Genomic DNA, 50,844 nt, shown 5'->3' with positions numbered 1-50,844 from the left:
CTACTTTTCTTTGTCTTGCCAAAGAAATGGTAGGCAAAGAAAGGCGCGCCCGAGATGGCCGAAATGATTCCTTGAATTTATGTAACCGGGCGGAGACGGGGAAAACTCGCTGCGCTCGGACAGTTCCCCGTCTTTTTTCCGCCCGCTTATAGAAATTCAAGGCGCCATCAAGGGCAGGAACGTCAACGGCCAAACCGTCTCAGCGCGAGCGTTGGCGCTGTGATGTGCTGAGCTGCTGCTTAACGCAGCATCGCCGACATGGCGGAGAGGCTGTTGAGCATACGCACAGCATGTTCTACGGAGTCGGCGGCGAAGCGCAGCATCGTGCCGTCGACGCGCTCCAGGGCGGGCCATTGGCAGAACAGGTCGGCCAATGCGGGTGTTTGCGTTTGCAGGCGGCAGACGATCGGTGCCTGGAGGCGCAGCGGCATGCTGAAATGGCCGCGCCGTACCGTGGCTTTCACCGCTGCGTAGATGGCTTCGCACGACTGCTCGGGCGAGAGCGATGTGCCGGCGTTCTGGCCTTCGGCCTGCTTGGTCTCGACAAACGTGGTGTGCGGCAGCAGCGGCTTGGTTTCCTTGATGAACACGTCGTCGCCGCTGGCCACGGCCACCGGCACACCGCGCTCGCCGGCCAGGGCGCCGTAGAGGCCGGCTTCGCCCAGTTCCTGTTCGTTGAACCACACGCGCGCAAACGCGAAGCTGTTGATGGTGTGTGCCAGCACGCCGCGGCTGCCGGCGCGCGCGTGGTAGCCGATCATGCACACGGCATCGCAGCCGTCCACGCCGGCCATCATGCTCAGGTAGCGCGGCTTGCCGAGGACGAAGCGTGCGCGGCGGTCGATGGAATCGGGGATGAGGTTGCGGAAACCTCCGTGCGAATCGTTGACGAGCACGTCCGTGGCGCCGCCATCGAAGGCGCCGCGGACGGCGGCGTCGGCTTCGGCGGTCATCCAGCGGCGGGCGCGTTCGTATTCGCCGTTGCCGGCGCGCGTCTGCTCGGGGTGGAACACGTTGGCCACGCCTTCGATGTCGGCGGAAATCAGGATTCGCATGGAGTCAGGTCAGATCAATTCGGTCAGTGCGCGGCGCGTGTTGCCGTCGCGGCCGGTGACAGCCGTTGCGTGGAACAGCGCGTGCACGATGGCTTGTTCGACGCTGTCGGCGGCGGCCTGGAACAGCGGGTCGAGGTGCGATTCGTGGGTCATGGCGACGGCCGGCATGGCGCGTGTGCCTTCGTGCGGCACGGTGTAGGCAGTAGAGAACGCGAGCGCGATGTCGCCGCTGCCATGGCCGAAGACGGAGCCGGTGCGCGCCAGCCCGGCGCCAGCGCGCAAGGCAAGGCGGCGCAACTGGCGTGCATCGAGCGGCGCATCAGTGGCGAGCAGCATGATGATCGAGCCCTTTTCCGGCGCCGGCGTGCCAGCGGCCAGCGCTTTTGCCAGCTCCGCACCGACGTTGCGCCCTGCAAGCGTCAGGTTTTCCGTCACGCCAAAGTTGGACAGCACCAGCGCACCCACCGTGCGCTGCGTGCCGTCGGCAAGCGTCACCACGCGCGACGCAGAACCGATGCCGCCCTTCACGCCAAACGACGACATCCCGCGCCCTGCCCCGACCGCGCCTTGCTCAAACGCTTGGGCTGCCGCAGCGTAGGCCGCGTCGTAGTGCACGTCCTGCACGGCAAACGCCTGCAGGTCGTTCAGGTAGCCGTCATTGCATTCAAAGGCGAGCGGATTGACGGTCGACCATGCGCGGCCGATCTGCGGGTTGGCGGCAACCGCCTGGCGGATCTGCGCTTGCGCCACGGCGCCCACGGCAAACGTGTTGGTCAGCGCAATCGGCGTTTCCAGCACGCCCAGTTCGTCTACCTGCACGAGGCCGATGCTCTTGCCGAAGCCGTTGAGCACGACGCTGGCGGCCGGCACCTTGTCGAGGAACGGGTCCCCGGCGTGCGGGCATACCACGGTCACGCCGGTCTGGATGTCGCCGCCGGCAATCGTGGCGTGGCCGACGGTGACGCCGGCCACGTCGGTGATGCTGTTGCGTGTGCCGGCCGACAGTGCGCCGATGTGCGGAAGGCTCAGAGACATACCGGCAAACTCAGCGGCGGTCGATCTTCGGGTCCAGCGCGTCGCGCAGGCCGTCGCCCAGCAGGTTGAACGCCAGCACGGTCAGGAAGATGGCCAGGCTCGGGAAGATCGCTACGTGCGGCGCCGTCACCATGTCGGCGCGCGCCTCGTTGAGCATCGCGCCCCATTCCGGCGTGGGCGGCTGTGCGCCCAGGCCCAGGAACGAGAGGCTGGCAGCGGTGATGATCGAGGTGCCGATCCGCATCGAGAAGTACACGACGATGGACGAAATCGTGCCCGGCAGGATGTGCCGCATGATGATCGTCCAGTCCGATGCGCCGATGCTGCGTGCGGCTTCTACATACGTCAGGTGCTTGAGCATGAGCGTATTGCCGCGCACCAGCCGCGCAAACGCCGGAATGCTGAACACCGCCACGGCAAAGATCACGTTGATCATGCCGTTGCCCAGGATGGCCACGATGCCGATGGCCAGCAGGATGCCGGGGAAGGCAAACAGCACGTCGGAGATGCGCATGACGATGCGGTCCCACCAGCCTTCGTAGTAGCCGGCCAGCAGGCCGAGCATGGTGCCCACGATGGCGCCGATGATGACCGAAACGAAGCCCGCTTCCAGCGAGATGCGCGTACCCATCAGGATGCGGCTGAAGATGTCGCGGCCCAGCGAGTCGACGCCAAACCAATGCTGCGCCGACGGCCCCGCGTTGAGCGCGTCGTAGTCGAAATAGTTTTCCGGGTCGAACGGCACGATGTGCGGCGCGAGGATGGCGATCAACACCAGCGCGATCACGAACACACCTGCGCCCATCGCCAGATGCTGCTTATGGAACTTGCGCCAGAACTCCGTCCACGGGGTGCGGACGGGTTCGGTGGCGGCTTGCGGTGCGACCGCCTGGCTTGCGGCTTGGGTCATGGCGGCCTCCTTACTTCTTGTAGCGGATGGTGGGGTTGATGACGGTGTACAGCATGTCCACCACGAGGTTGATCAGGATGAACTCCAGCGAGAACAGCAGCACCTCGGCCTGGATGACCGGGTAGTCGCGCATCTCGACTGCATCTACCAGCAGGCGCCCGAGACCCGGCCAGTTGAACACCTTCTCCACGACGATCGAGCCGCCCAGCAGGAAGCCGAATTGCAGGCCCATCATCGTCACCACCGGGATCATCGCGTTGCGCAGGCAATGCTTGATGACCACCACCGTCTCGCGCACGCCCTTGGCACGGGCGGTGCGCACGAAATCTTCCTGCAGCACTTCCACGAACGATGCACGCGTGAAACGCGCCATCACCGCGGCCACGGCCGCGCCCAGCGTAAGCGATGGCAGGACGTAGTGCTTCCAGGTATCCGCGCCGATGGACGGCAGCCAGCCGAGCTGCACCGAGAACACCTCCATCAGCAGCATGCCCAGCGCAAACGCCGGAAACGAAATGCCCGACACGGCGAGCGTCATGCCCAGACGGTCGGGCCACTTGTTGCGCCACACGGCGGATGTGATGCCGATCACCATGCCGAAGATCACCGCCCACACCATGCTGGCAATCGTCAGGTTGAGCGTGGGCCAGAAGCGCTCGCCAATCTCTTCGCTCACCGGCCGCTTGGTGCGGATCGAGTTGCCGAACTCGCCGCGCAGCGCGTTACCGAAAAAGCGCACGAACTGCTCGTGCATCGGCTTGTCGAGCCCCAGATCGGCGCGGACCAGCTCGACGGTGGCCGGGTCGGCTTCGGGGCCGGCAGCCAGTCGCGCCGGGTCGCCCGGCAACAGGTGCACGAACAGGAACACCAGCACTGCCACGATCAGCAGTGTCGGGATCACGCCCAGCACACGTTTAATGAAGTAGTTCAGCATGGCAAATCCACCGCAGGCGGCAATTCAAATGCAAGGGCCCGCGCAACGGCTGCGCGGGCCGGTACGGCAATGAGACTTATTGCTTGATGTCGATGTCGTCGAAGCTGAACGAACCGTCCGGTGCCACGTACGCACCCGACAGGCGCTTCGAGCGCGCGTAGACGATCTTCTCCGTCACCAGGAAGGCCCACGGTGCGTCTTCCCAGATGCGCTTCTGCGCGTCGGTGTAGAGCTTCGACTTCTCTGCGCGATCGGTCGTGCGCAGCGCGCCGGCGATGTCGGCATCGACCTGCTCGTTCTTGTAGTACGCCGTGTTGAACGACTTGGGCGGCATGGCTTCCGATGCCAGCAGCGGACGCAGCGCCCAATCCGATTCACCCGTCGACGACGACCAGCCTGCGTAGTACATGCGCACGCCGGCGTCTTCGGGCTTCGGCACGCTTTCGACGCGCTCGACGCGCTGGCCGGCTTCCAGCGCCAGCACCGAGGCCTTGATGCCGACCTGCGCCAGTTGCTGCTGCACGAACTGGATGATCTTCTGCGCCGTCGTGTGGTTGTAGGCGGACCACAGTTGCGTCTCGAAGCCGTTCGGGTAGCCCGCTTCCTTCAGCAGCTCTTTCGCCTTGGCCGGGTTGTACGGCCACGGGCCCAGCTTGACGGCGTAGTCCACGCCCGGCGGCACCACACCTTCAGACGGCACGGCGTAGCCCGCAAACGCCACCTTGGTCAGCGCATCCTTGTTGATGGCGTAGTTGATTGCCTGACGCACCTTCGGGTTGTCGAACGGCTTCACGTTGGTGTTGAAGCTGACATAGCGCTGGATGATCGACGGCGCGGCAATCAGGTCAACCTTCGGGCTGCTCTTGAGCACCGCTGCCTGTTCAAACGGAATCGTGAATGCAAAGTCGGCTTCGCCCGTCTGCATGACGGTGGCGCGCGTGTTGTTGTCGACCACCGGCTTCCAGGTGATGGTGTCGATCTTCGGCAGGCCATGCTTCCAGTAGCCGTCGAATTTCTTGCCCTTCAGGTAGTCGGTCTGCTTCCATTCGACAAACTCGAACGGGCCGGTGCCGACCGGGTGGAAGGCGATGTCCTTGCCGTACTTCTTGAGTGCCGTGGGCGAAATCATGGCCGCCGACGGGTGCGCCAGCACGTTGATGAACGGCGAGAACGGCTCCTTGAGCGTCACGCGCGCGGTGTACGGATCCACCACTTCGGTCTTCGCCACGCGGTTGAACAGCACGAAACGTTTGAGCTTGTTGGCCGGGTCCGTCACGCGGTCCAGGTTGGCCTTGACGGCGGTGGCGTCAAAGGTGGTGCCGTCGTGGAACTTCACGCCCTTGCGCAGCTTGAACGTGTAGACCAGGCCGTCCTTGCTGACGTCGTAGCTGTCGCACAGCACGTTGACCAGCTTCATGTCCTTGTCGAAGCCGAACAGGCCTTGATAGAACGATTTGGCGGCGCTGAACGACAGCGTGTCGTTGGCGTCGTACGGGTCCATCGTGGTGAAGGTCGAGTAGACCGCCATCACGGCATCCTTGGCGGCAAAGGCCGGCATGGTGAATGCCGCCAAGGCCAGGCCGCTGGCAACCATGGCTGCGCGCGGGCTGAATGCGACTCGGTGGGCAAAGCGATTGAACATTTCCTTCCTCCTCATCAAAGATGACGTCTCACTGCGTTCTGTATTGCGATTAATACGCGCCGCCAATCGAATGGCGGGCAACAAAGTGGTCTGGCGCCACTTGCACCAACGGCTGCACCACCGGCAGGTCGCCAACGGCACGGATCGGGCTGGGAATTTCGTGCGTGGAAAGTTCACGCTTCAGGTGACGGCGCGCCGGGTCCGCAATCGGCACGGCCGACATCAGCTTCTTCGTGTACGGGTGCTGGGGGTTTTCGAAGATGGCGCGGCGCGGGCCGATCTCGACGATCTGGCCGAGGTACATCACCGCCACGCGATGGCTGATGCGCTCCACCACCGCCATGTCATGCGAGATGAACAGGAACGCAACGCCAAACTCCTTCTGCAGATCGAGCATCAGGTTGACGATCTGCGCCTGGATCGACACGTCCAGCGCGGACACCGACTCATCGGCAATCACCACCTTCGGGTTCAATGCCAGCGCACGCGCAATGCAGATGCGCTGGCGCTGCCCGCCCGAGAACTCGTGCGGATAGCGCGACGCATGCGCGGCCTGCAGGCTACCTTGTCGAGCAGCCATTCCACGCGTTGCTGCGCCTCTTTGCCGGAGGCCACCTTGTGCACCAGCAGCGGCTCCATGATGGAGTAGCCGACCGGCACGCGCGGGTCCAGCGAGGCGAATGGGTCCTGGAAGATGAACTGGATGTTTCGGCGAAGCGTCTGGAGCGCGGGCCCCTTCAACTCGCCGATGTTCTGGCCGGCAAATTCGATGCTGCCGCTCTGGCACTCCACCAGACGCAAGAGCGACCGTCCCGTCGTCGACTTGCCGCAGCCCGATTCGCCGACCAGCGCCAGCGTCTCACCAGGGTAGAGATCAAAACTGACCTGCTCCACCGCATGCACCCGGCGCGTGACCCGGCCGAAGATGCCCGTGGGCACGTCAAAGCGCGTGACGAGATCACGCACACGCAAAATGGGTTGCACATCGTGCGACGCCGCCGGTTGCGGTGTCGTGTCGACCGCTGCGGCCGTGCCATCCACACGCAACAGCGGAAAGCGCGCCGGGCCATCGGTGCCCTGCATCGAGCCGAGGCGCGGCACCGCCGACAGCAGCGCACGCGTATACGGATGCGCAGGCTGTGCGAAGACCGTGGCCGACGGGCCCTCTTCCACGCGGTCGCCCTTGTACATCACGAGCACGCGGTCGGCCACTTCCGCCACCACGCCCATGTCGTGCGTGATGAACACCACCGCCATGTGCAGCTCCTGCTGCAGCGCGCGGATCAGTTGCAGGATTTCGGCCTGGATGGTGACGTCCAGCGCGGTGGTCGGCTCATCCGCAATCAGCAGCGACGGTTTGCATGACAGCGCCATCGCGATCATCACGCGCTGGCGCATGCCGCCCGACAGCTGGTGCGGATAGCGCCCCAGCACATTGCGCGCTTCCGGAATGCGCACCAGCTCCAGCATGCGCAGCGCCTCGGCCTTGGCTTCACTGGCGGGCTTGCCCTGGTGCAGGCGGATCGATTCGGCAATCTGCTCACCCACGGTGAAGACCGGGTTGAGCGAGGTCATCGGCTCCTGGAAGATCATCGCGATATCGGCGCCGCGCACGCCGCGCATGGCCGCCGGGCTGGCGCTGGCCAGGTCCAGCACCTCGCCGTTGCGGCGGCGCAGATGCATCTGCCCGCCGATGATCTTGCCGCCGCCGTGCTCCACCAGCCGCATCAGCGCCAGCGACGTCACCGACTTGCCGGAACCCGATTCGCCCACCACGGCCAGCGTCTCGCCGCGGTCGACGTGGAACGACAGGTTGCGCACCGCGTCGACCACGCGTTCGGACGTGGCAAAGCGCACGCTCAGGTCTTGCACCTGCACGACGCGCTGATCGGGCATGGCAATGACGCTGCTGGCACTGGGCTGTTTGGTTGCTGTCACGACAAATCTCCTGCTGTCCTGCTCGCTTCTCTGCTGGGCTGCTGCTTACCGGTAGATCGACACGACGGGCGCTTCGGCCCCGCGTGCGAACCCGCGGTACATCCCTTCGGTGTTGAACGGCAAGGCGACGTTGCCCTGTGCGTCCACGGCAATCAGCCCGCCGCGGCCATTGATGGCCATTAGCTTGCGCATCACCACGTCGTCGGTGGCATCGGCCAGTGACTTGCCGGCGTATTCCATCTGCGCGGCCACGTCATAGGCGGCCACCGCGCGGATGAACATCTCGCCCGTGCCCGTGCACGACACCGCAGCCACGTTGTTCGCAAAGCAGCCCGCGCCGACGATGGGCGTGTCGCCCACGCGGCCAACCTTCTTGTTGGTGACGCCGCCCGTGGAGGTGGCCGCCGCGAGGCGCCCTTGCGCGTCGCATGCCACGGCGCCCACGGTGCCGAACTTGTTGTCCGGGTCGATGGGCGCGGCTTCCTTGGCCACGAGCGACGCGGCATCGTGATCGAGCAGCGCCATGCCGTCTTGCTGGCGAGCACGCTGCCATTGGGCGTAGCGCGCTTCGGTGTAGTAGTAGTCGGGCTCGACAAACTCCAGGCCCTGCGCTTGGGCGAACGCCTCGGCGCCTTCGGAGGTGAACAAGACGTGTTCGCTGCGCTCCATCACCGCGCGGGCCGCAAGGATCGGGTTGCGCAGGCGCTTGACGCAGGTGACTGCGCCGGCCGCCAGCGTGGCGCCGTCCATGATCGACGCATCGAGTTCGTACGTGCCGGCGCTGGTGAGCACCGCCCCCTTGCCGGCGTTGAACAGCGGACACTCCTCGAGCAAGCGCACGGCTTCGGTCACGGCATCCAGCGCGCTGCCGCCGTCCATGAGAATGCGTTGCCCGGCGGCCAGGATGTCGTTCAGGGCCTGCTGGTAGGCGGCTTCCTTGTCGGCACTCATGGCCGTGCGGGTGATGGTGCCGGCGCCGCCATGAATGGCGAGGATGGGCGTAGTCATGCGTGGCTCGATGTAAATCAGTTTTCAGCGGTGCGTTTGCGGCCGCGTCGGGTGGTCGTCGATGTGCCGGGAGCGTTCGCGGCGTCGTTGGCGCGCGGCGCCGGGGCGGTATGCAGCCACGGCAGCACAAATTCAGTCAGGCGCTCGGCCGATTCCAGCGAATGCGCCGAGCGATGCGCCACCGCGCCGCACAGCGCTTCGAACAGCGCCACGGCAGCCGTGTCGGACGTGGCGGAAAACTGCCGCTCCGGCCGCGCATACAACGCAATGTCGGCCAGCGGCGCGAGCGGCGATGTGGGGCTGTCGGTCAGCGCCAGCAGCTGGCAGCCTTGCTTGCCGGCCTGCTTGGCCAGCGTGATGGTGTCCGCCGCATAGCGCGGGAATGCGATGGCGATCAGCAGATCCTTCGGCCCGATCTTGCGCAGCTGGCGCGCCGCATCCGATGCGCCGCCCGGCTGCGAAACGGAGATCACCGTGTCGCAGTAAAGATCGAGCCCATGGCGCAGCAGGCCCGCCAGATAGCCGCTGGCGCCAAAGCCCATCACGTAGATGCGCTGTGCGCCGAGGATGGCGTCGACCGCGCGTTCGCACGCAGCGGCGTCGAGCATGCGGCGCGTGGCGTCGAGGTTGGCGATGTCTTCGTTGAGCGAGGCCGCGAAGATCTCCGCGCTGGTGGCCGGGCGCGCCAGCTCGTGGCGCAGTTTTTCCACCGGCGCGAGCGTCGCCTCGAAGCCGCGCAGCAGCCCCGCGCGGAACTGCGGATAGCCGTCAAAGCCCAGCGCCAGCGCAAAACGGTTGGCCGTGGCAATCGACATGTCGACCGCGGCGGCAAACTCGTCGATGCGCATGGTGGCCGCGCGGAACGGGTTCGCCAGCACGTATTCCGCCATGCGCTGGTGCGCCGGCGTGAGCGTGGCAAGGGCCGCTCCAATGCGCTCGGAGACCGTCGCATCGGCGGCAAATGCGCCTTTCGACACATCCGTGCGCTTGCTGGTGGATTTCGCCATGTTCCTGGGCCGTGAAAATTTTGTGTAAATGTATTTTCACGAATCGGCCGTGTAAAGAAAAAAACTTTCATGAAGACCTATGGTTTTCCCTAGGTCCAATGCCGCCGCACAGATTGCGGGCGGGCGCTGCTTCGGCACGGTGCAATGCACCAGTCCAAACGCCTCCGGCGCGCCAGGATCGTGCGACGCAGCACGCTACAATCGCAGCCTTCTCCGATTTGCCTTCAAGCGCAGTTTTTCGTGATCCGATTCGACGACCTCGTCCTCCAGCGCGGCACCAAGGTGCTGTTCGACCACGCCACCGCCACCCTCAACCCCGGTGAACGGGTCGGCCTTGTCGGCGTGAACGGCAGCGGCAAATCCACGCTGTTTTCGATGCTGCGCGGCGAATTGCACGCCGACGGCGGCGAAGTCGCCATCCCGCCCACCTGGCAGGTCGCGCACGTGGCGCAGGAAACGCCGGCAGTCGACCGCAGCGCGCTCGACTACACGCTCGACGGCGATACCCGCCTGCGCGACATCGAACGCCGCCTCGCCGCGGCCGAAGCGGCGCACGACGGCCACGCACAGGCCGAAGCCCACACCGCCTTTGCCGATGCCGACGGCTACACCGCACCGGCGCGCGCGCAGGCGCTGCTGCTCGGTCTCGGTTTCACGATGGCGCAGACGTCGCAGCCGGTGGCGAGCTTCTCCGGTGGCTGGCGCATGCGCCTGAATCTGGCGCAGGCGCTGATGTGCCCGTCCGACCTGCTGCTGCTCGATGAGCCGACCAACCACCTGGATTTGGATGCGGTGGTCTGGCTGGAAGACTGGCTGTCGCGCTACGCCGGCACGCTCGTCATGATTTCGCACGACCGCGAATTCCTCGACGGCGTCTGTAACGTCACGCTGCATATCGAGAACCAGAAGCTCAAACGCTACGGCGGCAACTACACCCAGTTCGAGACGCAGCGCCTGCAGCAGATGGCGCTGCAGGAAGCGTCGTACGCACGGCAGCAGAAGCAGATCGCGCATCTCGAATCGTTCATCACGCGCTTCAAGGCCAAGGCCAGCAAGGCCAAGCAGGCGCAGAGCCGCGTCAAGGCGCTGGAGCGCATGGAGCGCCTGGCGCCCGTGCATGCGGCGGCGGGCTTCTCATTCGAATTCCGCGAGCCCGATGCGGCGCCCAACCCGATGCTCACGTTTGAAGGCGTCGATTGCGGGTATCCCGGCCCGAGCGTTGATGAGCCCATCACCATCCTCAAACACCTGACGTTTTCGATCCAGACCGGCCAGCGCATCGGCCTGCTGGGTGCCAATGGCCAGGGCAAGTCGACGCTGGTGAAAACGCTGGCCGAGACGCTGGCGCCGCTGTCCGGCACGATCCGGCGCGGCAAGGGGCTGCAGATCGGCTACTTCGCCCAGCACCAGCTTGAAACGCTGGACGATCACGCTTCGCCGCTGCTGCATCTGGCGCGGCTGGCGCCCGACGTACGCGAGCAGGAGTTGCGCGACTTTCTCGGCAGCTTCAACTTCCGCGGCGACATGGCGACCTCGCCCATCGAGCCGTTCTCGGGCGGCGAGAAGGCGCGCCTGGCGCTCGCCCTGATCGTCTGGCAGCGCCCCAACCTGCTGCTGCTCGACGAGCCGACCAACCACCTGGATCTCGACACGCGCGAAGCGCTGACGATGGCGCTGGCCCAGTTCGACGGCACGCTGATCCTCGTCTCACACGACCGCCACTTGCTGCGTGCCACGACCGACCAGTTTTTGCTCGTTGGTCAGGGCACCGTCGCCCCGTTCGACGGCGATCTGGACGACTACCGCGACTGGCTGCTCAAGCAAGCCGCTGCCAAGCGCGCAGCCGCCAGCGCACAGGCGGCTCCGGCCGATGCCGATGGCGCGCCGGCCACCAACCGCCGCGATCAGAAGCGCGAAGAAGCAGCCGAACGTCAGCGCCTGAATGCGCTGCGCAAGCCGCTGCAGAAGAACGTCGACGCCATCGAAAAACGCATGGCGCCGCTGCAAAAGGAAAAGGCGGAACTCGAAGCCTTCCTCGCCGACGGCGCCGCGTATGAAGAGGCCAACAAGGCGCGCATGATGGAAAGCCTGCGCCGCCAGGCCGAGCTGAACGCCGAACTCGACGAACTCGAAGAGCGCTGGCTCGAGCTGCACGAACAACTCGAACAAATCAATTGAGGCTGGCGCGTCCGGCCAAGGAGACCTGTTGATGACATCGCCGTCGCCGGACACCGCCACGCACCAGCCTCTGACCGGCGTGCGCGTGCTCGACCTCACGCGCCTGCTGCCCGGCCCGGCCGCCACGCGCCACCTGGCCGACCTCGGCGCAGAAGTCATCAAGATCGAAGACCCCGGCCCCGGCGACTACGCGCGCGACATGATGCGCACCTCCGCTGACCGCGCGGCCGAACGTCCGAGCCTGTTCTTCCGCTCGCTCAATCGCGGCAAGACCGAAATGCGGCTCGACCTGAAACGCGCCGAAGACCGCGACGCGCTCATCGAACTCGTACGCCACGCCGATGTGCTGATCGAAAGCTTCCGCCCTGGCGTCATGGCGCGCCTCGGTGTCGGCTGGGACACCCTGCGCGCGGCCAACCCGGCGCTCGTCATGTGTTCCATCAGCGGCTACGGCCAGGACGGCCCGCTGGCGCAAGCGGCCGGCCACGACATCAACTACGTCGGCTATGCGGGTATACTCGATCAACTCGCCAGCGCGGATGGCACGCCCATCGTCCCGAACGTGCAGATCGGCGACCTGCTGGGCGGCGCCCTCACGGCGGTGGTCGGCATCCTGGCCGCGCTGGTCGACGCGCGCGCCACGGGCCGCGGCCGCTACGTCGATGTATCGATGACGGACTCGGTGTTCGCGCACAACCTGATGGCGTTCTTTGCCGTCGGCACGCGCGGCAAGGCCAGCCCTGCGGGCACCGATTTGCTCAATGGCGGCGTGCCGTGCTACGGCGTATATCGCACGGCGGACGATCGCTTCATGGCCGTCGGCGCGCTCGAATTGAAGTTCTGGCAGGCGATGTGCGAGGTCATCGAAAAACCCGAATGGAAAGCGCAGCACTGGGCGCTCGGCCAGCGCGTCGGCGGCGATGACGCACGCGCCATTCGCGATGAACTTGCTGCGCTCTTCCTGACCGCCACGCAAGCCGAATGGACCGCGCGTTTTGCCGATGCCGATTGCTGTGTCACGCCCGTGCTGCGCATGGAAGAAGCGTTGCAACATCCGCTCTTTGTCGAGCGCAACAGCGTGGTGAAGGAGAACGGCGAGCCCGTGCAGCTCGCCTTGCCGCTACGGTTTGCCGATTGACGAATCGGCGCGGTCCTGCGCGTCGAGCGCATCGAGCAGGCGCCCGGCTTCTTCCAGCTGGTGCTGGCTGAACACGCGGATGCCGTGTTGGCGCAGCAGCGCCGCCGTCACGCCCTCGCCTTCCTGCAACTGGCTGGAAAACGTCCCGTCGTAGAGAAATGCAGAACCGCAAGACGGGCTGCGCTCGGTGAGCACGGCGACTTGCACGCCGGCAGACTGCGCCGCCTCCAGGGCGCGTTGCGCGCCCCTTACAAACGCTTCCGTAACGTCATGGCCGTGGTGTTCGACAACACGGGCTGCGCCCCGCAACACCGCCGCGCCACCGCCCTCGCCGTGAATTTCCGCGGGCAGACGCGGGACGGGCAAACCGCCGGCCATCTCCGGGCACATCGGCACGATGCGCCCTTCCATCTGCCAGCGCGCCAGGATGCCGCCCTCGGTGGCGACTGTGCCGCCGTCATAGCGCACCGGCTGGCCCAGCAGGCAGGCACTCACCAGCACGCGTTGCATGATCAGCGGCCCCGGCTCAGCGGCGCTCGCGGCGGATCATCGCCACCACGAGCGTCAGCGACAGAATCACCAGCCAGATCAGCGACCACACCGGCACCGACAGGCCCAGCACCGGCGGCATCGGCCCGACGCACAGGCCATCGGCTTCGAACACCTGCGGCAGCCATTTGGCAGTGGGCAGCGCGTTGACCCAGTTCTCGATCGGGTCGATGCCGCACGTTGCCTTCGGGTTCAGCAGCAGCGACACGTGATACCCCGCAACGCACAGGCCGGCCAGGCCAGACAGCATGCCGAGCCCGTGCCACAGCAGCCGCGTGGCCGACGACAGCGCCGCCAGCAGCGAGAACACGCCGATGCCGAGGAACGCAAACCGCTGCAGGATGCACAGGGGGCATGGCTGCAGCCCCTCAACGTGCTGCAGGTACAGCGCATAGCCGACCAACCCGAAGGAGATCACGGCAATCAGCAGGAAAAAGGCGCGCGAGTTGGCTTGCATGGCGGCGTCAGTTCAGAGAAGTCATGGAGAAAAGTTGGCGGATTATCGCACCGCAACGGCACATGCATTTTCAAATGGCATCAACGATACCGTTGCGAAATGTTGAACGATCAAGCCTCCAGCGAGCGCACCCGGTCAATGGCTTGCTCAATGCGCTCGACGGCAATGACCTCCAGCCCGTCAATCGCCTGCTTGGGCGCGTTGGATTTCGGGATCACGGCAATCGAGAAGCCCAGCTTGGCGGCTTCCTTCAACCGCTCCTGGCCGCGCGGCGTCGGGCGGATTTCCCCGGCCAGGCCGATCTCGCCGAACACCACCAGCCCGCGCGGCAGCGCCTTGTTGCGCATCGACGAATGAATGGCCAGCAGCACCGCCAAGTCCGCCGCCGGTTCGGTAATCTTCACGCCGCCCACCGCGTTGAGAAACACATCCTGGTCAAAGCACGCAATGCCGGCGTGACGGTGCAGCACCGCCAGCAACATCGCCAGCCGGTTCTGCTCCAGGCCCACCGCCAAGCGGCGCGGATTCGGTACGTTGGCCGTATCCACCAGCGCCTGGATTTCGACCAGCAGCGGCCGCGTGCCTTCCTGCGTTACCAGCACGCACGAGCCCGGCACCACCTGCTCGTGCTGCGACAGGAACAGCGCCGACGGATTCGCCACGCCGCGCAGGCCGCGCTCCGTCATTGCGAACACACCCAACTCGTTAACGGCGCCAAAACGGTTCTTGAACGCACGCACGAGCCGGTAGGCGGAATGCGTATCGCCCTCGAAATACAGCACCGTATCGACAATGTGTTCGAGCACACGGGGGCCCGCCAGCGCGCCTTCCTTGGTCACATGGCCGACCAGGATGGTGGTCACATCCAGCCGCTTGGCAATGCGCGTCAGCTGCGCCGCGCACTCGCGCACCTGGGCCACGGAGCCCGGCGCCGAGGTCAGCGCCTCGGAATACAGCGTCTGGATCGAATCGATGACGACGACTTCCGGCTTTTCCGTCTCGATGGTCGCCTGGATGCGCTCAAGCTGGATTTCTGCCAGCAGCGCGAGGTTTGGGCTTTCGATGCCCAGGCGACGCGCACGCAGCGCGATCTGCGAGCCGGACTCTTCGCCGCTCACGTACAGCACCCGCCGGTCGGTCGACAGGTTGGACAGCGCCTGCAGCAACAGCGTCGATTTGCCGATCCCCGGATCACCGCCGATGAGCACCACACCGCCGCTGACCAGGCCGCCGCCCAGTACGCGGTCAAATTCGTCGATGCCGCTGGAGAAGCGCGGCACATCCACCGCGTCGATGTCCGACAGCTTGCGCACCGTCGCGCTGGATGCCAGCGACTGGAAGCGCGCGCCGGCGCCGGACGTCGGCTGCGCGACGGTTTCCACCAGCGTGTTCCACTGCTGGCAATTCGGGCACTGCCCCGCCCACTTCGGTGCCGTGCCGCCACATTCGGTGCACGTATAGACCGTCTTGCTCTTGGCCAAACAACCCCCTGCTTACGGCGCCGCGCATGGGCGGCCGCCGCTTGATCTTTGTATTGACGATGCTGCGCTCAGGCAGCCTTGCCCAGGTCGCCGGCCTCTGCCGTGCTGACCGGTTCAACCGACACCGGCACGCGCGGCGCCAATGCACACATCAGCTCATAGCCGACGGTGCCGGACGCCTGCGCGACGTCGTCGATGGGCAAACCTTCGCCCCACAGCGTGACCGGTGTGCCGACACGCGCTTCGGGCACGCCAGCCAGGTCGACGGTGATCATGTCCATCGACACGCGGCCCACGATATGCGTGCGCACGCCGTCGACCAGCACCGGCGTATGGTTGCCGTCCCAACCGGGCGCATGACGCGGGTAGCCGTCGGCATAACCGCACGCGACGATGCCGATGCGCATCGGGTGCTCCACAACAAAACGCGAGCCGTAACCGATCGTCGCGCCGGGCTGCAGATCCTGGATGGCGATCAGCTCGCTCTTGAGCGACATGGCCGGCATCAGGCCCGTGCCGTCGATGTCCGCCGCCACGCCCGTCGGCGATGCGCCGTACATGATCACGCCCGGGCGCACCCAGTCGCGATGCGCTTTCGGATGCCACAGCGTCGCCGCGGAGTTGGAGAGCGACGCTTCGCCCGGCAAACCTTGCGTGGCCTGTTCAAACGCGATGAGTTGATGCTCGATGCCGCGCGGGCCGTCGGCATCGGAAAAATGCGTCATGTGAACGATCGTGCCGACGCCCGAAATGGCACGGGCGCGCTCCCAGGCGGCGCGGTAGGCGGCAGGCGCGAAGCCGAGGCGGCTCATGCCCGTATTGATCTTGAGCTGCACGCTGATGGGCCCTTTCGGGCGTGCCAGTTCCAGCATGCGCAGTTGCTCTTCGCAGTGGACGGTGGTGGTCAGGCGGTACTGCTCGACGATGGCCAGATCTTCCGGCTTGAAGAAACCTTCCAGCAGAAGGATCGGCCCCTGCCAGCCGAGCTGGCGCAGGCGGACGGCCTCGTCCAGATCGAGCAGGCCGAAACCGTCGGTCTGGCGCAGGCCTTCATATACGCGTTCGATGCCGTGACCGTACGCGTTGGCTTTGACGACGGCCCACACGCGCGAGTTGGGCGCGTGGCGGCGGGCAACCTGGAGATTATTGGCAAGTGCTGGGCCGTGGATGACGGCCTGGATGGGTCTTGGCATGACGGCAAACCTGCAAAACGTGAATGCGATGGCGCGCTCGTGGCGCGGCGTCGGTGCTGCAATGCAACAGGCAAACAGGCTGTGAGCGGGCCGTGCGCCCGGGCTCACGCGATGAGCGTTCTATTTGACCACAGGACGCTAACTGGTTCGCGTCTGTCATCAGCGTGCCAAAAAAGAAAGTGCGCGGCCGTCACCGGAAGGGCACAGGTTTCGTGATATAAAGCCGTTCAATTTAGGCATGGGAAAACCGTCGTGATGCGCTGCGGGCATGGAGAAAGTTGGGCACCAGCCACTTCTTTTTGCGCTGTGGCGTCACATCCGGTTTGACCATGCAAACAGGCGAGATCAAAAACAAGCTGCGGGCGGAACGCATGGCCCGAACGCCTGTCAGTGAAGATTCCCGAGGTTGCCCGGCGATGCGTGTTTTGCAGCACCGCAAGGGCCCCGTCCAAGGGAACCACAATCAGGGGAGCCCTCGCGGGCGCTGGCTTCAATGCCGGCTCCGCGCACCTGTGCGCTGCGCGGCCGGTCAGCCGACGCACCGCTTGGCCGGCACCCCCGGGGGCGCTTCCGAGTGCCGGCACGCTGCCGGCAGGACGTGAAGACGAACATGGCACCGCGGTCTACGGGGACGAATTCGAAGGTATGAAGAAGGGCTTTTACACCATCATGGCGGCGCAGTTTTTTTCGTCGCTCGCCGACAATGCGCTGCTCATTGCCGCCATCGCCCTTCTGACAGAGATGCATGCGCCGCAGTGGATGACCCCGCTGCTCAAATTGTTCTTCGTGCTCTCTTACGTTCTACTTGCCGCCTTCGTCGGCGCGTTTGCCGATTCCCGGCCCAAGGGCAAGGTGATGCTCATCACCAATGCCATCAAGCTGGTGGGCTGCGGCGTGATGCTGACCGGGCTGCACCCGCTGCTCGCCTATGGCGTGGTCGGTTTTGGTGCAGCGGCCTATTCGCCCGCCAAGTACGGCATCCTCACCGAACTCCTTCCCCCTGAAAAACTTGTCGCCGCCAATGGTTGGATCGAAGGGCTGACCGTCGGCTCGATCATCCTGGGCACCGTGCTGGGCGGGGCGCTGATTTCCAATCATGTGTCGGCGTGGCTGCTGTCGTTCGACATTCCCGGGCTCGAGCGCATCGATACCCCCGCCGAAGCGGCCATGCTGGTGATCATGGTGATCTACCTGATCGCGGCGTTGTTCAACACGCGCATTCCCGATACCGGTGCACGGTATCCGCAGCAGGAAAAGAATCCGGTACGTCTCATTTCCGAGTTTGCCGACTGCTTCAACGCCCTGTGGCACGACAAGCTGGGCCAGATATCCCTGGCGGTGACGACGCTGTTCTGGGGCGCGGGCGCCACGCTGCAATTCATCGTGCTGAAGTGGGCGGAGCAATCGCTGGAGCTGAACCTGTCGCAGGGTGCCATTCTGCAAGCGGTGGTGGCAGTGGGCGTGGCGGCCGGCGCCATGGCTGCCGCCGTGAAGATTCCGCTGCGCCGCTCGCTCGACGTGCTGCCAGTGGGCGTGGCGATGGGCGCGGTGGTCATGCTGATGGCGTTCTACACCAAGCATACGATTCCCGAGATCACATTCCACATCGGCGCGATGAAGCTGCCGCTGTACATGATGATCGCCTACCTGTTCCTGATGCTGGTGGGCGCCATGTCGGGCTTTTTCGTGGTGCCGATGAACGCACTGCTGCAGCATCGCGGGCACGTGCTGCTCTCGGCCGGCCACTCGATTGCGGTGCAGAACTTCAACGAAAATGTCTCCGTGCTGCTGATGCTGTGCCTGTACGCACTGCTCATCAAGCTGAATGTGTCGGTGGGCGTGGTGATCGTGTCGTTCGGCGTCTTCGTCTGCCTGACGATGGCGCTGGTCATGCGTCGGCACCGCGTCAACGAGAAGCTGTTCCACACCGCCGCGCTCATCGGCGAAGACAAGCACCACTGACGCAGTGCCCGCCGCACAGCGGGCAGCTACTGCCCGCCGCGCTCCGCGTAGACCTTCCGCGCCAGGCAGAGATCTTCCCAGGCACGCGCCTTGTCCGTCAGCGTGCGCAGCAGATAGGCCGGGTGATAGGTCACCACCACCGGCACGCCTTCCACCTCGTGCACCTTGCCGCGCAGCTTGCCGACGGGCGTTTGCGTCTGCAGCAGGTTTTGCGCCGCAATGCGCCCCAGCACCACGATGATGCGCGGCTTGACCAGCGCAATCTGACGCTTGAGATACGGATCGCACATGGCCGATTCGTCCGGCTCCGGGTCGCGATTGCCCGGCGGGCGGCATTTGAGCACGTTGGCGATGAACACGCCCTTCTCGCGCGACAGGCCGATCGATCGCAGCATGCTGTCGAGCAGCTTGCCGGCCTGGCCGACGAACGGTTCGCCCTGCTTGTCCTCTTGCTCGCCAGGCGCCTCACCGATCAGCATCCATTCGGCCTGACGGTCGCCGACGCCGAAAACGGTGTTCGTGCGGCGCTCGCACAGCTTGCACGACGTGCAATTGGAAACGGCGGCTTCGAGCTGTGCCCAATCGAACGCGGCGATGCGCTGGGCGCGTGGGGCAGCCGTGTCGGATGGCACCTCCGCCTCCATGACAGGCGGCTCAACTCGCACCGGTTCGGACTCAGCTACAACAAACGAATCAGCTTCCACCTCCACGGCAACCGGCTCGGCGACAGGGGCCTTGACGGCCTCCACCTCGGCCGGCTCAGCCCCGCGCAAGGTCCATTCGGTCGAAACGCCCAGCGCTTCGAGCATTCGGGATCGACGATTCATGCGGCCTCCACCCCGCTCGCCTCGCACACCATGCGCATGACGAGCGCATCTTCGCGCGTGTTGTTTTCGGCCGGGTAATAGCGCTTGCGCCGGCCGATTTCGGCAAACCCGATACGGTGATACAGCGCAATCGCGCCGGTATTGGATGGGCGTACTTCCAGCAGCAGGCTGCCGAAGCCATGCACCAATGTGAGCGCCGTGGCCAGACGCATGAGCCAACGGCCGAGGCCTTGTCGTTGCCACGCCGGTGCCACCGTCACGTTGAGCAAGTGCATCTCGTCCACCACGGGCATGAGGATCAGGTAGCCCGCGACCTCGTTGCCGCCGTCACGCAAGACAATGCCGAGGTGGCCGGACTTGAGCGAATCCTCAAAATTGCCGCGCGACCAGGGAAATTTGAACGCCGCCAGCTCCACCGCCGCAACGCCCTCCAGATCGCGAGCCGTCATGCGCTCTGCGCGCCAGCCCGCAGGCAGCGGCGCCTGCGTGATGACGCGGGCCAGTGCGTTGTCGATCAGGCTCATGGCTGGGCACCTGCGGCAGCCTTGGCCTGCTGCACCGCTTGTCGCTCTTCAATGGTGAGCGCGACCTTGTCACGGACATAGAGCGGCGCCGCATCTTCAGGCCGCACCGTATGGCCGGCCGCCAGGAGGCGCAGACCGACGGTGATGATTTCCCGAGCGTGCGGCGCGACCTCGGGCAACACAACGGCGGCCCCTGCAGCGATGCTCAACTGATCGCCGAACACCGCGGCGGCATTGCCCGCCAGCCAATACGGCTGCGACGGCGCGACAACGTTTTGGGGGCCGCTGACCTGGATGGCGGAAAGCGCATGCCAACCGGATGCGTCCTGCGCCGCATCGGCGGGAATGAAGCTGGCCCAGTAGCACTCGTCCATACGCGCATCGAGCGCAATGGTCACAGCCGTGCCGGCGGGCAACGTTGCGCGCGTCAGCTCGGCGCAGGCAACAAGCGAGTTGACCGGCACGACCGGCAGATCCGCACCAAACGCCAAACCCTGCGCCACGCCGCACGCTGTGCGCAGCCCGGTGAACGAACCCGGCCCGGCGCCAAAAGCAATCGCAGCGCAATCGGCCAGGGCGATGCCCGCCTCGGCCAGCAATTCGGAAGCCGCCGGCAGCACGCGGCTACTGGAGCGCGGGCCGGTATGTTCATGGCGGAACAGCGTGCGCGTGCCGTCACCAAGGGCGACGGAACAGAACTCGGTGGAGGTATCGAAAGCAAGAATCCAGGGCATGGCGGCATTGTACCGGCTGGTGTGGCGCCTGAATGCGCAAACCCGTGGCTGCGCCTCGGGAAACCGGGCCAAACATCGCGCAGAAAACCGAAGCCGTCCTCGAATTCAAACGGCCCGACCGCCCACCCCCGGCGCTATCATCGCCAGACCATTGTTTTCAGCCGGGAATCATCATGAGCGACCTGCAAGCCCGTTTCGACCAAGCCCAAATCGACGTCAAGGGCCTCTCCGAGCGCCCCGCCAACATGACACTGCTGCGCCTGTACGCGCTGTACAAGCAAGGCGCTGAAGGTGACGCGCACGGCGACAAGCCGGGCTTTACCGACATCGTCGGCCGCTACAAGTTTGAGGCGTGGGAAGGCCTGAAAGGCACGTCGCAGGACGAGGCCAAGCAAAAGTACATCGACCTCGTCGAAGAACTGAAGAGCGGCGCAACGACCTGATCGTCGAATCGCCAACGAAGAACCGGGCCCGTGCCCGGTTTTTTATTGCGCTGCAGGGATGGCGGACGGCAGCTCGCGGCGGCGCATGCGCCATGCAGCCAGCACGGCCAGTGCGCACAGCGTGCCGAGAAAGACGAAGGTCTCGTCAAAGGCCAGGATGCGCGCCTCCGGGTCGACTGCCGCACCGTGCACCGTTTCGATACCGCGCGTGGCGAGCCGCCATTGCAGAAAAATGCCCGTAGCCGACACGCCGATCGCCCCGCCCAATTGGCGCAGGAAATTCACGGCGCTGGAGCCTTGCGCGATCAACGTGAAATCGACACCACGCATAGCGCCCAGGCTCAGCGACGGCAGCACGAAACCCAGCCCGATCCGTCCGATGACGGCGATGGCGATCAGCAGCAGATAGCTCGTTGCCCGGGTGTTGGTCGCCATGAGGAAGAATGAAAGCGCAAGCGCTGCCAGCCCGAAGGACACCAGTCGGAACGGCTCGATGCGATTGGTCAGCCGCCCAGCCAGCATGATCGTCACGGCCAGCACGAGGCCGGCGGGCAGCAGCACCAGCCCGGCGCGCGACGGCGCATAGGCCAGCGCCACCTGCATATACACCGGCACGAGGTACGTCGAGCCGTACAGCCCGGCCCCGTAGATGAAAGCCACGACCGCCCCCATCGCAAACTGCCGGTAGCTGAACAGCCGCAGGTTGAGCAACGGCGACTCCACCCGCCGCTGCCAGAACACGAAGCCCGCCAGGCACACGGCCGACACGAGCATCAGCACAACGCCGTGCGTCACATCGCCGTGCAACGCGACCAGTCCGTTGAGCAGCGTGACGGTCGCGCCGCCGATCAGCAGCAGGCCACGCCAATCGAGCGGCTTGGGTTCGCCCGCCATCGACGAATTGATGGCCATGAAGCGCCGCGCCATCGCCCAGCCGATCAGCGTGAAGGGCATCACCACGAAGAAGATCGAGCGCCAGCCGAACAACTCCACCAGGAAACCGCCGACGCTCGGGCCCACGGCCGGCGCCAGCACAACACCAAAGCCAAACAGGCCGAACGCCTTGCCCTGCTCCCGCTCCGGAAACACGCGCAGGATCAGGATGTTGGGCAGCGGCTGCATGATGCCGGCTGCAATCCCTTCCACGACGCGCATGGCGATCATCACTTCGTAATTGGGCGACAGGCCACCCGCCAGCCCGCCGACACCCAGCAGCAGCAACGCGCCGATAAACGTACGACGCAGTCCGAAACGCAGCAGCAGCCACGGTGTGAGGAGCATCGACAACGTCATCGCCACCATGAAGCTGGCTGACACCCACTGCGCGCGTTCCTGCCCGAGCACGAAATGCCGGCTGAGATCAGGGATCGCCACGTTCACGATCGTGGCGGAGATGACGGACGACACCGCACCCACCATCAGCGTGAAGAGAACGAGCCATTTGAAGCGCTCGCCGTAACGCGCGCGCAGCGCCTCCAGGGTGGGCGTGAATGTCGTCATGGTCTCGTTGTCGTGATGTGTGAGACGACCAGGGGCAGGCAAAGCAAAGCCGGCCGGCGCCTCCTCCAGCGCCGGTCAGGCGGGACACGTCAGCCGAGGCGGCCGGTGGCGGCGATCTCGCGGATGCGGCGCACGGTGTCGATGTCGGATTCGCGGTAGGCGGATTTGACGATCTCGGCGTAGCGCGTGTCGCCGGTTTCGTCGGCGTTGGGCAGCGTGGTGTCGTAGACGAAACGGATGAACGCCGCGTTGGCCTCGTTGCTCTCGATCGTCATGGTCAGCGAGCCCCCAGCGTGTTCGCCGGTGGCTGCGGTGGTGTAGGTCACGCGCTTGTGCGGCTCGAGCGTCACGCGGTCCTGGATGCGCGCCTTGCCGAACACGAGTTCGCGCTCGACCCAGCCGTCGCCTTCAGCGGTGATGTTGCATTCGTCCAGGCTTTCGACAAATTCAGTCTGCTCGCGCACGCGCAGCACCAGGCCTTGCCAGATCTGGTTCAGGGTCAGCGTGTCGATGAGGGGGTTCAGTGGATCGTTGACTTCCACCAGGTGTTCAAAGCGCAAAGCGGCCTCCGCAAGATTTCGTGACATTATCGCGCGGCTTGGCCTGCCTTGCGCCAAATGAAAAACGCCGGCGGGTTGCCCCAGCCGGCGTTTCCTCAGCGCGCTTTAGGCGTCGCTTAACTTCAGATCTCTTCGTAAAGCGGCAGCGTCAGGAATTCAGCAAAGTCTTCCGACGTCGACATCTGTTCGAAGATTTCCGCAGCGCGGTCAAAGTGGCCCACCGCGCCCGTCTCCTTCACCTTGGCCAATTCTTCCGGGATCAGCTTGCGCACCAGTTCAGCCGTGACCTTGGTGCCGTCTTCCAGCTTGCCCTTGGGCGAGCGGATCCACTGCCACACCTGCGAGCGGGAGATTTCTGCCGTGGCGGCATCTTCCATCAGGTTGTGGATCGGCACGCAACCGTTGCCGGCCAGCCAGGCACCCAGGTAGTGGATGCCGACGTTGATGTTCATGCGCAGGCCAGCTTCGGTGATCGGCGTTTCCGGCTGGAAGTCCAGCAGGTCGGCAGCCTTCACTTCCACGTCTGGGCGTTGCTTCTCGAACTGGTTCGGCTTGTCGCCCAGCACGGCCACGAATTCCTTCATGGCCGGCTCGACCAGGCCAGGGTGTGCCACCCAGCCGCCGTCGTAACCGTCGGTCGCGTCGCGCTTCTTGTCGTTGATGATGCCGGCCATGGCGATGGCGTTCTTCTCCGGATCGTTCTTGATCGGGATCAGCGCGCTCATGCCGCCGATGGCGGGTGCACCGCGCTTGTGGCACGTCTTGAGCAGCAGCAGCGCGTAGGCACGCATGAACGGCGAGGTCATCGTCACCTTGGCGCGGTCGGCCAGGCAGAAGTTCTTGTCGACCTTGAACTTCTTGATGCACGAGAAGATGTAGTCCCAGCGGCCGGCGTTCAGGCCCGCGCTGTGCTCACGCAGCTCGTACAGGATTTCTTCCATCTCGAACGCGGCGAGGATGGTTTCGATCAGCACGGTGGCCTTGATCGTGCCTTGCGGCAGGCCGATCTCGTTCTGCGCCATCACGAAGATGTCGTTCCACAGACGCGCTTCCAGATGGCTTTCCATCTTCGGCAGGTAGAAGAACGGGCCGGCGCCGCGGGCGATCTGCTCCTTGGCATTGTGGAACAGGAACAGCGCAAAGTCGAAGATGCCGCCGGACACGCGCTCGCCGTCGATCAGCACGTGCTTCTCGTCCAGGTGCCAGCCGCGCGGACGCACCTGCAGCGTGGCGATCTTGTCGTTGAGCTTGTAGGTCTTGCCGTTTTGCTCCAGCGTCAGCGTGCGGCGGATGGCGGCCTTCAGGTTGACCTGGCCCTGGATCTGGTTGTGCCAGCTCGGCGAGTTCGAATCTTCGAAGTCGGTCATGTAGCTGTCCGCGCCCGAGTTGAACGCGTTGATGACCATCTTGGCATCGACCGGGCCGGTGATTTCCACACGGCGGCAGTGCAGTGCCGGCGGGATCGGGGCGACCTTCCAGTCGCCTTCACGCACAGCCTTCGTTTCCGGGAGGAAATCCGGGCGCTCGCCGGCGTCCAGGCGCTTGGCGCGCTCGACGCGCGCAGCCAGCAGCTCCTTACGGCGCGGCTGGAAGGCACGGTGCAGCTTGGCGACCAGCGCCAGCGCTTCGGGGGTCAGAATGTCTTCGTAGGCCGGCAGAATCTCGGCCTTGATCTCCATGCCTTGGGGCAGCGTGAGCGCCATGGTTGTTCTCCAGAGGATGATGTGAGGGTTGAACGGGTTCGGTCCTATGGCTGGACCGATTAAATGCAATGCCTTACGTCGCTTGTGTTGCCTGCACGAACTGCAGCAGATCGCGCATGTCGTGGCCGGCCGCGGTGGGCGCCACGTCGAGCGCCTCGGGCGGATGCCCCAGGCGGTTGATCCAGAACGTTGTGAAGCCGTACCACGTCGCGCCGCAGGCATCCCAGCCATTGGACGAGACAAACAGAATCTGTTCCGCCGGCACACCAAACGCTTTTGGCGCCAGCGCATAGGCTTGCGGCGCGGTCTTGTAGAGCTTGACCGCATCGACCGACAGCACGTGATCGAACAGCCCGGACATGCCGGCACTCTTCACGGCAATGTCGAGCATCTGGGGGTTGCCGTTGGAGAGGATGCCCAGCGGCAAGCCCATCTCGCGCAGGCGGCGCAGCGCGGGCACGTTCTCGGGAAACGCCGACAGGCACGCATATTCGCGCATCAGCGTGGCTTCGTCGTGGGCGGAAAGCTCGACGCCCAGGCGTGCGGCCGCATAGCGCAGTGCATCGACGGTGATGTCCCAGAACGGCTTGTAGTGTTCGCCCGACGTGCCGGCCAGCGAGCGGATGCGCGTGTAGTCGATCTGCTTGTCGCGCCACAGCACCGACAGCGCTTCGCCCTTGCCCGCAAACAGTTGCTCGGCGCGCGCGGCCACGGAATACACGTCGAACAACGTGCCATAGGCGTCGAAGACCACCGCGCGAATCGAACTCATCAGAAGCTCCACGGACCCGAAGGTCCCGCAATTGGACGTTCTATCACGCAGAACGCCTTGCCGACCTTCGCAACGAGGGCCATTGTAGAAAAGCTGACGCACCGCACAAAGACGGCAATGGTCACTTGATCTTTAACTTTTACCGATGGAATGACGAGTGATAACCTTTATATTCGTCACAATCCCGCAGGCCCCGGTCGGCACGGTATACATCAGGCATGGATCATTTCAAGCAGCTCGAAACCTTTGTCGCCGTCGCAACACGCGGCAGCCTATCTGCCGCCGCCGCCGCTGAGGGCGTGGCGCCTGCCATCATCGGCCGCCGCATCGACGCGCTGGAAGAACGCCTCGGGGTCAAACTCCTCGTCCGCACCACGCGGCGCATCACGCTGACGTTCGAGGGATCGGCGTTCCTCGAAGATTGCCAACGCATTCTCAATGACCTGCATAACGCCGAGGCCAGCGTCTCGGCCGGTGGCGTGAAAGCCAGCGGGCATCTGCGCGTGACCGCACCTGCCGGTTTCGGCCGCCGTCATGTCGCGCCGATGGTGCCGGACTTCATCGAGACGCATCCGGATGTCTCGATGACGCTGGACCTGGGCGACCGCGTCGTCGACCTCGTCAACGAAGGCTTCGATTGCGCGATCCGTCTGGGCGATCTGCCCGACTCGAGCCTCGTGTCGATCCGCCTGTGGGAAAACCGCCGCGTGGTTGTGGCTGCGCCGTCGTACCTGGAGCGCCGTGGCGTTCCGACGCAGGTGGAGCAGCTTTCCACCCACAACTGCCTGGCCTTTGGCGCCAGCGCCAACGTGCAGCGCGGCTGGGTCTTCCAGCAAGGCGGCAAGGCTGTCACCGTGAAGGTGTCGGGCACGATGGAATGCACCGACGGCGCCGTGCTGCGCGAGTGGTGCCTGCAAGGGTATGGCCTTGCGTGGCGCTCGTGGTGGGAGGTCGGGCACGACATCGCCACAGGCAAGCTGGTGACGGTGCTCGACGCCTTTGAAGCGCCGCCGATCGGCATCCACGCAGTGTTTCCTCAGCGCAAGCACCTGCCGCTGCGCGTGCGCCTGTTCATTGACTTCCTCAAGAACACATATGGCAACCCGGCCTACTGGCGCCGGGCAGACGCCTTGATCGGGATGGATTAGCACTCACCCCGAGTGGGTGAAACACCGCATGCGGCCTACAATCAAGACAAGAACGTCTTCCCGCATCCCACCTCAGGAGGCCGCATGTTCCAGCACATCCTCATCCCGACCGATGGTTCCGAGCTGTCGCGCAAGGCGGTGGCAGGGGCGCTCGACTTTGCCAAGACGCTGGGCGCCCGCCTGACGGCCTACACCTGCCTGGAGGAATACCCGTACACGCCGTTCTCCGAGATCGTCGTGGAGACACCCCAGGCGTTCAAGGAGCGCGTCGAAGCGCAGGCGCGCGTGGTCCTCAAGGACGTGGAAGACGCCGCCGTCAGCGCCGGCATCAGCTGCGACACCGACATGAGCTGCTTCGCCGTCCCGTACATGGGCATCATCGACGCGGCCGAACGCCATGGCTGCGACGTCATCTTCATGGCCTCGCACGGGCGGCGCGGGTTGGCCGGGCTGCTGCTCGGCAGCGAAACCCAGAAGGTGCTCACGCATACCGAGATTCCGGTGATCGTCTACCGCTGAAGCGCCCCCCGCAACCACGATAGTCAGCCGCCTTTTCAGGCGGCTTTTTTTCTCCTTGACTCTTGCCTTCCTGACGCATACAACTTTGTACACAAAACAAAAACAAGTTGTGTACATTCTTGCGCACAAGATCGCCCGGTCCTGAAACCGGCAAAAAAACCAAAGGAGACAGCATGACCACGACCACCGCTTCGGCGGCGCAGGCGATTGAATCGCCGCACGCGCATTCCAACGTCATCATCAAGCCGCACTACGACCCGCGGCTCACCAACGAAGATCTCGCCCCGCTACGCAAGCAGACCTGGGGCACCTACAACATCTTCGCGTTCTGGATGTCCGACGTGCACAGCGTGGGCGGTTATCTGACGGCGGCGAGCCTGTTCTCGCTGGGCCTGTCGAGCTTGCAGGTGCTGTTTGCCTTGCTGGTGGGCATCGTGATCGTGCAGGTGTTCTGCAACCTCGTCGCCAAACCCAGCCAGGCGACCGGCACGCCGTATCCGGTGATCTGCCGCGCGTCGTTCGGCGTGCGGGGCGCGAACATTCCGGCCATCATCCGCGGGCTGATTGCGGTGGCCTGGTACGGCATCCAGACCTATCTGGCATCGAGCGCGTTCATCGTGCTGGCGCTGAAGTTCATGCCGCAGCTCGCGCCGTATGCCGACGTCGCGCAGCACGGCTTTGTCGGCCTGTCGACGCTCGGTTGGGCGGCGTTCATGCTGCTTTGGGTGCTGCAGGCGTTCGTGTTCTGGCACGGCATGGAATCGATCCGCAAGTTCATCGACTGGGCGGGCCCGGCGGTGTACGTGGTGATGATCGCGCTGGCCGCATGGCTCGTGCACAAGGCGGGCTGGAACAACATCAACCTGACGCTTTCCTTCCTCAAATACGAGGGCTGGGATGCGGTGCCGGTGGTGCTGGGCGGGATCGCGCTGGTGGTGTCGTACTTCTCCGGCCCGATGCTGAACTTCGGTGACTTCTCCCGCTACGGCAAGGATTTCACCTCAGTCAAACGCGGCAACTTCTGGGGGCTGCCGGTCAACTTCCTCGGCTTTGCGCTGCTGACGGTCATCACCACGTCGGCCACGCTGCCGGTGTTTGGCGAGATGATCTCCGACCCCGTCGCCGTGGTTGCCCGCATCGACAACATCACGGCCGTCGTACTTGGTGCGCTCACGTTCATGATCGCGACCATCGGCATCAACATCGTCGCCAACTTCGTGTCGCCGGCGTTCGACTTTTCCAACGTGGCGCCGCAGCACATCAGCTGGCGTACGGGCGGCATGATCGCGGCAGTCGCGTCGATCTTCATCACGCCCTGGAACCTCTACAACAACCCCGAGGTGATTCACTACACGATCGACGTGCTGGGCGCGTTCATCGGCCCGCTGTTCGGCATCCTGATCGCGGACTACTACTTTGTGCAGCGGCAGCAGGTGCATGTCGACGATCTCTACACGCTGCGCCCCACGGGCCGCTACTGGTACCGCAACGGCTACAACCCCGCCGCCGTCTGGACGATGATCCCGTCCGCGCTGATTCCGATGGCGTGCGTGGTCTTCGAACGGCTGCATGTGCTGGCCAATTACAGCTGGTTCATCGGCGTGGGCATCGCGCTGGTGCTCTACACCGTGCTCAGCCGCAAGCAAGGCACCCTCTCCCGCTAACCGGCGTCATCCACGCATCAACAACATGGACATCCGCATCATCAATCCCAACACCACGACGAGCATGACCGCGCTCATCGGCCGCTGCGCGCAGGCCGCGGCCGCATCGGGCACGCACATCACGGCGGTGAGCCCGAAGATGGGCCCGGCTTCCATCGAAAGCCATTACGACGAAGCGCTCTCGGTGCCCGGCATCCTGGAAGAAATCCGCCACGGCGAACGCGATGGCGCCGATGCCTACGTCATCGCCTGCTTCGGCGATCCGGGCCTCTACGCTGCACGTGAACTTGCGCACGGCCCGGTGATCGGCATCGCTGAAGCGGCCATGCACATGGCGAGCCTGATCGGCAACAGCTTCAGCGTGGTGACGACGCTCGAGCGCACCGTCGGCATGGCCTGGCACCTGGCCGAGCGCTACGGCATGCGGCATGCGTGCCGCAACGTCCATGCAAGCGACCTGCCCGTGCTCGATCTGGAGAAACCCGGCTCCAACGCACGCCAGATCATCCTCGAAGCCTGCCGCAGCGCGCTCGCGCAAGACCGCAGCGACTGCATCGTGCTCGGCTGTGCCGGCATGGCCGACCTGTGCGAAGACCTGAGCGCCGAGCTGCACGTGCCGGTCATCGACGGCGTGGTGGCTGCGGTGAAGCTGGTCGAGGCGCTGGTCGGCATGCGGCTTTCCACCAGCAAGCGCGGCGACTGGGCCCGGCCGCTCCCGAAACCCTATACGGGAATGCTTGCCCCGTTTGCGTTGGCGTAGCGCAAAGCGGAGTGGAGCATTTGCTACCATGCGCCATTCCGCTTTTTCTTCTGCACCGCCACCTGCCATGCCCGCACCCGCACGGGAACCTGCCGACAGCCAACCGGCTGCCGAACCGATCTACCAGGGCCTGCTGACGGCCATCATGGAGCACCGGCTGCCGGCCGGCACCAAGCTGGTCGAAGAACGGCTGTGCGAAGCGACCGGCGCCGGCCGGCCGCGCATCCGCCAGGTGCTGGCGCGTCTGGCGCATGAGCATCTGGTCACCCTCGTGCCCAACAAGGGCGCATTCGTCGCGCAGCCTTCCGTGAAAGAGGCGCGCGACGTTTTCCAGACCCGCCGCATCATCGAACCCGAACTGGCCAGCATGCTGGCAAACGCGTGCACGCCGGCAAAGGCCAAACGCCTGCGCGAACACATCGCCGCCGAACACACCGCGCGCGAACGCGGCGACCGCGCGGCCACCATCCGACTGTCGGGCGAATACCACGTCCTCATTGCCGAGATGGCCGGCAACCACGTGCTGGAACGGCTGACGCGCGAAGCGGTGTCGCGCACGTGCCTGATCATCACGCTCTATGATCGCCCCGGCCTGCCCGCCTGCCCCGAGCATGAGCACGACACGCTGACCGAAGCGATTGCCACCGGCGATGCCGCCCGCGCGCACGACCTGATGCGCGAGCATCTGGAGCACATCGAGCACTCGCTCGACCTGCACGCGACTCCCACATCGGCGCTGGACCTGGAATCGATCTTCAAGCGCGCCTGACGGGCAACGCAGCAACACGCCGCAATCGCGATAGACGAAAAAAAAAACCGCGCCCTGAAGGGAACGCGGTTCGAGAGGCCAGCGTGTGGTCAGCACGGCTGGCCCTGCTGCCCGGATGCCGGATGCGTCGCAGCCTCAGGCAACCTTCTTGGCTTGCGCCGTTTCTTCGAAGAATTGTTCGTCTTCCGTCGAGCCCTTCAGCGCCGTGGTCGACGCCTCGCGTTCGATGGTCTGCGTCACCGCGTCGAAGTAACCCGTGCCGACTTCGCGCTGGTGCTTCACCGCGGTGAAGCCCTTTTCCGCCGCCTTGAACTCGGCCTCTTGCAGCTCCACGAATGCGCTCATCTGGTTGCGGGCATAGCCGTACGCCAGATTGAACATCGAGTAGTTCAGGGCATGGAAGCCGGCCAGCGTGATGAACTGGAACTTGTAGCCCATTGCGCCCAGTTCCTTCTGGAAGCGGGCAATCGTCACGTCGTCCAGATTCTTCTTCCAGTTGAACGACGGCGAGCAGTTGTAGGCCAGCATCTTGCCCGGGAACTTGGCGTGGATGGCCTCGGCAAACTTCTTGGCGTATTCCAGATCCGGCTTGCCGGTCTCACACCACACGAGGTCGGCCACTTCCGCGTAGGCCAAGCCGCGCGAGATGGCTTGCTGCAGACCCGGCTTCGTGCGGTAGAAACCCTCCACGGTGCGCTCGCCGGTGCAGAACGGCTTGTCGTTCTCGTCCACATCGGTGGTCAGCAGGTCGGCAGCTTCTGCGTCGGTGCGGGCGATCAGCACGGTCGGCACGCCCATCACGTCGGCAGCCAGACGCGCGGCCACGAGCTTGCTCACGGCCTCACGTGTCGGCACCAGCACCTTGCCGCCCATGTGGCCGCACTTCTTCACGGCGGCCAGCTGGTCTTCAAAGTGCACGCCTGCGGCACCGGCCTCGATCATGGCCTTCATCAGTTCGAACGCGTTCAGCACACCGCCGAAACCGGCCTCCGCATCGGCCACGATCGGTGCAAAGAAGTCGATGTCGTCCTTGCCTTCCGACCACTGGATCTGGTCAGCGCGCTGGAACGTGTTGTTGATCTTCTTGACGACCTTGGGCACCGAATCCACCGAGTACAGCGATTGGTCCGGATACATCTCGCCGTTGCTGTTGGCGTCGCCCGCCACCTGCCAGCCCGACAGATAGATCGCCTTCAGGCCCGCCTTCACCTGCTGCATGGCCTGGTTGCCCGTCAGTGCGCCCAGGGCGTTGACGAAGGGTTCGTTGTTGATCAGGTCCCACAGCTTTTCCGCACCACGCTTGGCCAGCGTGTGTTCAATCTGCAGCGAGCCGCGCAGGCGCACGACATCTTCAGCGGTGTAACCGCGCTTGATGCCCTTCCAACGCGGGTTGGTATCCCATTCCTTCTGCAGCTTTTGCACTTCGAGTTCGCGTGACATCGCACTCTCCTGTTTGATCGCATCCATCAAATAAAAACCGGTAACTCACTCTGCACCTTGCGCCGCTGGCACCCTCTTGGGGTGCCGCTGGGTGGCACAAGTCATATGTCTTATATAAGAGTGTAGAAACGGCGAGTGCAGCGCAACAAGGGGAACCTATTGCCTGACAGAAGTTTTTCTTCTTTACATTTCAAAGACTTATCGCCTTCATTCCATGATGCGGAAAGATTTTTTCTATGATGAAAGGCGGCGATGGTGCTGTGCGATGCGGAATTTTTGCGGACCAAAAAACCTTTCCGCATTATGAAAAAACAAAAGACCTGCTCGCCACATCCCGGGGCCAATAAAAAACGCCGCATGGGCGGCGTTTTCTTGGAGGGCAAAGGACGCCTCAGGCACGCGCCAAGCGATGCGTCACCCAATCCCCGCACGTGATCACAGCGCGCCCAGCAATGTGTTTGGGGCTGACCGGATACACAATGCAGTCGACCGGTTCGCTGCCCAGCATGACGGCGTGGTTCTCGCGCAGGAACAGCGCGTCCCCGCCCGGGTAGACCTCTTCGATCTCGTCCAGCACCGGAACGAGCGCCGCGTCGATCCGATACACATCGCCGCGCACGGCGGTGCCGGTCGGGTCCAGCACGAGGCCGGGGTACGCACCAAAGTCGTACAGGCGGCCGTGCAACATGGCCGTACCGAGCAGCTCCGGCTCGGGAATGCCGCGCTTTGCAGCAGCAACCCGCAGGTCGTTCGCCTCACCGGCGCGCAGCGTGCCGTAGACGAACACGTGGACGGCGTTGGCGCGGCTCATTCCAGCATGTCCTGCGAAACCAGCACGCCGTCTTCATCGGCATAGACCCACTCGCCGGACTGGATGTATGCGCCCGGCATCTGCACGCCCACCTCGCGCTGGCCGGCGTTCTTCTTGATGCTCTTGCGCGGATGCACCGCCAGGGCGTGGATGCCGACGTTGCATTCGGCCAGCTCGCGCGTATCGCGCACGCAGCCGTTGAGCAGAATGCCCTCCCAGCCGTTCTCTTCGGCCAGCTTGCCGAGATTGCCGCCGACCAGCGCGCAACGCAGCGAGCCGCCGCCGTCGATCACCAGCACGCGGCCAGCGCCCTGCTCTTCCAGCGCGGCGCGTACGAGGCCGTTGTCCTCAAACACCTTCAGCGTGGAAGCCGGGCCGGCAAACGCGGCGCGCTTGCCAAAGCTGCGGAAGACCGGCGTGAGCACACGCAGGCTTCCGTACACCAGCTTGTCTTCGTGCATGTCGCACAGGTCGGTTACAGGAATCATCGTCATGGCAATGGGTGGATGGCGTTGGCGAAAACGAAAAATGAAAGCGGAATCAACTGCGCGACTGTGCCCGCAACGAATCGATCGTTGCGCGCGGGCTGATGATGTTCGGATCGGTCTGCACTTCGATGACGGACGCAACGCTTGCCGCCAGCGCGGTTTCCACGGCCGACTGAAAGCCTTCGAGCGAGCGCACCGTGTGCCCTTCGGCGCCGTAGGCTCTGGCCAGCGCGGCGAAGTCGGGGTTGCGCAGCTCGGTCCCGCTCACGTGCTCGGGATACTCGCGCTCCTGGTGCATGCGGATGGTGCCGTACATGCCGTTGTTGACCACGATAAAGATCACCGGCGCGTTGTATTGCATGGCGGTCGCCAACTCTTGGCCGTTCATCAGGAAGCAGCCGTCGCCGGCCATGCAGATGACAGGCGTGTCAGGGCAGATGATCTTGGCTGCCACCGCAGCGGGTGCGCCATAGCCCATCGCGCCGCTCGTGGGCGCAAGCTGCGTACGCGAGCCGGCCGCCAGCGGGCCATATTGGTAGAAGCGATGCAGCCACGTGGCGTAGTTGCCTGCGCCGTTGGTCAGGATGCTGTTCTGCGGGAGGCGTTCACGTAGCCACTGCATGGCGCGGGCCATGTCGATGCCCTTGCCACCGAACGGCGGCGGCGCGATGTTGGCGCGGTAGTCGGCGTTGGCGGCTTCGGTCCACTCAGACCAACGCGGCGGCGCATCGGGCGACACGCCATCCAGCGCCTCGGCAAGCGCCGGCATCGACGCGTGGATCATCAGGTCGGCCTGGTAGACACGCCCCAACTCTTCCGCGCCGGCATGCACGTGAACGAGCGTCTGCTTGGGCCGCGGCACATCGAACAACGTGTAACCGGAGGTCGTCATCTCGCCCAGGCGTGTGCCGATGGCGAGCACCACGTCGGCGTCTTTCACACGCGCCGCCAGCTTCGGGTTGATGGCGATGCCGACATCGCCGGCGTAATTCGGGTGGCGGTTGTCGAACAGGTCTTGCCGGCGGAACACGCAGCCCGCAGGCAGATTCCATCGCTCGGCAAAGGCTTGCATGCGGGCGGCCGCTTGCGGCGTCCAGCCGGAGCCGCCGAGCAGCAGCATCGGGCGCTCCGCGTTCTGCAACAGCGTCTTCAGTTGCGCAAGGTCATGCGGGCCCGGCCACGCCATCGCGCGAGGCATCGGCGGCACATCCGGCACGGTTGCAACCTCGGTCAGCATGTCTTCCGGCAGCGCCAGCACAACGGGGCCGGGCCGGCCTGCGGTGGCGGTCTGGAACGCGCGTGCGATGTATTCGGGGATGCGCTCGACGCTGTCGATCTGCGCGACCCACTTGGCCATCTGGCCGAACATGCGGCGGTAGTCGATTTCCTGGAACGCTTCGCGATCGACGAAATCGCGGCCGACCTGCCCGATGAAGAGGATCAGCGGCGTGGAGTCTTGAAATGCGGTGTGGACGCCAATGCTGGCGTTGGTGGCGCCCGGCCCGCGCGTGCAGAACACGATGCCGGGGCGGCCGGTGAGTTTGCCGTAGGCGTCGGCCATGTTGGCGGCGCCGCCCTCTTGCCGGCAGACGATGAAGCGTGCGCGGTCGCGGCGCTGGTAGAAGCCTTCGAGCACGGAGAGGTAGCTCTCGCCCGGCACGCCGAACGCCAAATCGACGCCGTGGGCCAGCAGTGCATCGACAAGAATCAGGCCGCCGTGGCGTGGCTCGGCAACGTTGCTGGCGGGGCGTGCGGCGGGTGTCTCCATGGCGGGTGCTCTCGCTCTCTCGATCCGTTGACGACACGAAGGATCATAGCGGAGCCGCCGCCACGGCGACTACATCTGCCGGAACAAATGCGCGTATTGCCGTGCCACCGGCAGCGTCTCGGTGCGCCCGCGTATCTTCAGCCCCAGGCGCCCCAGCGACAGATGCACGGCGCTCGACACATGCGCCACGTTGACCACCGTACCGCGATGCACCTGCCAGAAGTGCTCGGGGTCGAGCTGGGTCAGCAGCTCGCGCAAGCTGGTGCGAATCAGCGATTCGCCGCTGCCGGCCACCACGTTGACGTATTTGTCGGTCGCTTCCAGGTAGATCACCTCGTCCACGGGGATGAAGCGCACCTCCTGTCCGACCAGCGCCTTGATAAAGCGCAGATAGCCGCCGTGCGGCGTGGCACGCGTTTGGGCAGCGCCCTGCAGGCCGGCAAGGCGCTCGACAAGCTCGGCCAGCGTCTGCGCTGGGTCCGTGGCGGCGGCGTTGCCGTTCGGACGCGTGCCGAGCCGGTCCTTCAGCCGCTTGACGGTCTCGGCCAGGCGCTCGGTCTGCACGGGCTTGAGCACGTAGTCGACCGCGGCCTGCTCGAAGGCGTCGAGCGCGAACTGGTCATAGGCCGTGACGAACACCACCAGCGGCCGGTCTTCCCTGGCCGACAGCTCGCGCGCCACGTCAATCCCCGACAACCCCGGCATGCGAATGTCGAGAAAGACCACATCGGGCGCCTCCCCGTCGGCCGCGTCGTCAATCACGTCGAGCGCCGATTGGCCGTCGTGCACGGCCGGCAGCAGCGTGGCATCGGGCCACAGCGCCGTCAGCTCGGCGACGAGGTTCTCAGCCAGCGCCGGTTCATCGTCGGCAATCAGCAAGCGGGGGGAAGCAGGCATCGATCAGGTTCCGGCAGAGGCGCGCGAAGACAGCGCAGCGGTGGCAGTGGCGTTGGCCGTGGAGCGAGAGAAGCGGCAGCGCCATTCCGGCGCATCGGCTTGAGACGGTGCAGGCGCCGTTTCATGCGCCAGCGGCAATTCGACGATGATCGTCACGCCGTGCGGCACGGTCTCGGTGATCGTCAGCCGCGCGTCGCCATCAAACAGGCGCGACAGACGTTCACGCACATGCGTGAGCCCCAGCCCGGAGCCCTTGGCACCGTCGTTGCCGAAGCCGACGCCCGTGTCGCGCACTTCCAGCACGAGGCGCTCGCCGTCATGGCCGGCAGCCAGGCGCGCAGACAGGGCGATCTCGCCGCCCTCGCGCGCGGGCTCGATGCCGTGCACCACGGCGTTTTCCACCAGCGGCTGAATCAGCATGGGCGGAATGACGATATTGGCGATGGCATCGTCCAGCGCCAATGAGAAACGCAGCCGATTGCCGAAGCGCAGCGCCTGGATGTCGAGATACGCGCGCAGCAGCGCAAATTCCTGCGCCAGCGTGCACTGCTCGGCGCGTGCGTGCGAAAGCGAACTGCGCAGAAAGCCGATCAAATGCTGCAGAAGGCGCCGCGCGGCGGCCGGATCGCGCGCAATCAGCACATCGACGTGTGCCAGCGAGTTGAAGAGGAAGTGCGGCTCGATCTGCGCCTGCAGCGCCATCAACTGCGCACGCACCACCTGCTTCTCGGCCTCTTCACGCTCCAGCGCATCGAGCGCGGCCTGGCGCTGCAGTGCCGCGAGCTTGCCGCGCGACCAGTAGAAATACGTTGCGCCAAGTGCGGCCAGCATGGCGATGATGAAACTCATGCGCAGGCTGTCCGCGCGCCAGGGTTCCGGGTTGACGCTATTCAGGCACAGGATCGTCCGTGCGATCCACTGCCCCAACGGCACGCCGATCAGCACTGCGCCCACGATGATCCACGGAAACACCTTCTTGTTGGGCGGGCCGTCGCCCCAGAGCACGTGGCGCGGAATGCCGATCAACGAGAACATCGCCAGCCCGATTGCCTGGCTGAAGATGAAGTCTTTCCAGAAGGTCTCTTCCGGCCGGATGCCGAACGCCAGCACCGCCGCAATCAGCGTATTGATGACGATGATGACGGCGTAGCGGATCACCCAGCGCCGAGCCAGGCGCAGGCAGTCTGCAAGCGAAGGGAACGACACATTGGCGAACATGCGGGCGATCTTACCGGAGGGTTCTCCGGCGTTGAAGCTTGGGGTTTCCCGCATCACTGGCGGCCGGCTTGCGCGCGCAAACGGGCGAGTTCCTGGTCGACCATGCGCTGGTAACCGTTGCCCTGGCTCCAGGCCAGGCTCAGGCCGTGTGCGGCCAGGCCCAAGCCCCACCCCAGCAGCGGCCAGACAAACCAGAACTGGCCGCGCGACAGCGCAATCACGGCCAGCCCGGCGTTAATCGCCAAAAACGACAGCAGATGAATCCGGAACCCCAGGCGCGCCCCGGCGCGGTGGCGAGCCCGGCGCAGCAAGGCGGCGTCGGATTCGGTCGATGGGGAGGCTTGGGTATAGGGCACGGCGGACATGGCGGTCTCTATGGGAACCGAGGATGTCCGCAGTATAGGAATGGCGCCCAGGCAGGCGCCATGCCGATGCGACGAATGGTGCGATTGGGGGGATGAACGGTGCGCGGCCGCCCCGCCCGCAGGACGATTACGCCGCCAGCGCCTCCCGCGCAGATTGCGTCACCACCGTGGAAGCCACCGCTTCCGCCACCGTTTCGCGCGACAGATGCGGCGCGAACATCCCGATGAAGTCATGCGCATAGCCGCGCAGATACGCGCCACGGCGCACCGCCACACGCGTGGTGTTCGGCTCGAACAAGTGATCGGCCCCGATGCAGACGAGGTTGTCGTCCTTGCGGCCGTCATACGCCATCGACGCGATGATGCCCACGCCCACGTCCAGCGCCACGTACGTCTTGATCACGTCGGCGTCCATGGCGGTCAGCACGATCTCGGGGTGCAGGCCCGCGCTGGCAAATGCCGCGTCGATGTTGCGTCGGCCCGTGAAGCCCGCGTCGTACGTGATGAGCGGATACTGCGCCACGTCTTCCAACGTCGGGAGCGGGTTCTTCGTCAGCGGATGGTCCGGGCTGACCACCAGCACGTGACGCCAGCGATATGCCTCGAACGACGTCAGCCCCGGCTCGTTGGCCACGGCCTCGGTGGCGATACCGATGTCGGCCTGCCCCGTCAGCAGCAGCTCGACGATGTGCGAGGGCGACGCCTCCTGCAGCGCCAGCGTGACGTGCGGGTATTCCTTGCGGAACGACTGCACCACCTTCGGCAGCGCATAGCGGGCCTGCGTGTGCGTGGTCGCCACGGTCAGGCGGCCGGATTGCCGGCCGGAGAACTCCTCGCCGGCCTGGCGCAGGTTTTCGGCTTCGAGCAGCAGCCGTTCGACAATGCGGACGATCTCGCGACCCGGTTCGGTCAGGCCCGTCAGCCGCTTGCCGTAGCGCTCGAAAATCTCCACGCCAAGCTCATCCTCCAGCTCGCGAATCTGCCGCGACACGCCGGGCTGCGACGTGTACAGCGCGTTGGCGACTTCGGTCAGGTTGAACTGGCGGCGCACCGCCTCGCGGATGGAACGCAGTTGCTGGAAGTTCATGGCTCGTGTCCTCTCGTATTGGTTGTCGTCGGAGCGTCGTGTTACACGGCGGCTTGCGCGACGGGCCGTGCATTGCCTTGCGCGAACACGCGGATCGCGCGCGGGCGCACCACCAGCGTTTCGCCTTCACGGAAGCCCTCGGCGCGGAAGCGCTCGATGGGCAGGGAGACTTCGATGATGTCGTCGGTGTCTTCGCGCTCCAGCTCCAGCTGCGCGATGGCGCCCAGCGTCAGCGCGCGGCGCAGCGTCACGGGAATACCCTCGGCGCCCGGCGCATAGCGCTCCAGGTCGATTTCATGCGGGCGCACGAAGGCCACGGCCTGATCGGCGCGGGACGAATCCACACCGCCCGACGGCACGGCGATGGCGGAATCGCCCACGTGCAGCACGCTGCCGCCCTCGCCCTCTTCCAGGCGGCCGTGGAACAGGTTCACGTTGCCGAGGAAGCCGTAGACGAACGGCGTGGCCGGCGTGTTGTAGACCGCATCGGGGCTGCCGACCTGCTCCACCTGTCCGCGGTTCATCAGCACCACGTTGTCGGCCACTTCCAGCGCCTCTTCCTGGTCGTGCGTAACGAACAGGCTCGTGACATGCAGATCGTCGTGCAGGCGGCGCAGCCAGCGGCGCAGCTCCTTGCGCACCTTGGCATCGAGCGCGCCGAAGGGTTCGTCGAGCAGCAGCACACGCGGCTCCACCGCCAGCGCGCGCGCCAGGGCAATCCGCTGACGCTGCCCGCCAGACAGCTGCGGCGGGTAACGATCGGCCAGCCAATCCAGCTGCACGAGTTCCAGCAGTTCCTTCACCTTCGCGCGGATCTGCGCTTCGCTTGGCCGCTGCGCACGCGGTTTCACGCGCAGGCCGAACGCCACGTTCTCGAACACCGTCATGTGCTTGAACAGCGCGTAATGCTGGAACACGAAGCCGACCTGGCGCTCGCGCACATGCTGATCCGATGCGTCTTCGCCGTTGAGGTGAATCGTGCCCGAATCGGCATGCTCCAACCCCGCGATGATGCGCAGCAGCGTGGTCTTGCCGCAGCCCGACGGGCCCAGCAGCGCAGTCAGTTCGCCCTGCTTGAAGTCGAGCGAAACATCGTTGAGGGCAACGAAGTTGCCAAAGCGCTTGGTGATGTGTTGAACCTGGATGCTCATGCTGCGCTTCCCTCCAGCGGAGATTGCACGGAGATGTGCGAGTTCGAAATCGACGATGACGGTGCGATGCGTGCGCCGGGGCCTTCGCCCACGCCGGCATCAGCATCAGCCAGCTCGCGACGGCTGCGCCATTCGACCAGCGTCTTCAGCGCCAGCGTGACGAGCGCCAACAATGTCAGCAGCGACGCCACGGCAAACGCGGCCGCAAAGTTGTATTCGTTGTAGAGAATTTCCACGTGCAGCGGCATCGTGTTGGTCAGCCCGCGAATGTGGCCCGACACCACCGACACCGCGCCAAACTCGCCCATCGCCCGCGCGTTGCACAGGATCACGCCGTACAGCAGGCCCCACTTGATGTTCGGCAGCGTCACGCGAAAGAACGTCTGCCAGCCCGAGGCGCCGAGCACGATGGCGGCCTCTTCCTCTTCGCTGCCTTGCGCCTGCATGAGTGGAATCAGCTCGCGCGCCACGAACGGAAACGTGACGAACACCGTCGCCAGCACAATGCCCGGCACCGCAAAAATGATCTTGAAATCGTGATCGGAGAGATACGGCCCGAACCAGCCCTGCGCGCCGAACAGCAGCACGTAGATCAGGCCGGCAATGACGGGCGACACCGAAAACGGCAGGTCGATCAACGTCAGCAGCAGGTTCTTGCCGCGAAACTCGAACTTGGCGATCGCCCATGCCGCCGCCACGCCAAACACCACGTTCAGCGGCACGGCAATCGCTGCGGTGGTCAGCGTCAGATAGATCGCCGAAAGCGCATCGGGCTCGATCAACGCCTCGAGATACACGTCGACGCCCTTCTTGAACGCCTCGACAAACACGCTCGCCAGCGGCACGAACAGGAACAGCGCCAGGAACACGAACGAAACGAGGATCAGCGTTGCGCGCACCCAGGCGGACTCTGCGGTGGCGCCTCGGCGGCCACCAGCAGGCGCCTGACCAAGTTGACGGGAAACAGTACCGGCCATGTCAGGCTCCAGCTGCCGCGTTGGCGGTCGGGGGTTCGGGGGCACGCTCGATGGCGTCGTTGCGATTGCCGCGGCGGCGCGTCCACGCTTGCAGCAGATTGATCACCAGCAGCAGCGTGAACGAGATACCGAGCATGACGACGGCAATGGCCGTGGCGCCTGCGTAATCGAATTGCTCCAGCTTGGAATAGATCATCAGCGGCGTGATCTCGGAAACCATCGGCATGTTGCCGGCGATGAAGATGACCGAGCCGTACTCGCCGGTGGCACGCGCAAAGGCCAACGCGAAACCGGTCAGCAAGGCGGGCAGCAAGGTCGGCAGAATCACGCGAGTGAAGGTCTGCCAGCGCGTGGCGCCCAGGCTGGCAGCCGCCTCTTCCAGTTCGGACTCCAGGTCTTCGAGCACCGGCTGCACCGTGCGCACGACAAACGGCAGGCCGATGAACGTCAGCGCCACCACGATGCCCAGCGGCGTGAACGCGACCTTCAGCCCCAGCGGTTCCAGCCGCGAGCCGATCCAGCCATTCGGCGCGTACAACGCGGTGAGCGCAATGCCGGCCACCGCAGTCGGCAGCGCAAACGGCAGGTCGACCAGCGCATCGATCAGCCGCTTGCCCGGAAAGCGATAGCGCACCAGCACCCACGCCACGATCAGCCCGAACACGAGGTTGATCACCGCCGCGATCAGCGAGGCACCGAACGTCAGCTTGTACGACGCCACCACGCGCGGTGCGGTGACGGTCGTCCAGAAGGCGTCCCACGTCATGGTGAACGTCTTGAGGACCGTTGCCGACAGCGGGATCAGGACGATCAGCGCGAGGTACAGCAGCGAAAACCCCAGCGCCAGCCCGAAGCCGGGCAGCACATTGGCGGGCTTACGCCGCTTGGAGGAAAAAAACGCGGAAGGCAGGCTCATCAGCGCACCGATAAAAAAGGCCGCAGAGCAAAACACTGCGGCCGATATGCAGATGAACCGATTGTGGCGGACTGTTCTTATGACGAAAACGAATATTTGCGCATGTGCATCATCGTTTTAGATATAAGGGGTGCTCGGTAAGACATCCCACTGCGCTTGCCAGTCGGCGCCGTCACGGGTGATGTCTTGCGCACTTGCACGGCCGATCAGGCGATCGAGCAAGGTCAGGCCTGCGTCCCATTCACCGAGGTTGGAATCGGCGTTGATATGGCCAGCCTCGCCGGCATCGACGAATTCGGTGCCCCAACGCGCGGCCCAGTCGATGGCGCTGCCTTGCGGCATCCACGGATCGTTACGGCTGGCGACAACCGTCGCCGGGAATGGCAGCGTATGGCCGGGCAGCAGGTCCCGCACGCCGAACTTGTCCGGATCGGCCGGCGCGACGAGCAGCACCGCCGCCACTGCCTCCTTGGTCTGCACCGCCCAATGCAATGACGCCAGGCAGCCGAAGCTATGCGCCACCAGGATCACCGGGCGCTTGCTGCGCGTGGGCGGACGCTCGGCAAGCGCCGCATGCACCGCTTCACCCACACGGGCCGACCAGCGCGGCAGGTCAGGCGTCGACCAATCCGTCTGCTCCACGCGGCGCCACGCCGGGAAGCGCTGCTCCCAGCGCGTCTGCCAGTGGCCGGGGCCGCTGCCATGCAAGCCGGGAACGGTCAGGATGACGGCGTCTGCCGGCCACTCCCAGGCAGGTGCGTCCGATGCGGGTGCGGGTGCGCTGCGTGCCATGTCGTGCTCATTGCGTCAGAGAAAGGCCGGCCGCGGATTGCTGCTGTTGCACCAGCGGCGCCTGCGCCATTGGCACCACCTGTGGCGCGGGCGCAGGGTCTGGCTCAGCTTCCGCGCCGGGCAGGATGCTGCCCTGCACATACGTGATACCCGCAGCGCGGGCCAGTTCCAGGTCGCTCGGGCGCTCGCAACGCCGCAAGGCCAGCGTCACGCCCAGCTCGCGTGCCGAATCGGCCAGCGACACCACGTTCCGCGTACGCCAATCGCGCCGCGCATCGAGCTTCAGATAGGCGGGCTTGGCATGCACGAGCAGCGCGCCAGCCTCCGCCGGGTCCGATGCCTGCACGGCGACGGCAAAACCATTGCGCCGGTAGTTGTCCACCACGAACAGCAGCAGCCCCAGATCATCATTCGCCGTCGACGGCACCTGGATGACGAACTGCTCCGGGTGCAGCCCCAGCGCCGTCACCGCACGGTGGAACGCCTTGCCGTGGTCGGCCGCCACCGCTGCCAGCAACCGGCCATGCACATTGACGACCAGCCGCCCCGCATCGGTGCGCGAAAAATAGTTGAGCGTATGCACCAGCCGGCACAGGCGGTCCAGTTCAACCAGCGTGCTGTCATCCGACGCCAGTGAAAACACCTTCCACGGGTTCAGGCCCAGATCGCCGTCGCGCGTCCACGTGCGCATCAGCGCTTCGTGGCCGGCGGGCGTCAGCGCGCCATCGGCGGCAAGCTGCCAGACCGGTTCAAACAGGCTGGTGAGCGCGCAGTGGAAGAACTGACCCTGCACGCGGCCGGTGGCATCACGCCACAAATGGCGATCCGGCGTCGGGGCGCTCGGCAGCGTGCCGAGAAATTGTGCGAGTGCTGTGGTGTGCATCAGGCTCATGGGTGAGGCTCCTTGTTGGGTCGCCGTCTCCTCCCCGTCCTTACAGTTTGGCGATCGAGACTTCAGTCGCCTTCACCAGCGCAACCACTTCGCTGCCGATCTTCAGGCCAAGGCTGTCGACCGATCGCGTCGTAATGACCGAGGTGACGATGCCGGCCGGCGTCTCCACGTCGATCTCCGAGAGCACGTCGCCCCGGATGATCTCCTTGATCTGCCCGCGGAACTGGTTGCGTACGTTAATCGCTTGAATGCTCATGATGTTCCTTCTTAGGTGACAACGGCACTAGGTGCCAATGAATGTTTTCAGGAGAAAGGTTTGCAGCGCCTTACACGGCCCAGCGCACCGCAGTGGCAGACACGTCGAAGGGTGATGCCCACGCCGTGTGCGGGCGCACATCGGTCACTTCGTTCGGATCGGTCTTGCGCTGCATCACGCGGTTGAGGATCGCTTCTTCCAGCCGGGCAAACGCGGGCGAACCACGATGGCGCGGACGCGGCAGGTCGATGCGCTCGTCCAGCGCAATGCGGCCGTCTTCGATCAGCACCACGCGATCGGCCAGCGCCACCGCCTCGGCCACATCGTGCGTGACGAGCACGGCCGTAAAGCCCAGGCGTTGCCACAGGCCTTCGATGAGGTTCTGCATGTCGATGCGGGTCAGCGCATCGAGCGCGCCCAGCGGCTCGTCCAGCAGCAGCAGGCGCGGCCGATGCACCAGTGCACGCGCCAATGCCACGCGCTGGCGCTGCCCGCCCGACAGGCGCGCCGGCCATTCCCCTGCCCGCTCGGCCAGACCGACTTGCGCGAGCACTTCAGCGGCCTGCGCGCGCTGTGTTTTCGGCAGGCCGAGCGCGACGTTGTCGAGCACCTTCTTCCACGGCAGCAGGCGCGCATCCTGGAACATCACGCGGGCATCGTCGTGCAGGCCGTCTTCAGCTTCGCCATCGCGCCGCAGGTGGCCGTCGTCAATGCCTTCCAACCCCGCAATCAGCCGCAGCAGCGTGCTCTTGCCGCAGCCGCTGCGCCCGACGATGACGACAAACTCGCCCGGGGTGATGTCCAGATCGATACCGTGCAGCACTTCACGGTCGCCATAGCGTTTGACGACGTGCTCGATGTGCAAGGCGGTGCCGGCCAGCGCGGCGTGTTCAGTGGCGTTGCTTTGCATGCGTCTCTCCAATTCAGCCTCAGGCCGCTGCTTGATAACCAGGGTGCCAACGCAGCCAGAAGCGCTCCAGCGCACGCGACAGCAGATCGGCCAGCTTGCCCAGCAGCGCGTACAGCAGGATGCCCAGCAGCACCACGTCGGTCTGCAGGAACTCGCGCGCATTCATCGTCATGTAGCCGATGCCGGCCTGCGCAGACACCGTCTCCGCCACGATCAGCGTCACCCACATCAGGCCGAGCGAAAACCGCACGCCCACCAGGATCTGCGGCAGCGCCCCCGGCAGGATCACCTCGCGATACAGCTGCGCACGCGAGAGCCCGTAGCTGCGTGCCATCTCCACCAGGGCCGGATCGACCGAGCGAATGCCGTGATACGTATTCAGGTAGATCGGGAAGAACACGCCCAGCGACACCAAGAACAGCTTGGCCGATTCGTCGATGCCGAACCACAGGATCACCAGCGGAATCAGCGCGAGCACCGGGATGTTGCGAACCATCTGCAGCGTGGTGTCGAGCAGCGTCTCGGCGGTGCGGAAGGTGCCGGTCAGCAAGCCCAGCGCCAGCCCCAGCGAACCACCGATCGCAAAGCCCAGCAGCGCGCGCCACGTGCTCACGGCCACGTGCGTCCACAGCTCGCCCGAGCGTGCCAGCGCTACGGCGGATTTCGCCACGTCCAGCGGTGCCGGCAGGATGCGGTTCGACAGCCAGCCCCATTGGGCCGAGGCCTGCCACAGCACGAGCAGCACCAGCGGCACGATCCACGGCGCCAGGCGTTGCCGGGCGGTGCGCAGGAAGGTGTTCGCCTTCTGTTTCGATGTTGATTTGGATTTCGACTCGGATGCCATTGCCCTGCTCCTCTCGGCTCAGCTTGCCGCCACGCGCGGCACGATGCCCGTGGCAATCACTTCGCCAAACGGGCCGTTCAGCACGTTGCCCGGCAGCTTGTCGCGCACCGAGCGCGGCAACAGCGGGAACACCAGTTCGGCAAAACGGTAGGCCTCTTCCAGATGCGGATAACCGGACAGCACGAAGGTATCGATGCCCAGCTCGGCGTATTCCTGCATGCGCGCGGCCACGGTTTGCGGATCGCCCACCAGCGCCGTGCCGGCACCACCGCGCACCAGCCCCACGCCGGCCCACAGGTTCGGGCTGATTTCCAGATCGGCGCGCGTGCGCTTGACGCCATTGGCATGCAGCGCGGCCATGCGTTGCTGGCCGGCGGAATCCATCTTGCGGAAAGCCTCCTGCGCGCGTGCGACGGTGTCGTCGTCGAGCTTGCTGATGAGCTTGTCTGCAGCCGCCCAGGCTTCATCGTCCGTCTCGCGCACGATCACGTGCAGGCGGATACCGAAGCGCACGGTGCGGCCATGCTTGGCAGCGCGCGCGCGCACGTCGGCCAGCTTCTCGGCCACGGCGGCAGGCGGTTCGCCCCAGGTGAGATACGTGTCGACCTGCTCCGCTGCGAGTTCGTGCGCCGCCTCCGACGACCCACCGAAATACACCGGCGGATGCGGCCGCTGCACGGGCGGGTACAGCACCTTCGCGCCCTTCACGCTGAGATGCTTGCCGGTGTAATCCAGCGCGGCGCCTTCGTGGCTGGCCGCCAGCGTTTCGCGCCAGATGCGGATGAATTCTTCCGAGGCTTCGTAGCGTTGCGCGTGGTCCAGGAACAGGCCATCGCCGGCCAGCTCCGACGGGTCACCACCGGTGACGAGGTTCACCAGCAAGCGGCCGTTCGACAGACGGTCGTACGTGGCGGCCATGCGGGCGGCCAGCGTCGGCGCCATCAACCCGGGGCGCACCGCCACCAGGAAACGCAGGCGCTTGGTGACGGGAATCAGGCTTGCGGCCACGATCCACGGGTCTTCGCACGAGCGGCCGGTGGGAATCAGCACGCCCTCGTAGCCGAGCGTATCGGCGGCCACGGCCACCTGCTGCAGATAGGTTTGATCGACCTGACGTGCGCCCTCGGCAGTGCCGAGATAACGGCTGTCGCCGTGCGTCGGGATGAACCAGAAAACTTGCATGACAGCTCCTTGGACTGTGTTGTTCTCAGATCAACGCAACAACTCAAGCGCGGGCGATGGCCAGTTGCGCCGGGGTCGGGTGCCAGACCAGTTCGATCGGCTTGACCGGGCGCGGAATCAGCCCCAGCCCGTGGAAGGCATCGGCCACGCGCTGCTGCTCGGCCACCGCTTCGGGCGTGACCGGCCGCACGGGCGAAGGCGGCCGGCGCGACAGGAACAGATGCACCGTCGCCAGCGACAGCCCGGAGAAATCTGCAATGCGCTGCGCGGCTTCCTTGCGGTTCTCCTGCACGAGCCGGTCGGCGCGCGACAGCTCTGCAAAGATGGCGGCGATGGTGTCGCCGTGCTTTTCCGTAAAGGCCGTCGGCGCGAAGTAGAACGAGTTGTTGGACGACAGCGTGCGCCCGGTGGCCAGCACGCGCGGCTTGATCGCCAGTTCCGTGGCGGCGTAGTACGGATCCCAGATGCCCCAGGCGTCGACGCTGCCGCGCTCGAAGGCGGCGCGCGCATCGGCCGGCGTCAGGTACACAGGCTGGATGTCGGCAAAGCTCAGGCCGCCCTTCTGCAGGCCCCGCACGATCAGGAAATGCGCGCTCGAACCCTTCTGCAACGCCACGCGCTTGCCCTTCAGGTCGGCCAGCGTCTTGAGCGTCGAATCCTGCTGCACGAGGATGGCGGAGCTGTCCGGCTTGGGCGGCTCCACGCCCACGTAGCGCAAATCCTTGCCGGCAGCCTGCGCGAACACCGGCGGCGTATCGCCCGTGATGGCGAGGTCGAGACTGCCCGCTGACAGCGCTTCGAGCTGCTGCGGCCCGGCCGGAAACTCCAGCCAGCTGATCTTGGTGCCCGGAAAGCGCTGCTCCAGCGCCCGGTTTTCTTTCACGATCACGAGGTTGACCGCGCTCTTCTGGAAACCGATGCGCAGTTGCGCGGGCGGCGTCACCTTGGGCAGGCCGCCAGCCGCTGGGGCGGCGGTTGCGGCATTGGCAGCGTGCGCGACCGGCCCGAGCGTGGCGAGCGATGCGCCTGCCACGGTGGCACTCAGCAGGCGGCGACGTTGGATGTCGATGGTCATGGCGATCAGCGCGCGGCCTGTTGGGTGGTCGGCTGCCACGCAGCATCGGCCACCTTCACCGGGCGCGGAATCAGCTTCAGAGCGTGGAACGTATCGGCAATGCGCTGCTGATCAGCCAGGGCTTCTGCGCCGACGGGCTGGATGCCATAGGCAATGCGCGACACCGAACGCGCCACCACGGCCGGCTCCAGGCCGAGCTGCGGGCCGAGAATGGTCGTCACGTCCTTCGGGTTGGCTGCGGCCCAGGTGTCGGTCTTCTTCAGTTCATCCAGCACGATGTTCAGCACATCGGGCCGCGCGCCCGCATAGCCCTTCGAGGCCAGGAAGTACTGCGAGTTGTTCACCACGCCCGTGCCGTCAGCCAGCACGCGCGCGCCCAGCTGCTGTTCAGCCGCGGCAAAGAACGGGTCCCAGATCACCCAGGCGTCGATGGCGCCGCGCTCGAAGGCGGCACGCGCATCGGCGGGCGTGAGGTACACGGGTTGGATATCGCTGTAAGGCACGTTGGCCTTTTCCAGCAGCTTCACCAGCAGGTAATGCACGTTGGAGCCCTTGTTGAAGGCGACGCGCTTGCCTTTGAGATCGGCCACGCTCTTGAGCGGCGAAGTCTTCGGCACGATGATCGCCTCGCCGGCCGGCGCGGGCGGCTGGTTGCCGACGTAGACGAGGTGCGCCCCGGCAGCCAGCGCGAAGATCGTCGGTGCTTCACCCGTGGTGCCGAAATCGATGGCGCCCACGTTCAGGCCTTCCAGCAACTGCGGGCCCGCCGGAAACTCGGTCCACTTCACTTCGATGCCCTGCGCGGCAAGGCGCTTTTCCAGCGTGCCGCGCGCCTTGAGCACCGTCAGCGTGCCGTACTTCTGATAGCCGATGCGCAGCTGCTTGGCGGCGGTCGGGGGCGCCGCATCGCTGTTGGCAAATGCGGCGGGCGCGCCGAGCGTGGCAAGCAGCGTGGCGGCAATGGTCAAAGTCCTGCGCAGGGGCGAATGGGTTTTCATGGCAAGTCCGGTCGATGCGGGGTGTATGGGCGGCACGATCCGCGCGCAGCGGCTGCGCGGCGTGACAACAACGGGAAAGCAGTGAGCGCGTGTGTAAGGCGGCGCGGTCAGCGCATCACGCCAGACATCGCATTCGTTCTGCGTCGGCGGCCTGGAACGTGGCGCGCACCGCGCTGCGGCTCGAAACGATGACCTGCGCCACGGCCGGATGCCGTGCCAGCGCCAGTGCCTGATGCACGCGCTCCACGCCGTCATCCAAGCGCTGCTGCAGCGCTGGGTCGACGCTCACGCCGTCATCTGCCACAACGATCTGCGAGTCGACTGCAAAGATGCCGGGCAGGATCGAACGCGCCGCCAGCGCCGTCAGCACGGGGCGCAGCGCATAGTCGATCGCCAGCGTATGGGCGAGGCTGCCGCCGGTGGCAATCGGCAGCACGACCTTGTCGCGCAGCCCGCTCTGCGGCAGCAGATCGAGAAATGTCTTGAGCAGCCCGCTGTAGGCCGCCTTGTAGACCGGCGTGGCGAGAATCACCACGCCTGCCGCTTCCACCCGCGCCACCGCATCGGCGATGGCGGGGTCCGACACCTGCGCGCCGAGCAGCGCGTCGGCCGGAAGGCTGCGCAGGTCCAGGTGGTCCGCCTGCTCGCCGGCGCGTTCGAGCTGCGCACGCACGTGGCCCAGCAGGCGCGCAGATCGCGATTGCGCCGAAGGGCTGCCGGAAATCGTCAGGATTTGCATGATGCGGATCACCCGATGTCGTTACGTCGTGTGGGCCTTACTTGCCCGGTTGATAGAGCTGGTCAAACTGCCCGCCATCGGCAAAGTGCGTCTTCTGCGCCTTCTGCCAGCCGCCGAACGTGTCGTCGATGGTCACAAGCTTCACCTTCGGGAATTCGCTCTCGTGCTTCTTCGCCACGGCCGGGTCGGTCGGGCGATAGAAATTCTTCGCACCGATCTCCTGCCCTTGCGGCGTGTACAGGAACTTGAGATACGCCTCCGCGGCCTTGCGCGTGCCCTTCTTGTCGGCCACCTTGTCCACCACCGCCACCGGCGGCTCGGCCAGGATGGAAATCGACGGCACCACCACGTCAAACTTGTCCTTCCCTTCCACGCGCGCCGCCAGCAGCGCCTCGTCTTCCCACGCGATCAGCACGTCACCGATACCGCGCTCGGTAAAGGTCGTGGTGGCACCGCGCGCGCCCGAATCGAGCACCGGCACGTTCTTGTAGAGCTTCTGCACGAAATCCTTGGCGGTGGCGTCCGAACCGCCCGGCTGCTTCAGCGCATAGGCCCAGGCGGCCAGGTAATTCCAGCGTGCACCGCCGGAAGTCTTCGGATTGGGCGTGATGACGGCGATGCCCGGCTTGACCAGGTCATTCCAGTCCTTGATGCCCTTCGGGTTGCCCTTGCGCACCAGGAAGACAATGGTCGACGTGTACGGCGAGGCGTTGTGCGGCAGGCGCTTCTGCCAGTCCTTGCCGGTCAAGCCCTTCTCGGCGATCGCGTCGATGTCGTAGCCCAGCGCCAGCGTCACCACATCGGCATCCAGCCCGTCGATCACGGAGCGCGCCTGCTTGCCCGAACCGCCATGCGAAGCGCGCAGGGTGATGTCCTCGCCCGTTTCGGCCTTCCACTTCTTGGCGAATTCGGTGTTGATTTCCTTGTACAGCTCGCGCGTCGGGTCGTACGACACGTTCAGCAGTGTCGTTGCCGCATGCGCACCCACGGTTCCCCCCGCCACGATGGCAGCCGCGATGGTATTGAACACAAACTTGCGAATCATCTTGCAGCTCCGTTTCTGATCTCTGATGGATTTGGAATAGGAGCAAGACTACCGAGCGGGTCTTGTACGGGGAACGAATGGTTTCAGGGAATGTTCATCGTTTTTTGCATAAAGGCGGGGTTGGGGGCTGCGCGGATGCAGTGCAAACGGCCGAGAGCGGGCGTGCGGGCGTGGTGCTTGAGGGTCAAACCCTCGGCTTTGAGTGTTGGAGGGCGGAGCTTGGGCCTCGGACAGCGGGACTCCAGGGGTTTTGGGTGGAGGTCGGGCCTTGGAGAGACGTTGGGTCGACTGTTTTTGGGTGGAGCCTGGGGGTTGGAGGGTGGAGCTTGAGGGTTTTAGGGTGATGCTTGCGTGTTGGAGGGTCGAAGGCGGCGGTTTTTTTCGCTCGGCTTGGATGTCGGAGGGTCGAGATTGAAGGTTTGGGGGTGGAGGTTGGGTCTTGGAGGGTGGGACTTGAGGGTTTTAGGGTGGGGCTTGGGTCTTGGACGGTGGGGCTTGAGGGTTTTGGGGTCGCGGGGGAGTGTCAGGATTTCCGTGTTCAAAAGGGGCTTCCTTGCCCTGGGGTTTTTTGTTGGTGGTGCAT

General features: G+C 65.1%; 48 protein-coding genes and 1 pseudogene. 9 read left to right on the top strand and 40 right to left on the bottom strand.

Annotated features, from left to right (window positions below):
• Positions 1 to 239 precede the first annotated feature (239 nt).
• From FUT88_RS16120 to FUT88_RS16085, 8 genes and pseudogenes are all read right to left on the bottom strand, one after another.
• Entirely contained in the window at positions 240 to 1,055 is an 816-nt protein-coding gene (locus tag FUT88_RS16120; RefSeq protein WP_009238259.1) for a M55 family metallopeptidase, read from the bottom strand.
• 9 nt (positions 1,056 to 1,064) lie between these two features.
• Positions 1,065 to 2,090, bottom strand: a complete 1,026-nt coding sequence (locus FUT88_RS16115; protein ID WP_147216612.1) for a P1 family peptidase — start codon at positions 2,088 to 2,090, stop codon at positions 1,065 to 1,067.
• Positions 2,091 to 2,100: 10 nt separating this feature from the next.
• Positions 2,101 to 3,000 carry a glutathione ABC transporter permease GsiD gene (gene gsiD / locus FUT88_RS16110; RefSeq protein ID WP_147216610.1) on the bottom strand — a complete coding sequence of 300 codons (900 nt, stop codon included), beginning with the start codon at positions 2,998 to 3,000 and terminating at the stop codon, positions 2,101 to 2,103.
• Positions 3,001 to 3,010: 10 nt separating this feature from the next.
• A complete protein-coding gene (gene gsiC, locus FUT88_RS16105; RefSeq protein ID WP_147216608.1) occupies positions 3,011 to 3,934 on the bottom strand; it encodes a glutathione ABC transporter permease GsiC in 924 nt (307 codons plus the stop codon).
• Positions 3,935 to 4,010: 76 nt separating this feature from the next.
• Positions 4,011 to 5,576 (bottom strand): glutathione ABC transporter substrate-binding protein GsiB, encoded by a 1,566-nt coding sequence (gene gsiB / locus FUT88_RS16100; RefSeq protein ID WP_147216606.1) that lies wholly within the window; start codon positions 5,574 to 5,576, stop codon positions 4,011 to 4,013.
• A gap of 49 nt (positions 5,577 to 5,625) precedes the next feature.
• Positions 5,626 to 7,472 (bottom strand): annotated as a pseudogene (locus FUT88_RS16095) (dipeptide ABC transporter ATP-binding protein).
• Positions 7,473 to 7,559: 87 nt separating this feature from the next.
• Entirely contained in the window at positions 7,560 to 8,522 is a 963-nt protein-coding gene (locus FUT88_RS16090) for an isoaspartyl peptidase/L-asparaginase family protein (RefSeq protein ID WP_147216604.1), read from the bottom strand.
• A 17-nt stretch (positions 8,523 to 8,539) separates the two neighbouring features.
• On the bottom strand, positions 8,540 to 9,529 hold the full coding sequence (locus FUT88_RS16085) for a MurR/RpiR family transcriptional regulator (RefSeq protein WP_102067103.1): 990 nt from the start codon (positions 9,527 to 9,529) through the stop codon (positions 8,540 to 8,542).
• Between the two features lie 240 nt (positions 9,530 to 9,769).
• On the opposite strand from FUT88_RS16085, the gene FUT88_RS16080 reads away from it, so the two are divergent.
• Entirely contained in the window at positions 9,770 to 11,707 is a 1,938-nt protein-coding gene (locus tag FUT88_RS16080; protein WP_186829321.1) for an ATP-binding cassette domain-containing protein, read from the top strand.
• A 31-nt stretch (positions 11,708 to 11,738) separates the two neighbouring features.
• Entirely contained in the window at positions 11,739 to 12,845 is a 1,107-nt protein-coding gene (locus FUT88_RS16075; protein WP_147216602.1) for a CaiB/BaiF CoA transferase family protein, read from the top strand.
• On the opposite strand, the gene FUT88_RS16070 is transcribed toward FUT88_RS16075, so the two are convergent.
• The 4 genes from FUT88_RS16070 to alr all read right to left on the bottom strand — a co-directional run bounded on the left by FUT88_RS16070 (position 12,828) and on the right by alr (position 16,525).
• Positions 12,828 to 13,355 (bottom strand): DUF523 domain-containing protein, encoded by a 528-nt coding sequence (locus FUT88_RS16070; protein ID WP_147216600.1) that lies wholly within the window; start codon positions 13,353 to 13,355, stop codon positions 12,828 to 12,830. The two genes, FUT88_RS16075 and FUT88_RS16070, sit on opposite strands and share 18 nt — an antisense overlap.
• A 16-nt stretch (positions 13,356 to 13,371) precedes the next feature.
• A complete protein-coding gene (locus FUT88_RS16065) occupies positions 13,372 to 13,851 on the bottom strand; it encodes a disulfide bond formation protein B (protein WP_147216598.1) in 480 nt (159 codons plus the stop codon).
• Positions 13,852 to 13,961: 110 nt separating this feature from the next.
• Complete coding sequence (radA, locus tag FUT88_RS16060; RefSeq protein WP_009238271.1) at positions 13,962 to 15,332, bottom strand: DNA repair protein RadA; 1,371 nt, start codon at positions 15,330 to 15,332, stop codon at positions 13,962 to 13,964.
• A gap of 68 nt (positions 15,333 to 15,400) precedes the next feature.
• Positions 15,401 to 16,525 carry an alanine racemase gene (gene alr, locus FUT88_RS16055; protein WP_147216596.1) on the bottom strand — a complete coding sequence of 375 codons (1,125 nt, stop codon included), beginning with the start codon at positions 16,523 to 16,525 and terminating at the stop codon, positions 15,401 to 15,403.
• Positions 16,526 to 17,170: 645 nt separating this feature from the next.
• Here alr and lplT point away from each other — a divergent pair.
• Positions 17,171 to 18,487, top strand: coding sequence for a lysophospholipid transporter LplT (gene lplT, locus FUT88_RS16050; protein WP_147216594.1), 1,317 nt, complete (start codon positions 17,171 to 17,173; stop codon positions 18,485 to 18,487).
• Between the two features lie 26 nt (positions 18,488 to 18,513).
• On the opposite strand, the gene FUT88_RS16045 is transcribed toward lplT, so the two are convergent.
• The 3 genes from FUT88_RS16045 to tsaB are packed head-to-tail and all read right to left on the bottom strand — an operon-like array spanning position 18,514 to position 20,572.
• Positions 18,514 to 19,314, bottom strand: a complete 801-nt coding sequence (locus FUT88_RS16045; RefSeq protein WP_147216592.1) for a uracil-DNA glycosylase family protein — start codon at positions 19,312 to 19,314, stop codon at positions 18,514 to 18,516.
• Positions 19,311 to 19,838: a ribosomal protein S18-alanine N-acetyltransferase gene (rimI, locus tag FUT88_RS16040; RefSeq protein ID WP_147216590.1), complete on the bottom strand. Its 528-nt coding sequence runs from the start codon at positions 19,836 to 19,838 to the stop codon at positions 19,311 to 19,313. The genes FUT88_RS16045 and rimI overlap by 4 nt, the downstream gene beginning before the upstream one ends.
• Complete coding sequence (tsaB, locus tag FUT88_RS16035; protein WP_147216588.1) at positions 19,835 to 20,572, bottom strand: tRNA (adenosine(37)-N6)-threonylcarbamoyltransferase complex dimerization subunit type 1 TsaB; 738 nt, start codon at positions 20,570 to 20,572, stop codon at positions 19,835 to 19,837. Before tsaB ends, rimI begins: the two co-directional genes overlap by 4 nt.
• A gap of 173 nt (positions 20,573 to 20,745) precedes the next feature.
• Here tsaB and FUT88_RS16030 point away from each other — a divergent pair, with 173 nt between their 5' ends.
• A complete protein-coding gene (locus FUT88_RS16030) occupies positions 20,746 to 21,015 on the top strand; it encodes an acyl-CoA-binding protein (protein WP_004626591.1) in 270 nt (89 codons plus the stop codon).
• A gap of 42 nt (positions 21,016 to 21,057) precedes the next feature.
• Here the strand turns inward: FUT88_RS16030 and FUT88_RS16025 are convergent, their stop codons facing one another.
• The 4 genes from FUT88_RS16025 to FUT88_RS16010 form a co-directional block, all read right to left on the bottom strand.
• The gene (locus FUT88_RS16025; protein WP_147216586.1) at positions 21,058 to 22,515 is read right to left on the bottom strand and encodes a DHA2 family efflux MFS transporter permease subunit; all 1,458 of its coding nucleotides are present in this window, start codon (positions 22,513 to 22,515) and stop codon (positions 21,058 to 21,060) included.
• Between the two features lie 89 nt (positions 22,516 to 22,604).
• A complete protein-coding gene (locus tag FUT88_RS16020) occupies positions 22,605 to 23,075 on the bottom strand; it encodes an SRPBCC family protein (RefSeq protein WP_147216584.1) in 471 nt (156 codons plus the stop codon).
• A 122-nt stretch (positions 23,076 to 23,197) separates the two neighbouring features.
• Entirely contained in the window at positions 23,198 to 24,778 is a 1,581-nt protein-coding gene (gene aceB / locus FUT88_RS16015) for a malate synthase A (RefSeq protein ID WP_102067094.1), read from the bottom strand.
• Positions 24,779 to 24,851: 73 nt separating this feature from the next.
• On the bottom strand, positions 24,852 to 25,550 hold the full coding sequence (locus tag FUT88_RS16010) for a haloacid dehalogenase type II (RefSeq protein WP_147216582.1): 699 nt from the start codon (positions 25,548 to 25,550) through the stop codon (positions 24,852 to 24,854).
• 218 nt (positions 25,551 to 25,768) lie between these two features.
• On the opposite strand from FUT88_RS16010, the gene FUT88_RS16005 reads away from it, so the two are divergent.
• From FUT88_RS16005 to FUT88_RS15985, 5 genes are all read left to right on the top strand, one after another.
• Complete coding sequence (locus FUT88_RS16005; RefSeq protein ID WP_004626580.1) at positions 25,769 to 26,698, top strand: LysR family transcriptional regulator; 930 nt, start codon at positions 25,769 to 25,771, stop codon at positions 26,696 to 26,698.
• A gap of 84 nt (positions 26,699 to 26,782) precedes the next feature.
• A complete protein-coding gene (locus tag FUT88_RS16000) occupies positions 26,783 to 27,217 on the top strand; it encodes a universal stress protein (protein WP_147216580.1) in 435 nt (144 codons plus the stop codon).
• A gap of 173 nt (positions 27,218 to 27,390) precedes the next feature.
• Entirely contained in the window at positions 27,391 to 28,881 is a 1,491-nt protein-coding gene (locus tag FUT88_RS15995; RefSeq protein WP_147216578.1) for an NCS1 family nucleobase:cation symporter-1, read from the top strand.
• A 25-nt stretch (positions 28,882 to 28,906) separates the two neighbouring features.
• Complete coding sequence (locus FUT88_RS15990) at positions 28,907 to 29,641, top strand: aspartate/glutamate racemase family protein (protein ID WP_147216576.1); 735 nt, start codon at positions 28,907 to 28,909, stop codon at positions 29,639 to 29,641.
• A 67-nt stretch (positions 29,642 to 29,708) separates the two neighbouring features.
• Entirely contained in the window at positions 29,709 to 30,410 is a 702-nt protein-coding gene (locus FUT88_RS15985; protein WP_147216574.1) for a GntR family transcriptional regulator, read from the top strand.
• Positions 30,411 to 30,545: 135 nt separating this feature from the next.
• On the opposite strand, the gene aceA is transcribed toward FUT88_RS15985, so the two are convergent.
• From aceA to FUT88_RS15880, 21 genes are all read right to left on the bottom strand, one after another.
• The gene (gene aceA, locus FUT88_RS15980) at positions 30,546 to 31,850 is read right to left on the bottom strand and encodes an isocitrate lyase (RefSeq protein ID WP_024975843.1); all 1,305 of its coding nucleotides are present in this window, start codon (positions 31,848 to 31,850) and stop codon (positions 30,546 to 30,548) included.
• 391 nt (positions 31,851 to 32,241) lie between these two features.
• Positions 32,242 to 32,661, bottom strand: a complete 420-nt coding sequence (locus FUT88_RS15975; protein WP_147216572.1) for a gamma-glutamylcyclotransferase — start codon at positions 32,659 to 32,661, stop codon at positions 32,242 to 32,244.
• Entirely contained in the window at positions 32,658 to 33,155 is a 498-nt protein-coding gene (gene rraA / locus FUT88_RS15970) for a ribonuclease E activity regulator RraA (RefSeq protein WP_027677514.1), read from the bottom strand. The genes FUT88_RS15975 and rraA overlap by 4 nt, the downstream gene beginning before the upstream one ends.
• A gap of 46 nt (positions 33,156 to 33,201) precedes the next feature.
• Positions 33,202 to 34,917, bottom strand: a complete 1,716-nt coding sequence (locus FUT88_RS15965) for a thiamine pyrophosphate-binding protein (protein WP_147216570.1) — start codon at positions 34,915 to 34,917, stop codon at positions 33,202 to 33,204.
• Between the two features lie 69 nt (positions 34,918 to 34,986).
• The gene (locus FUT88_RS15960) at positions 34,987 to 35,814 is read right to left on the bottom strand and encodes a LytR/AlgR family response regulator transcription factor (protein ID WP_147216568.1); all 828 of its coding nucleotides are present in this window, start codon (positions 35,812 to 35,814) and stop codon (positions 34,987 to 34,989) included.
• A 3-nt stretch (positions 35,815 to 35,817) separates the two neighbouring features.
• Positions 35,818 to 37,086, bottom strand: a complete 1,269-nt coding sequence (locus FUT88_RS15955; protein ID WP_147216566.1) for a sensor histidine kinase — start codon at positions 37,084 to 37,086, stop codon at positions 35,818 to 35,820.
• Entirely contained in the window at positions 37,086 to 37,397 is a 312-nt protein-coding gene (locus FUT88_RS15950; protein WP_147216564.1) for a 2TM domain-containing protein, read from the bottom strand. Before FUT88_RS15950 ends, FUT88_RS15955 begins: the two co-directional genes overlap by 1 nt.
• Before the next feature lie 127 nt (positions 37,398 to 37,524).
• Positions 37,525 to 38,484, bottom strand: coding sequence for a CysB family HTH-type transcriptional regulator (locus FUT88_RS15945; RefSeq protein WP_027677519.1), 960 nt, complete (start codon positions 38,482 to 38,484; stop codon positions 37,525 to 37,527).
• A 41-nt stretch (positions 38,485 to 38,525) separates the two neighbouring features.
• Entirely contained in the window at positions 38,526 to 39,635 is a 1,110-nt protein-coding gene (locus FUT88_RS15940) for a sulfate/molybdate ABC transporter ATP-binding protein (protein WP_027677520.1), read from the bottom strand.
• Positions 39,632 to 40,612 (bottom strand): sulfate ABC transporter permease subunit CysW, encoded by a 981-nt coding sequence (cysW, locus tag FUT88_RS15935; RefSeq protein WP_147216562.1) that lies wholly within the window; start codon positions 40,610 to 40,612, stop codon positions 39,632 to 39,634. Before cysW ends, FUT88_RS15940 begins: the two co-directional genes overlap by 4 nt.
• A 1-nt stretch (position 40,613) precedes the next feature.
• Positions 40,614 to 41,528, bottom strand: a complete 915-nt coding sequence (cysT, locus tag FUT88_RS15930) for a sulfate ABC transporter permease subunit CysT (protein ID WP_147216560.1) — start codon at positions 41,526 to 41,528, stop codon at positions 40,614 to 40,616.
• A 117-nt stretch (positions 41,529 to 41,645) separates the two neighbouring features.
• On the bottom strand, positions 41,646 to 42,320 hold the full coding sequence (locus FUT88_RS15925) for an RBBP9/YdeN family alpha/beta hydrolase (RefSeq protein ID WP_147216558.1): 675 nt from the start codon (positions 42,318 to 42,320) through the stop codon (positions 41,646 to 41,648).
• Positions 42,321 to 42,327: 7 nt separating this feature from the next.
• On the bottom strand, positions 42,328 to 43,212 hold the full coding sequence (locus tag FUT88_RS15920) for an EAL domain-containing protein (RefSeq protein ID WP_147216556.1): 885 nt from the start codon (positions 43,210 to 43,212) through the stop codon (positions 42,328 to 42,330).
• A 40-nt stretch (positions 43,213 to 43,252) separates the two neighbouring features.
• On the bottom strand, positions 43,253 to 43,468 hold the full coding sequence (locus FUT88_RS15915; protein ID WP_004626558.1) for a molybdopterin-binding protein: 216 nt from the start codon (positions 43,466 to 43,468) through the stop codon (positions 43,253 to 43,255).
• Positions 43,469 to 43,538: 70 nt separating this feature from the next.
• Positions 43,539 to 44,378 carry an ATP-binding cassette domain-containing protein gene (locus FUT88_RS15910; RefSeq protein ID WP_147216555.1) on the bottom strand — a complete coding sequence of 280 codons (840 nt, stop codon included), beginning with the start codon at positions 44,376 to 44,378 and terminating at the stop codon, positions 43,539 to 43,541.
• A gap of 19 nt (positions 44,379 to 44,397) precedes the next feature.
• Complete coding sequence (gene ssuC / locus FUT88_RS15905) at positions 44,398 to 45,222, bottom strand: aliphatic sulfonate ABC transporter permease SsuC (protein ID WP_147216553.1); 825 nt, start codon at positions 45,220 to 45,222, stop codon at positions 44,398 to 44,400.
• Between the two features lie 18 nt (positions 45,223 to 45,240).
• Positions 45,241 to 46,404, bottom strand: a complete 1,164-nt coding sequence (ssuD, locus tag FUT88_RS15900; RefSeq protein WP_027677527.1) for an FMNH2-dependent alkanesulfonate monooxygenase — start codon at positions 46,402 to 46,404, stop codon at positions 45,241 to 45,243.
• 43 nt (positions 46,405 to 46,447) lie between these two features.
• Positions 46,448 to 47,479, bottom strand: a complete 1,032-nt coding sequence (locus FUT88_RS15895; RefSeq protein WP_147216551.1) for an aliphatic sulfonate ABC transporter substrate-binding protein — start codon at positions 47,477 to 47,479, stop codon at positions 46,448 to 46,450.
• 5 nt (positions 47,480 to 47,484) lie between these two features.
• Positions 47,485 to 48,477 carry a sulfonate ABC transporter substrate-binding protein gene (locus FUT88_RS15890; RefSeq protein WP_147216549.1) on the bottom strand — a complete coding sequence of 331 codons (993 nt, stop codon included), beginning with the start codon at positions 48,475 to 48,477 and terminating at the stop codon, positions 47,485 to 47,487.
• A gap of 115 nt (positions 48,478 to 48,592) precedes the next feature.
• On the bottom strand, positions 48,593 to 49,216 hold the full coding sequence (gene ssuE / locus FUT88_RS15885; RefSeq protein ID WP_147216547.1) for an NADPH-dependent FMN reductase: 624 nt from the start codon (positions 49,214 to 49,216) through the stop codon (positions 48,593 to 48,595).
• A 37-nt stretch (positions 49,217 to 49,253) separates the two neighbouring features.
• Positions 49,254 to 50,261 (bottom strand): sulfate ABC transporter substrate-binding protein, encoded by a 1,008-nt coding sequence (locus FUT88_RS15880; protein ID WP_102067077.1) that lies wholly within the window; start codon positions 50,259 to 50,261, stop codon positions 49,254 to 49,256.
• Positions 50,262 to 50,844: the final 583 nt, after the last annotated feature.

Source organism: Ralstonia sp. TCR112, from assembly GCF_007997035.1.
Taxonomy (GTDB): domain Bacteria; phylum Pseudomonadota; class Gammaproteobacteria; order Burkholderiales; family Burkholderiaceae; genus Ralstonia; species Ralstonia edaphi.
Note: the sequence above shows the minus strand (reverse complement) of the source record. Positions and strands in the feature narration are given on the sequence as shown.

What these genes read in the sequence shown, in the direction of transcription:
- FUT88_RS15920 (WP_147216556.1), bottom strand. Translation starts at nt 43,212, where the DNA reads ATGAGCCTGATGCACACCACAGCACTCGCACAATTTCTCGGCACGCTG.
- FUT88_RS16045 (WP_147216592.1), bottom strand. Translation starts at nt 19,314, where the DNA reads ATGAATCGTCGATCCCGAATGCTCGAAGCGCTGGGCGTTTCGACCGAA.
- FUT88_RS15955 (WP_147216566.1), bottom strand. Translation starts at nt 37,086, where the DNA reads ATGCGGGAAACCCCAAGCTTCAACGCCGGAGAACCCTCCGGTAAGATC.
- ssuC (WP_147216553.1), bottom strand. Translation starts at nt 45,222, where the DNA reads ATGGCATCCGAGTCGAAATCCAAATCAACATCGAAACAGAAGGCGAAC.
- tsaB (WP_147216588.1), bottom strand. Translation starts at nt 20,572, where the DNA reads ATGCCCTGGATTCTTGCTTTCGATACCTCCACCGAGTTCTGTTCCGTC.
- FUT88_RS16065 (WP_147216598.1), bottom strand. Translation starts at nt 13,851, where the DNA reads ATGCAAGCCAACTCGCGCGCCTTTTTCCTGCTGATTGCCGTGATCTCC.
- FUT88_RS15925 (WP_147216558.1), bottom strand. Translation starts at nt 42,320, where the DNA reads ATGGCACGCAGCGCACCCGCACCCGCATCGGACGCACCTGCCTGGGAG.
- FUT88_RS16070 (WP_147216600.1), bottom strand. Translation starts at nt 13,355, where the DNA reads ATGCAACGCGTGCTGGTGAGTGCCTGCCTGCTGGGCCAGCCGGTGCGC.
- ssuE (WP_147216547.1), bottom strand. Translation starts at nt 49,216, where the DNA reads ATGCAAATCCTGACGATTTCCGGCAGCCCTTCGGCGCAATCGCGATCT.
- FUT88_RS15945 (WP_027677519.1), bottom strand. Translation starts at nt 38,484, where the DNA reads ATGAACTTCCAGCAACTGCGTTCCATCCGCGAGGCGGTGCGCCGCCAG.
- FUT88_RS15990 (WP_147216576.1), top strand. Translation starts at nt 28,907, where the DNA reads ATGGACATCCGCATCATCAATCCCAACACCACGACGAGCATGACCGCG.
- FUT88_RS15960 (WP_147216568.1), bottom strand. Translation starts at nt 35,814, where the DNA reads ATGCCTGCTTCCCCCCGCTTGCTGATTGCCGACGATGAACCGGCGCTG.
- FUT88_RS16010 (WP_147216582.1), bottom strand. Translation starts at nt 25,550, where the DNA reads ATGAGTTCGATTCGCGCGGTGGTCTTCGACGCCTATGGCACGTTGTTC.
- ssuD (WP_027677527.1), bottom strand. Translation starts at nt 46,404, where the DNA reads ATGCAAGTTTTCTGGTTCATCCCGACGCACGGCGACAGCCGTTATCTC.
- FUT88_RS16025 (WP_147216586.1), bottom strand. Translation starts at nt 22,515, where the DNA reads ATGACGACATTCACGCCCACCCTGGAGGCGCTGCGCGCGCGTTACGGC.
- FUT88_RS15995 (WP_147216578.1), top strand. Translation starts at nt 27,391, where the DNA reads ATGACCACGACCACCGCTTCGGCGGCGCAGGCGATTGAATCGCCGCAC.
- FUT88_RS15910 (WP_147216555.1), bottom strand. Translation starts at nt 44,378, where the DNA reads ATGCAAAGCAACGCCACTGAACACGCCGCGCTGGCCGGCACCGCCTTG.
- FUT88_RS16085 (WP_102067103.1), bottom strand. Translation starts at nt 9,529, where the DNA reads ATGGCGAAATCCACCAGCAAGCGCACGGATGTGTCGAAAGGCGCATTT.
- gsiC (WP_147216608.1), bottom strand. Translation starts at nt 3,934, where the DNA reads ATGCTGAACTACTTCATTAAACGTGTGCTGGGCGTGATCCCGACACTG.
- FUT88_RS16090 (WP_147216604.1), bottom strand. Translation starts at nt 8,522, where the DNA reads ATGACTACGCCCATCCTCGCCATTCATGGCGGCGCCGGCACCATCACC.
- aceB (WP_102067094.1), bottom strand. Translation starts at nt 24,778, where the DNA reads ATGGCGCTCACGCTGCCCCAAGGCATGGAGATCAAGGCCGAGATTCTG.
- gsiB (WP_147216606.1), bottom strand. Translation starts at nt 5,576, where the DNA reads ATGTTCAATCGCTTTGCCCACCGAGTCGCATTCAGCCCGCGCGCAGCC.
- FUT88_RS15890 (WP_147216549.1), bottom strand. Translation starts at nt 48,477, where the DNA reads ATGAAAACCCATTCGCCCCTGCGCAGGACTTTGACCATTGCCGCCACG.
- lplT (WP_147216594.1), top strand. Translation starts at nt 17,171, where the DNA reads ATGAAGAAGGGCTTTTACACCATCATGGCGGCGCAGTTTTTTTCGTCG.
- FUT88_RS16030 (WP_004626591.1), top strand. Translation starts at nt 20,746, where the DNA reads ATGAGCGACCTGCAAGCCCGTTTCGACCAAGCCCAAATCGACGTCAAG.
- FUT88_RS16005 (WP_004626580.1), top strand. Translation starts at nt 25,769, where the DNA reads ATGGATCATTTCAAGCAGCTCGAAACCTTTGTCGCCGTCGCAACACGC.
- FUT88_RS15985 (WP_147216574.1), top strand. Translation starts at nt 29,709, where the DNA reads ATGCCCGCACCCGCACGGGAACCTGCCGACAGCCAACCGGCTGCCGAA.
- FUT88_RS15940 (WP_027677520.1), bottom strand. Translation starts at nt 39,635, where the DNA reads ATGAGCATCCAGGTTCAACACATCACCAAGCGCTTTGGCAACTTCGTT.
- FUT88_RS15950 (WP_147216564.1), bottom strand. Translation starts at nt 37,397, where the DNA reads ATGTCCGCCGTGCCCTATACCCAAGCCTCCCCATCGACCGAATCCGAC.
- FUT88_RS16120 (WP_009238259.1), bottom strand. Translation starts at nt 1,055, where the DNA reads ATGCGAATCCTGATTTCCGCCGACATCGAAGGCGTGGCCAACGTGTTC.
- aceA (WP_024975843.1), bottom strand. Translation starts at nt 31,850, where the DNA reads ATGTCACGCGAACTCGAAGTGCAAAAGCTGCAGAAGGAATGGGATACC.
- FUT88_RS16075 (WP_147216602.1), top strand. Translation starts at nt 11,739, where the DNA reads ATGACATCGCCGTCGCCGGACACCGCCACGCACCAGCCTCTGACCGGC.
- gsiD (WP_147216610.1), bottom strand. Translation starts at nt 3,000, where the DNA reads ATGACCCAAGCCGCAAGCCAGGCGGTCGCACCGCAAGCCGCCACCGAA.
- FUT88_RS15880 (WP_102067077.1), bottom strand. Translation starts at nt 50,261, where the DNA reads ATGATTCGCAAGTTTGTGTTCAATACCATCGCGGCTGCCATCGTGGCG.
- alr (WP_147216596.1), bottom strand. Translation starts at nt 16,525, where the DNA reads ATGCCAAGACCCATCCAGGCCGTCATCCACGGCCCAGCACTTGCCAAT.
- rraA (WP_027677514.1), bottom strand. Translation starts at nt 33,155, where the DNA reads ATGACGATGATTCCTGTAACCGACCTGTGCGACATGCACGAAGACAAG.
- FUT88_RS16000 (WP_147216580.1), top strand. Translation starts at nt 26,783, where the DNA reads ATGTTCCAGCACATCCTCATCCCGACCGATGGTTCCGAGCTGTCGCGC.
- cysW (WP_147216562.1), bottom strand. Translation starts at nt 40,612, where the DNA reads ATGGCCGGTACTGTTTCCCGTCAACTTGGTCAGGCGCCTGCTGGTGGC.
- FUT88_RS15965 (WP_147216570.1), bottom strand. Translation starts at nt 34,917, where the DNA reads ATGGAGACACCCGCCGCACGCCCCGCCAGCAACGTTGCCGAGCCACGC.
- FUT88_RS15915 (WP_004626558.1), bottom strand. Translation starts at nt 43,468, where the DNA reads ATGAGCATTCAAGCGATTAACGTACGCAACCAGTTCCGCGGGCAGATC.
- FUT88_RS15895 (WP_147216551.1), bottom strand. Translation starts at nt 47,479, where the DNA reads ATGACCATCGACATCCAACGTCGCCGCCTGCTGAGTGCCACCGTGGCA.
- rimI (WP_147216590.1), bottom strand. Translation starts at nt 19,838, where the DNA reads ATGAGCCTGATCGACAACGCACTGGCCCGCGTCATCACGCAGGCGCCG.
- FUT88_RS16115 (WP_147216612.1), bottom strand. Translation starts at nt 2,090, where the DNA reads ATGTCTCTGAGCCTTCCGCACATCGGCGCACTGTCGGCCGGCACACGC.
- FUT88_RS15975 (WP_147216572.1), bottom strand. Translation starts at nt 32,661, where the DNA reads ATGAGCCGCGCCAACGCCGTCCACGTGTTCGTCTACGGCACGCTGCGC.
- cysT (WP_147216560.1), bottom strand. Translation starts at nt 41,528, where the DNA reads ATGAGCCTGCCTTCCGCGTTTTTTTCCTCCAAGCGGCGTAAGCCCGCC.